Origin of the sequence: Paracoccus bogoriensis (genome assembly GCF_019431455.1) — a bacterium.
GTDB classification, from domain to species: domain Bacteria; phylum Pseudomonadota; class Alphaproteobacteria; order Rhodobacterales; family Rhodobacteraceae; genus Paracoccus; species Paracoccus bogoriensis.
This window is the reverse complement of the sequence record NZ_JAHYSR010000004.1, coordinates 1-56,023: the sequence shown is the minus strand read 5'-3', so window position 1 is coordinate 56,023 and position 56,023 is coordinate 1. Positions and strand designations below refer to the sequence as shown.

At 66.6% G+C, this 56,023-nt stretch carries 53 protein-coding genes, 1 other RNA gene and 1 pseudogene (1 of these 55 cut by a window edge); 17 read left to right on the top strand and 38 right to left on the bottom strand.

Annotated elements, in window-relative coordinates:
• The 3 genes in view from KY389_RS02945 to KY389_RS02935 are tightly spaced (at most 7 nt apart) and all read right to left on the bottom strand, a layout consistent with a single transcriptional unit that may run on beyond the window.
• Positions 1-516 carry the 5' portion of a Gfo/Idh/MocA family protein gene (locus KY389_RS02945; protein ID WP_219829303.1) on the bottom strand. 387 nt of this gene lie to the left of the window's left edge, so only the first 516 of its 903 coding nucleotides appear in the window; its start codon is at positions 514-516; its stop codon lies beyond the left edge, outside the window.
• Positions 513-1,568 (bottom strand): ABC transporter ATP-binding protein, encoded by a 1,056-nt coding sequence (locus tag KY389_RS02940; RefSeq protein ID WP_219829302.1) that lies wholly within the window; start codon positions 1,566-1,568, stop codon positions 513-515. Before KY389_RS02940 ends, KY389_RS02945 begins: the two co-directional genes overlap by 4 nt.
• Before the next feature lie 7 nt (positions 1,569-1,575).
• Entirely contained in the window at positions 1,576-2,364 is a 789-nt protein-coding gene (locus KY389_RS02935) for an IclR family transcriptional regulator (protein ID WP_425517136.1), read from the bottom strand.
• 105 nt (positions 2,365-2,469) lie between these two features.
• Between KY389_RS02935 and KY389_RS02930 the strand changes: the two genes are divergently transcribed.
• From KY389_RS02930 to KY389_RS02900, 7 genes are all read left to right on the top strand, one after another.
• Complete coding sequence (locus tag KY389_RS02930) at positions 2,470-3,711, top strand: ABC transporter substrate-binding protein (RefSeq protein ID WP_219829300.1); 1,242 nt, start codon at positions 2,470-2,472, stop codon at positions 3,709-3,711.
• A 72-nt stretch (positions 3,712-3,783) separates the two neighbouring features.
• Positions 3,784-4,701: a carbohydrate ABC transporter permease gene (locus tag KY389_RS02925; protein ID WP_219829299.1), complete on the top strand. Its 918-nt coding sequence runs from the start codon at positions 3,784-3,786 to the stop codon at positions 4,699-4,701.
• Between the two features lie 4 nt (positions 4,702-4,705).
• A complete protein-coding gene (locus KY389_RS02920) occupies positions 4,706-5,551 on the top strand; it encodes a carbohydrate ABC transporter permease (protein WP_219829298.1) in 846 nt (281 codons plus the stop codon).
• A complete protein-coding gene (locus tag KY389_RS02915; protein WP_219829297.1) occupies positions 5,548-7,590 on the top strand; it encodes an alpha-galactosidase in 2,043 nt (680 codons plus the stop codon). Before KY389_RS02920 ends, KY389_RS02915 begins: the two co-directional genes overlap by 4 nt.
• Positions 7,587-8,474, top strand: a complete 888-nt coding sequence (locus tag KY389_RS02910) for a 2-dehydro-3-deoxygalactonokinase (protein WP_343222889.1) — start codon at positions 7,587-7,589, stop codon at positions 8,472-8,474. The genes KY389_RS02915 and KY389_RS02910 overlap by 4 nt, the downstream gene beginning before the upstream one ends.
• Positions 8,471-9,091 carry a 2-dehydro-3-deoxy-6-phosphogalactonate aldolase gene (locus KY389_RS02905; protein WP_219829296.1) on the top strand — a complete coding sequence of 207 codons (621 nt, stop codon included), beginning with the start codon at positions 8,471-8,473 and terminating at the stop codon, positions 9,089-9,091. The genes KY389_RS02910 and KY389_RS02905 overlap by 4 nt, the downstream gene beginning before the upstream one ends.
• Complete coding sequence (locus tag KY389_RS02900; RefSeq protein ID WP_219829295.1) at positions 9,088-9,933, top strand: SMP-30/gluconolactonase/LRE family protein; 846 nt, start codon at positions 9,088-9,090, stop codon at positions 9,931-9,933. Before KY389_RS02905 ends, KY389_RS02900 begins: the two co-directional genes overlap by 4 nt.
• A gap of 114 nt (positions 9,934-10,047) precedes the next feature.
• Here KY389_RS02900 and KY389_RS02895 read toward each other — a convergent pair whose 3' ends face one another.
• Positions 10,048-10,278 carry an SMc00767 family acetate metabolism repressor gene (locus KY389_RS02895; RefSeq protein WP_219829294.1) on the bottom strand — a complete coding sequence of 77 codons (231 nt, stop codon included), beginning with the start codon at positions 10,276-10,278 and terminating at the stop codon, positions 10,048-10,050.
• Between the two features lie 75 nt (positions 10,279-10,353).
• Positions 10,354-11,973, bottom strand: a complete 1,620-nt coding sequence (locus tag KY389_RS02890) for an isocitrate lyase (protein ID WP_219829293.1) — start codon at positions 11,971-11,973, stop codon at positions 10,354-10,356.
• 320 nt (positions 11,974-12,293) lie between these two features.
• On the opposite strand from KY389_RS02890, the gene KY389_RS02885 reads away from it, so the two are divergent.
• Positions 12,294-13,730, top strand: a complete 1,437-nt coding sequence (locus KY389_RS02885) for a helix-turn-helix domain-containing protein (RefSeq protein WP_219829292.1) — start codon at positions 12,294-12,296, stop codon at positions 13,728-13,730.
• Here KY389_RS02885 and KY389_RS02880 read toward each other — a convergent pair whose 3' ends face one another.
• The 20 genes from KY389_RS02880 to ehuR all read right to left on the bottom strand — a co-directional run bounded on the left by KY389_RS02880 (position 13,731) and on the right by ehuR (position 34,103).
• Positions 13,731-14,363, bottom strand: a complete 633-nt coding sequence (locus KY389_RS02880) for a phosphoribosylanthranilate isomerase (RefSeq protein WP_219829291.1) — start codon at positions 14,361-14,363, stop codon at positions 13,731-13,733. It lies immediately after the preceding gene.
• Positions 14,363-14,767 carry a LapA family protein gene (locus KY389_RS02875; RefSeq protein WP_219829290.1) on the bottom strand — a complete coding sequence of 135 codons (405 nt, stop codon included), beginning with the start codon at positions 14,765-14,767 and terminating at the stop codon, positions 14,363-14,365. The genes KY389_RS02880 and KY389_RS02875 overlap by 1 nt, the downstream gene beginning before the upstream one ends.
• A 61-nt stretch (positions 14,768-14,828) precedes the next feature.
• Complete coding sequence (gene ihfB / locus KY389_RS02870; RefSeq protein ID WP_219829289.1) at positions 14,829-15,113, bottom strand: integration host factor subunit beta; 285 nt, start codon at positions 15,111-15,113, stop codon at positions 14,829-14,831.
• A gap of 196 nt (positions 15,114-15,309) precedes the next feature.
• Positions 15,310-16,986, bottom strand: a complete 1,677-nt coding sequence (gene rpsA, locus KY389_RS02865) for a 30S ribosomal protein S1 (protein ID WP_219829288.1) — start codon at positions 16,984-16,986, stop codon at positions 15,310-15,312.
• Between the two features lie 195 nt (positions 16,987-17,181).
• Positions 17,182-17,382, bottom strand: coding sequence for a formate dehydrogenase subunit delta (locus tag KY389_RS02860; RefSeq protein ID WP_219829287.1), 201 nt, complete (start codon positions 17,380-17,382; stop codon positions 17,182-17,184).
• Complete coding sequence (fdhD, locus tag KY389_RS02855; protein ID WP_246587916.1) at positions 17,372-18,127, bottom strand: formate dehydrogenase accessory sulfurtransferase FdhD; 756 nt, start codon at positions 18,125-18,127, stop codon at positions 17,372-17,374. Before fdhD ends, KY389_RS02860 begins: the two co-directional genes overlap by 11 nt.
• Before the next feature lie 121 nt (positions 18,128-18,248).
• Positions 18,249-21,197, bottom strand: coding sequence for a formate dehydrogenase subunit alpha (fdhF, locus tag KY389_RS02850; RefSeq protein ID WP_219829285.1), 2,949 nt, complete (start codon positions 21,195-21,197; stop codon positions 18,249-18,251).
• The gene (locus KY389_RS02845; protein ID WP_219829284.1) at positions 21,194-22,711 is read right to left on the bottom strand and encodes a formate dehydrogenase beta subunit; all 1,518 of its coding nucleotides are present in this window, start codon (positions 22,709-22,711) and stop codon (positions 21,194-21,196) included. The genes fdhF and KY389_RS02845 overlap by 4 nt, the downstream gene beginning before the upstream one ends.
• Positions 22,708-23,175, bottom strand: coding sequence for a formate dehydrogenase subunit gamma (locus tag KY389_RS02840; RefSeq protein ID WP_219829283.1), 468 nt, complete (start codon positions 23,173-23,175; stop codon positions 22,708-22,710). The genes KY389_RS02845 and KY389_RS02840 overlap by 4 nt, the downstream gene beginning before the upstream one ends.
• 84 nt (positions 23,176-23,259) lie before the next feature.
• Positions 23,260-24,141 (bottom strand): LysR family transcriptional regulator, encoded by an 882-nt coding sequence (locus tag KY389_RS02835; RefSeq protein WP_219829282.1) that lies wholly within the window; start codon positions 24,139-24,141, stop codon positions 23,260-23,262.
• Positions 24,142-24,293: 152 nt separating this feature from the next.
• Positions 24,294-25,280 carry a N(2)-acetyl-L-2,4-diaminobutanoate deacetylase DoeB gene (gene doeB / locus KY389_RS02830; RefSeq protein WP_219829281.1) on the bottom strand — a complete coding sequence of 329 codons (987 nt, stop codon included), beginning with the start codon at positions 25,278-25,280 and terminating at the stop codon, positions 24,294-24,296.
• A complete protein-coding gene (gene doeA / locus KY389_RS02825; protein ID WP_219829280.1) occupies positions 25,277-26,473 on the bottom strand; it encodes an ectoine hydrolase DoeA in 1,197 nt (398 codons plus the stop codon). Before doeA ends, doeB begins: the two co-directional genes overlap by 4 nt.
• Positions 26,466-27,428: a cyclodeaminase gene (locus tag KY389_RS02820; protein WP_219829279.1), complete on the bottom strand. Its 963-nt coding sequence runs from the start codon at positions 27,426-27,428 to the stop codon at positions 26,466-26,468. Before KY389_RS02820 ends, doeA begins: the two co-directional genes overlap by 8 nt.
• Positions 27,425-28,372: a hydroxyectoine utilization dehydratase EutB gene (gene eutB / locus KY389_RS02815; RefSeq protein ID WP_219829278.1), complete on the bottom strand. Its 948-nt coding sequence runs from the start codon at positions 28,370-28,372 to the stop codon at positions 27,425-27,427. Before eutB ends, KY389_RS02820 begins: the two co-directional genes overlap by 4 nt.
• Positions 28,366-29,070 (bottom strand): maleate cis-trans isomerase family protein, encoded by a 705-nt coding sequence (locus tag KY389_RS02810; protein ID WP_219829277.1) that lies wholly within the window; start codon positions 29,068-29,070, stop codon positions 28,366-28,368. Before KY389_RS02810 ends, eutB begins: the two co-directional genes overlap by 7 nt.
• 12 nt (positions 29,071-29,082) lie before the next feature.
• Entirely contained in the window at positions 29,083-29,523 is a 441-nt protein-coding gene (locus KY389_RS02805) for a universal stress protein (RefSeq protein ID WP_219829276.1), read from the bottom strand.
• A gap of 4 nt (positions 29,524-29,527) precedes the next feature.
• Positions 29,528-30,811, bottom strand: a complete 1,284-nt coding sequence (locus tag KY389_RS02800; protein ID WP_219829275.1) for a TRAP transporter large permease — start codon at positions 30,809-30,811, stop codon at positions 29,528-29,530.
• A gap of 3 nt (positions 30,812-30,814) precedes the next feature.
• Positions 30,815-31,477, bottom strand: coding sequence for a TRAP transporter small permease (locus KY389_RS02795; protein WP_425517135.1), 663 nt, complete (start codon positions 31,475-31,477; stop codon positions 30,815-30,817).
• A gap of 58 nt (positions 31,478-31,535) precedes the next feature.
• Entirely contained in the window at positions 31,536-32,543 is a 1,008-nt protein-coding gene (locus tag KY389_RS02790; RefSeq protein WP_219829274.1) for a TRAP transporter substrate-binding protein, read from the bottom strand.
• Between the two features lie 198 nt (positions 32,544-32,741).
• Positions 32,742-34,103, bottom strand: coding sequence for a MocR-like ectoine utilization transcription factor EhuR (ehuR, locus tag KY389_RS02785; protein ID WP_219829273.1), 1,362 nt, complete (start codon positions 34,101-34,103; stop codon positions 32,742-32,744).
• Between the two features lie 64 nt (positions 34,104-34,167).
• On the opposite strand from ehuR, the gene KY389_RS02780 reads away from it, so the two are divergent.
• The 3 genes from KY389_RS02780 to KY389_RS02770 all read left to right on the top strand — a co-directional run bounded on the left by KY389_RS02780 (position 34,168) and on the right by KY389_RS02770 (position 37,607).
• On the top strand, positions 34,168-34,653 hold the full coding sequence (locus tag KY389_RS02780; protein WP_219829272.1) for an Lrp/AsnC family transcriptional regulator: 486 nt from the start codon (positions 34,168-34,170) through the stop codon (positions 34,651-34,653).
• A 114-nt stretch (positions 34,654-34,767) separates the two neighbouring features.
• Positions 34,768-36,225 carry an NAD-dependent succinate-semialdehyde dehydrogenase gene (locus KY389_RS02775; protein WP_219829271.1) on the top strand — a complete coding sequence of 486 codons (1,458 nt, stop codon included), beginning with the start codon at positions 34,768-34,770 and terminating at the stop codon, positions 36,223-36,225.
• Positions 36,226-36,236: 11 nt separating this feature from the next.
• Positions 36,237-37,607, top strand: a complete 1,371-nt coding sequence (locus KY389_RS02770) for an aspartate aminotransferase family protein (protein ID WP_219829270.1) — start codon at positions 36,237-36,239, stop codon at positions 37,605-37,607.
• Between the two features lie 68 nt (positions 37,608-37,675).
• On the opposite strand, the gene KY389_RS02765 is transcribed toward KY389_RS02770, so the two are convergent.
• The 9 genes from KY389_RS02765 to gatC form a co-directional block, all read right to left on the bottom strand.
• Positions 37,676-38,233 (bottom strand): nucleotidyltransferase family protein, encoded by a 558-nt coding sequence (locus KY389_RS02765; RefSeq protein WP_219829269.1) that lies wholly within the window; start codon positions 38,231-38,233, stop codon positions 37,676-37,678.
• Positions 38,226-40,505 carry a xanthine dehydrogenase family protein molybdopterin-binding subunit gene (locus tag KY389_RS02760; RefSeq protein ID WP_219829268.1) on the bottom strand — a complete coding sequence of 760 codons (2,280 nt, stop codon included), beginning with the start codon at positions 40,503-40,505 and terminating at the stop codon, positions 38,226-38,228. The genes KY389_RS02765 and KY389_RS02760 overlap by 8 nt, the downstream gene beginning before the upstream one ends.
• Positions 40,505-40,963 (bottom strand): (2Fe-2S)-binding protein, encoded by a 459-nt coding sequence (locus tag KY389_RS02755; protein WP_219829267.1) that lies wholly within the window; start codon positions 40,961-40,963, stop codon positions 40,505-40,507. Before KY389_RS02755 ends, KY389_RS02760 begins: the two co-directional genes overlap by 1 nt.
• A 159-nt stretch (positions 40,964-41,122) precedes the next feature.
• Positions 41,123-41,290, bottom strand: a complete 168-nt coding sequence (gene rpmG, locus KY389_RS02750) for a 50S ribosomal protein L33 (protein WP_022707377.1) — start codon at positions 41,288-41,290, stop codon at positions 41,123-41,125.
• Positions 41,291-41,443: 153 nt separating this feature from the next.
• Positions 41,444-41,820, bottom strand: an RNA gene (rnpB, locus tag KY389_RS02745) — RNase P RNA component class A.
• Positions 41,821-41,869: 49 nt separating this feature from the next.
• Positions 41,870-42,526 carry an N-acetylmuramoyl-L-alanine amidase gene (locus tag KY389_RS02740; protein WP_343222895.1) on the bottom strand — a complete coding sequence of 219 codons (657 nt, stop codon included), beginning with the start codon at positions 42,524-42,526 and terminating at the stop codon, positions 41,870-41,872.
• Positions 42,523-42,753, bottom strand: a complete 231-nt coding sequence (locus tag KY389_RS15250; RefSeq protein ID WP_246587906.1) for a hypothetical protein — start codon at positions 42,751-42,753, stop codon at positions 42,523-42,525. Before KY389_RS15250 ends, KY389_RS02740 begins: the two co-directional genes overlap by 4 nt.
• Before the next feature lie 29 nt (positions 42,754-42,782).
• The gene (gene gatA / locus KY389_RS02735) at positions 42,783-44,267 is read right to left on the bottom strand and encodes an Asp-tRNA(Asn)/Glu-tRNA(Gln) amidotransferase subunit GatA (protein ID WP_219829266.1); all 1,485 of its coding nucleotides are present in this window, start codon (positions 44,265-44,267) and stop codon (positions 42,783-42,785) included.
• Positions 44,264-44,551, bottom strand: coding sequence for an Asp-tRNA(Asn)/Glu-tRNA(Gln) amidotransferase subunit GatC (gene gatC, locus KY389_RS02730; protein ID WP_219829265.1), 288 nt, complete (start codon positions 44,549-44,551; stop codon positions 44,264-44,266). The genes gatA and gatC overlap by 4 nt, the downstream gene beginning before the upstream one ends.
• Positions 44,552-44,676: 125 nt before the next feature.
• Between gatC and KY389_RS02725 the strand changes: the two genes are divergently transcribed.
• The gene (locus KY389_RS02725; RefSeq protein ID WP_219829264.1) at positions 44,677-45,327 is read left to right on the top strand and encodes a ceramidase domain-containing protein; all 651 of its coding nucleotides are present in this window, start codon (positions 44,677-44,679) and stop codon (positions 45,325-45,327) included.
• A gap of 8 nt (positions 45,328-45,335) precedes the next feature.
• Here the strand turns inward: KY389_RS02725 and gshB are convergent, their stop codons facing one another.
• From gshB to rsmI, 3 genes are all read right to left on the bottom strand, one after another.
• Positions 45,336-46,295, bottom strand: coding sequence for a glutathione synthase (gene gshB / locus KY389_RS02720; protein WP_219829263.1), 960 nt, complete (start codon positions 46,293-46,295; stop codon positions 45,336-45,338).
• A gap of 66 nt (positions 46,296-46,361) precedes the next feature.
• On the bottom strand, positions 46,362-46,778 hold the full coding sequence (locus tag KY389_RS02715) for a YraN family protein (protein WP_219829262.1): 417 nt from the start codon (positions 46,776-46,778) through the stop codon (positions 46,362-46,364).
• A complete protein-coding gene (rsmI, locus tag KY389_RS02710; RefSeq protein ID WP_246587915.1) occupies positions 46,768-47,700 on the bottom strand; it encodes a 16S rRNA (cytidine(1402)-2'-O)-methyltransferase in 933 nt (310 codons plus the stop codon). Before rsmI ends, KY389_RS02715 begins: the two co-directional genes overlap by 11 nt.
• 118 nt (positions 47,701-47,818) lie before the next feature.
• On the opposite strand from rsmI, the gene KY389_RS02705 reads away from it, so the two are divergent.
• Genes KY389_RS02705 through murJ form a run of 3 tightly spaced genes read left to right on the top strand, consistent with a single transcriptional unit; the run spans position 47,819 to position 53,336 of the window.
• The gene (locus KY389_RS02705; RefSeq protein WP_219829260.1) at positions 47,819-49,027 is read left to right on the top strand and encodes a penicillin-binding protein activator; all 1,209 of its coding nucleotides are present in this window, start codon (positions 47,819-47,821) and stop codon (positions 49,025-49,027) included.
• A 22-nt stretch (positions 49,028-49,049) separates the two neighbouring features.
• Positions 49,050-51,809 carry a [protein-PII] uridylyltransferase gene (locus KY389_RS02700; RefSeq protein WP_219829259.1) on the top strand — a complete coding sequence of 920 codons (2,760 nt, stop codon included), beginning with the start codon at positions 49,050-49,052 and terminating at the stop codon, positions 51,807-51,809.
• A gap of 3 nt (positions 51,810-51,812) precedes the next feature.
• Entirely contained in the window at positions 51,813-53,336 is a 1,524-nt protein-coding gene (gene murJ, locus KY389_RS02695; RefSeq protein ID WP_219829258.1) for a murein biosynthesis integral membrane protein MurJ, read from the top strand.
• Here murJ and KY389_RS02690 read toward each other — a convergent pair.
• Positions 53,333-54,040, bottom strand: coding sequence for a rhomboid family intramembrane serine protease (locus KY389_RS02690; RefSeq protein WP_219829257.1), 708 nt, complete (start codon positions 54,038-54,040; stop codon positions 53,333-53,335). The two genes, murJ and KY389_RS02690, sit on opposite strands and share 4 nt — an antisense overlap.
• A 77-nt stretch (positions 54,041-54,117) precedes the next feature.
• On the opposite strand from KY389_RS02690, the gene trpS reads away from it, so the two are divergent.
• Positions 54,118-55,152 carry a tryptophan--tRNA ligase gene (gene trpS, locus KY389_RS02685; protein ID WP_219829256.1) on the top strand — a complete coding sequence of 345 codons (1,035 nt, stop codon included), beginning with the start codon at positions 54,118-54,120 and terminating at the stop codon, positions 55,150-55,152.
• 512 nt (positions 55,153-55,664) lie between these two features.
• Positions 55,665-55,862 (top strand): annotated as a pseudogene (locus tag KY389_RS02680) (transposase); the annotation flags it as partial.
• Between the last annotated feature and the right edge of the window lie 161 nt (positions 55,863-56,023).

Genomic DNA, 56,023 nt, shown 5'->3' with positions numbered 1-56,023 from the left:
GATCGACAGCGCGTTGATGCCGGGGTCGAATACGCCAAGGCCCCCCGGTTGCCAGATCCAGTCCTGTCCTGGATGCCATTTGCGCACATCCTCGCACCAGTCGATGCGGGTCGCACGAAGGCTGCGGCGCGACAGCCAGTCGCGGGCGACCTCGACCGCCGCCGCCTCGCGCGAATGCCAGGTGGCGTAAAGGGTGACGCCCTGCCGCGCGGCCTCGGCCTGTAGCAATGCCATCTCGGACAGGGTCGCGCCGGGAGGTTTCTCCAGCATCAGGTGGCGGCCCGCGCGCAGCACGGCCATGGCCTGATCGAACCGCCCCTGCGGCGGCGTGCAGAGCGATACGGCATCCACATCGCCCAGCATCTGCGCCACGTCGCGATAATTGGCGACGCCCTCCAGCGAGGTGTTGCGGCTGGCGATGGCGGAAAGGCGCAGCCCGTCGGTTGCGGCGATGGCGGGCAGGTGCTGGGCGCGGGCGATGGCGCCCAGGCCCACAAGTCCGATTCTCAGGCTCATCTCAGGCGCTGCCCGGTCTCGGCATCGAAGAAGAAGGCGTCAGCCGGATCGAAGCTCAGGCCCAGGCTGCCACCACCTGCGGGGTCAAGGCGCTGACCGGTCTGGACGATCAGCTTCTCGCCCGAAGGCGCGCGCAGATGGGCGAAGGTCGTGCCGCCGAGGTTCTCGGCCAGTTCGACCTGGAAGGGGCCGTCGCCCGACAGGCGCAGCGCGTCGGGGCGCAGCCCGATCTCGACCGTGCGGCCCTCGGTCAGTGCGGGACTGGCGGCGGGCAGGGTCGCGGCAAAGGCGGGGCTGACCACCTGGCCGCCCTGGACGCGGGCCTTGACGAAATTCATCGCCGGGCTGCCGATGAACCCCGCGACGAAGCGGTTGTCGGGATCGTCATAGAGATCCATGGGCGCGCCCACCTGCTCGATCCGGCCGGCGCGCAGGACGACGATCTTGTCGGCCATGGTCATCGCCTCGACCTGGTCATGGGTCACATAGATCATCGTCGCGCCCAGCTCGCGGTGCAGCCGCGCGATCTCGGCGCGCATCTCGACGCGCAATTCCGCATCGAGGTTCGACAGCGGCTCGTCGAACAGGAACACCTTGGGACCGCGCACGATGGCCCGCCCGATCGCCACGCGCTGGCGCTGGCCGCCCGAGAGGGCGGCGGGCTTGCGGTCCAGCAGCGGTTCAAGCTTGAGGATGCGCGCGGCCTCGGCCACCTTGGCGGCGATCTCGGCCTTGGGATGGCCGTTCATCTTCAGCCCGAAACCCATGTTCTGCGCCACCGTCATGTGGGGATAAAGCGCATAGGTCTGGAACACCATCGCCACCCCGCGGTCGGCGGGCTCGGCATCGGTCACGTCCTGACCCTCGATCAGGATCTGGCCGCCGGTCGTTTCCTCAAGGCCCGCGATCATGCGCAAGAGGGTGGATTTGCCACAACCCGAGGGACCGACAAAGACGCAGAATTCGCCCTGTTCGACGGCAAGATCGACGCCATGAATGACCCGGACGGGGCCAAAGTCCTTGGTGACGCGGTTCAACTGGACGCCGGACATGGCAACCTCATGACTTGATTTCGGGAAAACGCCACGCTTCGGCAGTGGCGGCGATGCGCGCGGCGGCATCCGTGACCGGGCCGGCCAGTGCCAGAAGCTGTTCGCGGCTGGTGCTGGCGGTGGTCGTCGTGACCGAGATGGCGCCCAGAACCCGCCCCGCCCCCGACAGGATCGGGGCGGCGATGCAGGCGATGCCGGTCTCGTGTTCTTCGTTATCCAGCGCATAGCCCCGCTGGCGGATCAGGGCCAGTTCGGCCCGCAGGGCATCCGGCGTGGTCAGCGTGTTCGGCGTATGGGCGTGGAATGATTGCCGGTCGATGGCGGCGGCCAGCCGATCCTCGGGCAGATGGGCCAGCATCGCCTTGCCCACCCCGGTGCAATAGGCCGGACCCACCTTGCCCGATTGCGAGAACATCTCGACCGGCTGGCGGGCATTGCGCTTGTCCACGTAAAGGACCGCCCCATTGTCCAGCTGCGCCAGATGGATGGTCTGGCCAAGCGTTTGGGCCAGTTCGTCCAGCACCTCGCGCGCCAGAGGCGCCAGAGAGGATTGCGCCCAAGCCGAATGGGCCAGGCGCACAAGCCGCATCCCGGGCGCATAGGTCTGGCGGTCCTCGTCAAAGGCCAGCATGTCCTGATGGGTCAGCACTTGCAGAAAGCGATACAGCGTCGCCTTGGGCAGGCCCGCCACAGGCAGGATCTCGGCAAAGCGGACCGGGCGACCGAAACCCGCCACCAGGTCCAGAACGGCCAGCGTCCGCCCCACCGTCCCGTCAGACGCCTCGCGCCCCTGCATGGCCATGCCTCCTCATCCACCGTGTTGACAGGCTAAGCGATTCGCCACATAGTTTCAATATTCAAAACCTGGTTTCATTATTTGAAACACGCAAGGGAGGAAAGAATGGCACTTCACGGAAAGGGTCTGCTGCTTGCGGCGCTGATGTGCAGCGCGGCGCCCGCGATGGCCCAGCAGCGCGTGCTGACCTTCAACAGCAACGCATCCGACCCCGCGCCGCGGGCGATGTTCGAACAGCTTGCCGCCGATTTCATGGCCGAGCACCCCGAGATCCGGGTCGAGATCAACACCTTCGACCACGAGGGCTTCAAGACCGCGATCCGCAACTTCCTGACCGCCGATCCGCCCGATCTGATCACCTGGTTCGCGGGCAACCGCATGAAGCCCTTTGTCGATGCGGGCCAGTTGCTGGATGTCTCGGATGTCTGGGAAGAAAACGGGTTGAAGGACAGCCTTGGCTCGACCCTGTCCTCGATGACCTTCGACGACAGGCAGTGGGGCGTGCCCTATACCTATTACCAATGGGGCATCTACTACAACAAGGAAGCCTATGCCGCCGCAGGCGTCGAACCCGCGACCGACTGGGAAGGCTTCATCGCCAATTGCGCCGCCTTCCAGGAAGCCGGCATCGACTGCCTGACCACAGGGTCCAAGGCGCTGTGGCCGGTGGCGGGGATCTTCGATTACCTCTCGCTGCGCACCAACGGCTATGACTGGCACATGCAGTTGACGAACGGGGAGATTCCCTGGACCGATGACAGCGTGCGCGCGGTCTTTGCCGAATGGGAAAAGATCCTGCCCTATACGACGGCGAACCATGCCGCGATCGACTGGCAGGATGCGGTCGCCAATATCGTTCAGGGCCGTGCGGCGCATTACGTCATGGGCAATTTCGCGGTCGCGGCCTTCCGCGATGGCGGCATGACGGACGAGACTTTGGGCTTCATGGCCTTCCCGACGATCAACCCCGACATTCCGCGCGCCGAGGAGGCGCCGACCGATTCCCTGCACATCCCGGCAGGCGCGAAGAACCCCGATGACGCCAAGCTGTTCCTGGCCTATATCGCGCGTCCCGACGTGCAGACCCGGATCAACGAGGCGCTGGGGCAATTGCCCGTGAACGCCGAAGCCAGCGTCGGCGACGATCCCTTCCTGCAGGCGGGCTTCGAGCTGCTGTCCACGGCCGAAGGCGGCATCGCGCAGTTCTTCGACCGCGACGCCCCCGCCGAGATGGCCAAGGCCGCGATGGAGGGCTTCCAGGAATTCATGGTCCGCCCCGAGCGTCTGGACACGATCCTCGAACGACTGGAGCGTCAGCGCCAGCGCATCTACGCCGCCGCCGAGTAGCGGCGGCCTGCGGGGCGGGCGCCTCCTTGCCCGCTTCGCCACCTGTTTTCGATCCCGTCACCGGAGCGCGCCATGACCGCCCTGCCCGACCCACAGGCGCCGACCGCGCCGCGCAAGCGCTCGCGCCGCCGCAGCCTGACACCCTGGCTGTTTCTGGCGCCGGGCATGGCGATGTTCGCGGTCTATGTCCTCATCCCCATCGTCCAGTCGATCTGGATCTCGTTCCATGACTGGGACGGGCTGGGTCAGATGCGCTGGATCGGCACCGCCAATTACAGCGAATTGTGGTGGGACGACGCCTTCTATACCAGCCTGCGCAACAACGTTATCTGGCTGGTGCTTTACATGCTGGCGGTGCCGCTGGGGCTGATGATCGCGCTGTTCCTGAATCAGACGGTGCGCGGCATCCGCATCTACAAGTCGCTGTTCTTCTTTCCCTTCGTCATCAGCCAGGTGGTGGTGGGCCTGATCTTCTCGTGGTTCTACGCGCCGGGCTTCGGGCTGTTCTATGCGCTGATCGAATGGATCACGGGATCGGGCGTGGCGATCCTGGCGGACGAACGTTATGTGACCTACGGCATCATCGCGGCGGGTCTGTGGCCGCAGATCGCCTATTGCATGATCCTCTACCTGACCGGCCTGAACGCGGTCGCGCCCGACCAGATCGAGGCCGCGCGTCTGGACGGCGCCAAGGGCTGGCGGATGCTGTGGCATGTGGTGCTGCCGCAACTGCGTCCGGCGACCTTCATCGCGGTCGTCGTGACGGTGATCGGCGCGCTGCGCAGCTTCGATCTGGTCAGCATCATGACCTCGGGCGGGCCGTTCGGGTCCAGCCGTGTGCTGTCCTATTACATGTATGAACAGGCCCTGTCCGAATACGGCTATCGCATGGGTTACGGCGCGGCCATCGCCGTCGTCCTGTTCGGCATCATGATGATCTTCATCTCGGGCTTCATCTGGAAGATGTGGCGCGACGAGAAAGGGCTGTAACCCCATGTTTCCTCGCCCCATCCAGACCATGTCACCCACCGCGCAGCGCCTGTATCGCGTGGCGCTGCCGGTGATGCTTGTCCTGTGGCTCTTGCCGCTCATGGGCGTCGCCATGACCTCGATCCGGCCCTCGTCGGACCTGGCGCAGGGCAATTACTTCGGAATGCCCTCAAGGCTGGCTTTCGAGAATTACCTCGACGTGTTCCGCAACTCGCCCCTCGCGCAATATCTGTGGAACAGCTTCCGCATCACCATCCCGGTGGTCATCGGCGCGGTGGCGCTGTCCTGCCTGACCGGCTTCGCGCTGGCGGTTTACAGGTTCCGCCTGTCGCTGGTCGTGTTCTTCATGTTCGTCGCGGGCAATTTCGTGCCGTTCCAGATCCTCATGGTGCCGGTGCGCGACCTGACGGTGAATCTGGGTCTCTACAACACGATCACCGGACTGGCGCTGTTCCACATCGCGTTCCAGACCGGCTTTTGCACATTGTTCATGCGCAACTTCATCAAGGCCCTGCCGCGCGAGCTGATCGAGGCCGCCCGCGTCGAGGGCGTCACCGAATGGCAGATCTTCCGGCATATCGTCCTGCCCCTGGTCCGGCCCGCCATTGCGGCGCTGTCGGTGCTGGTCTTCACCTTCGTCTGGAACGATTACTTCTGGGCGATGGTCCTGACCCAAGGGGCGGGCACGCAGCCGGTCACGGCGGGGCTGAACAGCCTGAACGGGCAATGGATCGCAGCCTGGCATCTGGTCAGCGCCGGCTCGATCCTGGCCGCGCTGCCGCCGGTGCTGATGTTCTTCCTGATGCAGCGGCATTTCATCGCCGGTCTGACGCTTGGGGCCGTGAAATGACCCTCTGGCGCATCGACACGGCGGCGCAAACGCTGGTTCTGGGCAGCGATGGCGGCATGACCTGCTGCCATTACTGGGGCGCGCCCCTGGCCCTCGACACCGACCTTGACGCGCTGGTCGCGGCAGGCGCGGGCGGCATCACCGGCGGGATGCTGGACGCGCTGCCGCCTTTGTCCCTGATCCCCGAGGCGCGGCGCAGCTTTCCGGGCCAGCCCGGGCTGGTCGCCTATCGTGACGGCGCGCCGCTGGAACCGGAATGGCGCTTCGAGGGCGCCGATTGGGGCGAGGCGCTGATTCTGCGCCACACAGCGCCCGGCCTGAGGCTGGACATCATTGCCCGCGCGATGGATCACGGGCTGATCGCGCTGTCGGCGCGGCTGACCTCGGACGCGCCCTTGACGCTGCATCATCTGGCACTGGCCCTGCCCGTTCCTCCGCACTTGTCGCACCTGACCGAAATGGCAGGCCGCTGGACGCGCGAGTTCCAGCCCGTGACCACCGCGCTGGATCACGGCGCGCGGCTGCGCGATGCGCGCACCGGCCGGTCGGGTCATGAACATCCGCCGCATCTGTGGCTGACCGCGCGCGGCACCACCAACACCGTCGGAGAGGCTTTCGCCCTGCATTACGGCTGGTCGGGCGGCCACCGGATGCTGGTCGAGACCCTGCCCGAGGGCCGCCGCCAGATCCAGCTGGGCCATTGCGCAGGCTCCGAACGCGCCCCCGGAACGGATTTCGCCACCGCCGAGATCTGGCTGGCGCGCGGCGATCAGGGCCTCAACAGCGTCTCGGTCCCCTTTCAGCGCGCGATCCGCGACCGCCTGCCCCCCGCGCGCCAGCCGCGCCCGGTCCATTACAACGGGTGGGAGGCGATCTATTTCCGCCACGATGCCGACGAACTGGCCCAGATCGCCGAACGCGCCGCAGCGCTTGGCGCGGAACGCTTCGTGCTGGACGATGGCTGGTTCGGGCAGCGCGACGACGACACGTCCTCGCTTGGCGATTGGGTGATCGACCCGCACAAGCATCCGCAGGGATTCGGGCCGCTGATCGACAAGGTTCAGGCGTTGGGGATGCGGTTCGGCCTGTGGTTCGAGCCCGAGATGGTCAACGAAAACAGCGCCCTCTATCGCGCCCATCCCGATTGGGTGCTGGGTCCGGCCGATCAGATCCGGGGCCGCAATCAGTTGCATCTGGACCTGTCGCGGCAGGATGTGCGCGATTATCTGTTCGACCGGATCAGCGCGATCCTGTCGGCATGGGACATCGACCACGTCAAATGGGACCATAACCGGCTGACGCCCTGGCCCGATGCTGCGCAGACGCGGGGCGTCTATGCGCTGCTTGACCGGCTGCGGGCGGCGCATCCGGCTGTCGAATGGGAAAGCTGCGCCTCGGGCGGGGGCCGCATCGACGCGGGAATCCTGGGGCGATGCGCCCGGGTCTGGCTGTCCGACAGCAATGACGCGCTGGAACGGCTGCGCATCCAGCATCACGCCGCCTGCCTTCTGCCCGCCTGCGCGACCGGCAGCCATGTCGGGCCGCGCGAATGCCACACCTCGGGGCGGGTTCTGCCGATGACGCTACGAGCCTGGACGGCAGCGCAGCGCCATATGGGCTTCGAGATGGACCCGCGCGAACTGACCGAGGCCGAGGCCCAGACCCTGACCCGCGTCACCGCCTGGTGGAAGGCCAATCGCGGCTGGATGATGGCGGGCGACATCTGGCGCCTCGACCGGCCGGCCGGTGCCCTGGCCGAGATGCAGCTGGCCGCCGACGGATCGCGGCTGGTGATCTTCGCCGCCCAGATCGAGACGCAGACCGCCCTGCAACCCCCGCCTCTGCGGCTGACCGCGCTGGACCCAGCCGCCCGCTACCGGCTGCGGATGATCGAACGCCCGCGCGGGCATCCCGCCTCGGTCACGGCGATCACGCGCGGCGAGGTCGTGCTGGAGGGTGCCAGCCTGATGGCGCAGGGGCTTGCGCTGCCGCCCGCCTTCCCCCAGACCATCGCCGTCATCGAAGGAGAGCGCCTGTGACCGATCAGAGCATGGACTGGATTGCGGCGGATTGGGGCACGACCAATCTGCGGCTCTGGGCGATGGCGGGGGATCGGGTCGTCGAACGGCGCGAGTCCGATCAGGGCATGGCGGGGCTGGCACCCGACGCCTTTGCGCCTGTCCTGGCGCAGGCAACGCAGGGCTGGCCTGATGTGCCGGTCATCGCCTGCGGCATGGTCGGCTCGCGCCAGGGCTGGATCGAGGCGCCCTATGCGCCGGTTCCCTGCGCCGCCCGCCCCCGCATGGTCGAGGCCCCCGGCGCGGGCCGGCCTGTTCACATCATCTGCGGCGTCCGGCAGGACCAACCCGCCGATGTGATGCGCGGCGAGGAAACGCAGATTGCGGGCCTTCTGGCGGTGCATCCCGATTTCGACGGCATTGCCTGCCTGCCCGGAACGCACAGCAAATGGGTTCGCATCTCGGCGGGAGAGATCTGCCACTTCAAGACCTTCCTGACGGGCGAACTGTTCGGTCTGCTATCGGGGAAATCGGTGCTGCGCCATTCGCTGGCAGGCAAGGAATGCGATCCGGCCGTCTTTGCAGCGGCCGTCGATGAGGCCATGATGCGCCCCGCTCAGGGCTATGCGGGCCTCTTCCAGATCCGGGCCGAAACGTTGCTGGCGGGGCTTGACCCCTCCGTCGCGCGGGCGCGGTTGTCGGGCACGCTGATCGGCTGGGAACTGGCCGCCGCGAAACCCTGGTGGCTGGGCCATCAGGTCACGATCATCGGCGCACCCGCTCTGTCGGCGCTTTACGCGCAGGCGCTGCGGGCGCAGGGCGCGCCTGTCACACAGGTCGCGGCCGAGGATGCGACCCTGGCCGGGCTGAACGCCGCACGCAAGGAATTGAAGGTCACCACATGAGCCGCCCCCTGATCGCCATTCTGCGCGGGATCACCCCGCCCGAGGCCCTGCCCATCGCCAAGACCCTCATCGAAGCCGGGATCGCCCGGCTGGAAGTGCCGTTGAACTCGCCTGCCGCGATGGAGAGCATCGCCGCCATGCTGCGCGCCTTCGGCGACCGGGCGCTGATCGGCGCGGGCACCGTCCTGCGCGTCTCGGAGGTCGAGGCGCTGGCCGCGATCGGCGCGCGTCTGATTGTGTCACCCAATTGCAACCCCTCGGTCATCAGGGCCAGCGTTGCGGCGGGCATGGAAAGCTGGCCGGGCGTGATGACCCCGACCGAGGCCTTTGCCGCGCTGGATGCGGGCGCCACCGGACTGAAGCTGTTTCCGGGCGAGCTGATCGGCCCCGAGGGGCTGCGCGCCATGCGCGCAGTCCTGCCGAGAGGGACGGCGCTGTTCGCGGTGGGTGGCGTCTCGGCGCAGAATATGGGCCAATGGTGGCAATCCGGCGCGGCGGGATTCGGAATCGGCAGCGCGCTCTACAAGCAGGGAGACGATGCCGCGACGGTCGCGGCGAAGGCGCGGGCTTTGGTCGAAGCGTTCGACCGGGCCTCGGGCAAGGGAATGATGGCATGATCTTCGACGACACGACCTGCACCCTGGGCGAGGGCGCCTTGTGGCACGGCGATCGCGGCGCGCTGATCTGGTTCGACATTCTGGAAAAGCGTCTGCACATGAAGGCGCCAGGCGGCGCCTTGCAGGTCTGGGATTTCCCCGATCATGTCTCGGCGGCGGGGATCGTGGACCGCGACCGGCTGGTCGTCGCCTCGTCGCGCGCGCTGATCCTGTTCGACCTGCGCGACGGCAGCCGCCGCGATCTGGTCGCGCTGGAGGCCGACAACCCCGTCACGCGCAGCAATGACGGGCGCGCCGATCCGCAGGGCGGGTTCTGGATCGGCACGATGGGGCTGAATGCCGAACCGGGCGCGGGCTCGATCTGGCGCTATTACCGGGGCGAGCTGCGGCGGCTGTTCGGAGGCATCACGATCACGAACGCAATCTGTTTCTCGCCCGACGGGCACAAGGCGCATTTCGCCGATACGGCCGAAGGCATCATCCGGCGCGTCATGCTGGATGAAGAGGGCTGGCCGATTTCCGAGCCGCTGCCCTTCATCGACCTGAGAGCCGAGGGGCTGAACCCGGACGGCGCGGTGATCGACGCAGAGGGCCGTTTGTGGTCGGCGCAATGGGGCGCCTCGCGCGTGGCCTGCTATGATGCCCATGGCCGTTTCATCCGTGCGCTTGCCTTCCCCGCAAGCCAGATCTCGTGTCCGGCCTTCGGCGGGGCCGGTCTGAGGACGCTTCATGCGACTTCGGCGCGCGTGGATCTGAAGAAGCCGCGCCCCGAGGACGGTATGACCTTTGCCGTCACGACGGAGGCGGCCGGCCAGGCCGAACATCGCGTCATCATCGGCTAAGCGCGAACACGGCGAAAATCGCCCGGTCCCCGCTACCCTTTTCGGGCGGATGGGGACCGGGCGCTGTCGCAGTGGTCGAGTGTCGCCCGGATGGTGACGCATCCGGTCACGCAATCACGCGTCCTGCGAGACATTGCGGATGGTCGGAACGATCTGGTCGCCCCAGGCACCAGCGCCGTTGTGATGGCGCGAAACGCGGACCAATTCGACCGAGATGCCCTCGGCCACGGCGCGCTGGACGGCCTCGTTCACACGATGGACGGCATCGGCGACGCGGTGGATCGCGCGGGTCTGTGCGTCTGTCTCGGGGCGTTCGATGCGCTGGAATTCGGTGTTCTCGTTCATGTTATCCTCCCTGGATCAACGGTTCCGTCGTTTCCCGGCCCGTCATGCGGGCCGGGAGGCCGGTCCGACAGCCAATCACTCGGCGGCGAACTGGTTCATCGTGTTGGCCTGGCCGCCTGCCTTCAATGCGCGCTCGCCTGCGACCATCTCCTTGAAGGTGTCGCCCAGATCCGAGCCGACCTCGTGCTGGTGCTTGACCGCCGAGATGCCGCGACGGATCTCTTCGCGCTGCACGGTGGCGACATAGGCCAGCATCTTGTCCTCGCCGAAGTAACCGCGCGACAATTCGTCCACCGATTTCGCGGTCAGGTGGAAGGTCGGCAGCGTGATCAGGTTGTGGAACACCCCCGCACGGGTCGAAATGTCGGTCTGGAAGCGGCGCAGACGGTCATCGGCCTCGCGGCCCAGATCGGTCTGGTCGAATTCCGGCTTCATCAGCTCGCTGCCTGCGGGATAGTCGGTTTCGCTGATCTTGCCCTCGGCGATCCACTGATCGCGGACTTGCTTGCGCAGGTTCAGCGTCCAGTTGAAGCTGGGCGAGTTGTTATAGGTCAGCTTGGCGTTCGGCACGACCTTGCGGATATCGTTCACCATGCCGGCGATCTCGTCCACGTTGGGCGTGTCGGTCTCGATCCACAGCAGGTCCGCGCCGCCCTGGGTCAGCGAGGCGATGCAGTCCTCGACCACGCGGGCGCGACCCGACCCTTCCTGGAAGAGGAACAGCCCATTCGGCAGGCGCGCCGGGCGCACGAACCGGCCGTCCTGGAACAGCGCGATCTCGCCTTCCTTCATCGGGTTCGCATCGGTGATCGGCTCGGTCCTGAGCCACTTGATGTATTCCGCCGCCAGATCGCCCGGCTGCTGGCTGACCGGGATCTTCTGGGTCAGGCCCGCGCCCAGGCTGTCGGTGCGCGCAACGATGACGCCATCATCGACTCCCAGTTCCTCGAAGGCCAGGCGGCAGGCGCGCAGCTTCTCGATGAAGTCTTCCCGCGGGACCGTGACCTTGCCGTCCTGGTGGCCGCATTGCTTGGCGTCAGACACCTGGTTCTCGATCTGAAGGCAGCAGGCGCCGGCCTTGATGAGTTCCTTGGCCAGCAGATAGGTCGCGTGCTCGTTGCCGAAGCCCGCGTCGATATCGGCGATGATCGGAACGACATGGGTTTCAAAGTTGTCGATCGCCGCGATCGCAGCCTTTTCGGCGGCGGAATCGCCGGCATCGCGCGCCTTCCTGAGATCCTTGAACAGGTCGTTGATCGCGACCTCGTCGGCCTGACGCAGCGAGGTATAGATTTCCTGGATCAGGTCGGCGACAGCGGTTTTTTCATGCATCGACTGGTCCGGCAGATGGCCCCAGCGGTTACGCAGGCCCGCCACCATCCAGCCCGAAAGATAGACATAGACACGCTTGGTCGTGCCGCGCAGGCGCTTGACCGACTTGATCATCTGCTGAGCGTGGAAGCCCGACCAGCAACCGAGCGATTGCGTGGACAGCGACGGATCGGCGTCGTAGGCGGCCATGTCCTCGCGCATGACCTTGGCCATGGCGCGCGCGACATCCAGATGCGTGTCGAACGTGTTCTGCAGCTTGAGCTGGACGATGTCGTCCACGGTGACGCCGCCAGGCGTCTGACCCGAGGGGTAGCGGGCCAGAACCTCGGCGCGCAGTTCGGCATAGGTCTTGCGTTGTGCCATGTGATCCTCATTCAGGCAGATGTGACAGGGAGATCGGCGCCCCTTGGCGGGGACCGTCCAGCCAGGATTGATCTTGGGTGCGATGCGAGACGCCGCGTATCGGCGGTCAGAGGACCACGCGCGGTGGCCTTGGGCGGGCTATTGTCATCCTTTCCTCCTCTGGGCGCTTGCAGCAATCTGCGATTCCCTGATGTCAGGTTAGTAATGTAATGCCGCAGATGCATTATCCGTTTGAAATTAACGGGTGCGTTTGTCAGTTTTGTCATATAATGACAGGCGAAACTGTAGGTCTGTCACGTGACGGCCAGAAAGGGGCGGCGATGGCAAAGCGCAGCGCGAAGCTGATGATCGGGCGCAGGCTCAGGGTGTTGCGCAAGTCGCTTGGACTGACTCAGGCGCAGTTGGCCGAACAGCTTGACGTGTCGGCCAGCTACATCACCCTGATCGAGGCCGACCAGAGGCCCGCCTCGGCCAATCTCTTGCTGCGCCTGGCGCAGGTCTATGACATGAACATCTCGGAACTTGCGCCCGAGGTCGATGCCCAGTTGACCGCCGATTTCAAGGCCGCGCTGAAAGATCCGGCAATGGAACTGTCCGACCTGCCCCATTCCGAGATCGAGGCCGTGCTGCAAGCCTCGCCCCGGATCGCTGCCGGGATCGTCAGGATGCACGGCAAGCTGACCGAGCAACGGATGCGCGATCAGGTGGATGACAACCCCTTTACCGACCGTGCCAAGGTCGAGGCCATAGGCCAGGTCAGCCGCCCCGACGAACGCGTGCGCGACTGGCTTTACGAGACCGACAATTACCTCGATGCGGTGGACCGCGCCGCCGAACAGCTGGCTGTGGACATGGCCCTGCACCGCGAGGAACCGCATCTGGCCTTGACCGAGCGCATGTCCCGCCATGGCATCCGCGTCCGCATCCTGCCGGCCGAGGTGATGAGCGGGGCGCTGCGGCGTTACGACCCGCACCGCAAGGAACTGATGCTGTCGGAATTGCTGGGGCAGGCCAGTCGCCGCTTCCAGATCGGCGTGCTGATCGCAAGGCTGGAATACGAATCGCTGATCGAGGATCAGATCGACGCGGCCGGCTTCAAGGATGCCGATACGCGCAGTCTGGCCCGGGTGAGCCTGGCCAACTACTTTTCCGCCGCCTTGCAGATGCCCTATGCCCGCTTTCTGGCCGCCTGCGAGCAGGAACGCTATGACGTGGAACTGATCAGCCACCGTTTCGGCGCCAGCTATGAACAGACCGCGCATCGGATGGCTACGCTGCAGCGCCCCGATGCACGGGGCATCCCGTTCTTCTTCGTGCGGATCGACCGGGCGGGCAATGTCTCGAAACGCTTCAGCGCGGGGCGGTTTCCGTTCTCGCGCTTTGGCGGCACCTGCCCCTTGTGGAACATCCATGCCGCCTTCGAGGCGCCCGGGCAGGTCCAGACCCAGATCATCCGGATGCCCGAGGGCGCCAGCTATTTCTCGATCGCACGCACGGTGACGCGGGCAGGCGGCACGCACAGCACGCCCGCGCAGCGGCTGGCCATCGGGCTGGGCTGCGACGTGTCCTATGCCGCGCGGCTCGTCTATTCCGACCGGATCAACCTTGCAGGCACGCCGCCGACCGATATCGGCCTGAACTGCTATCTCTGCGAAAGGCAGAATTGTGCATCGCGGGCGCAGCCGCCGATCAATCGCCGCCTGGCCATCAACGAGCGCGAGCGCAGTCTGGCGCTGTTCCGTTTCGAGGGCGAATGACTAACGCGCCGCTGCCACGAAATCGGCAATGAGGCGCTTATCCTTGACCCCCGGCGCGGATTCCACCCCGGAACTGACATCGACCGCGGGGGCGCGGGTCAGGCGCACGGCCTCGGCCACATTGGCCGGCGTCAGCCCGCCGGCCAGCATCCAGGGTCGCAGCCAGCGCCGCCCCTGCAGCAATCGCCAGTCAAAGGCCAGCCCGTTCCCGCCCGGAAGCGCCGCATCCGGCGCAGGCTTGGCATCGACCAGCAGCATGTCCGCGACCAGCCCGTAATCGGTCAATTGCGGCAGATCATTGGCCGAGGCGATGCCCACGGCCTTCATCACCGGCAATCCGGTCAGCCTTCGCACCGCAGCAACGCGGTCGGGTGTCTCCTGGCCGTGAAGCTGGATGATATCCAACGGCACCTGGGCCAGCGTGGCGTCAATCAGCGCGTCTTCGGGGTCAACAAACAGCCCCACCCGCGCCACGCCCACTGGAACTTCCGCCGTCAAGGCGGCAGCCCGGGCGGGCGTCACGGCGCGCGGGGATCGGGGGAAAAAGACCAGACCCAGATAGCGCGCACCGGCCTCGACGGCTGCTGTCAGATGCGCGCGCTGCGTGAGGCCGCAGATCTTGACATCGGCCATCAGCGCGTCGCGGGCAGTTGCGTGGCCGGGGTGGCGGACGCCGACGCGGGCGCCGACGCGGGCGCGTCGAGGACCGCCAGAACATCATCCTCGGGCGCGGCGTGACGGCGGCGCAGATGGGACAGTTCGGATTCCAGCTGATCGACCCGAGCCTGACGCAGCCGTGCCTCGCGGCGGATATGCGCCTCGCGCAGCCATTCCCAGACCAGCCCGGCCAGCATCCCGAGCCCGAAGGCGCCCAGGATCACCAGAAACAACGGAACTTGCAGCGACCAGTCGCCGCCCAGATATTGTCCGAAATTCGCGGGAAACAGCGACAGCGTGACCGCGCCGCGATTGGCAAGAGCCACCGCGACCAGAACGAGCGCAAGAACCATCACAAACAGAAGTCGAAGATAACGCATCCAGTTCTCCAGCGGGCCGGCATCTGCCAAGGCGGGCACCAAGGCGGCGGCCATTATATTCTCAGGCCAGGCCGTTCAGGCGGTCACGCAGCAATTTGCCGGTCTTGAAGAAGGGGACGTGCTTTTCCTCGACCTCGACGGAATCGCCGGTGCGGGGGTTACGGCCCATACGAGCCTCGCGCTTCTTGACCGAAAAAGCACCAAAACCGCGCAATTCGACCCGGTCGCCGCGCGCCATCGCGTCTATGATCTCTTCAAAGACGGTGTTCACGATCCGCTCGACATCGCGGCGGAACAGATGCGGGTTTTCGTCGGCGATCTTCTGGATCAGCTCGGATCGGATCATGCTTGCCCCCTTGATGCGAACATTGCAGCCTTCGCCGCTGGCCGGGACCAACGCGCGACAGAAGTCACTTGTTTCATAGCGTTGCCAGCTTTGGCGAAAGGGTGCAAGCGGCTTGCCCGGCGGGGGCAGAGCTTTCGGCAAGAAAAGGCCCGCCCTGCCATCTGGCGGGGCGGGCCGGATCGTCCTGGCGAACCGATCAGTTGCGGTTCAGCGCGGCGCCCAGGATGTCGCCCAGCGAGGCGCCCGAATCCGAACTGCCATACTGGTCGATCGCTTCCTTTTCCTCGGCGATTTCGCGAGCCTTGATCGACAGGCCAAGACGGCGGGTCTTGGTGTCGATATTGGTCACGCGGGCATCGACCTTGTCGCCGACCTGGAAGCGCTCGGGGCGCTGGTCCTGACGGTCGCGGGCCAGGTCCGAACGGCGGATGAAGGACTTGACGCCGTTATATTCGACCTCGATGCCCCCGTCCTCGATGGCCGTGACCTCGACGGTCACCACCGAGCCACGCTTCACGCCGTCAACAGCCTCGGCCATATGCTCGTTTTCCAACGCCTTGATCGACAGGCTGATGCGCTCTTTCTCGACATCCACGTCCTGCACGACCGCCTTGACGACATCGCCCTTGCGGAAGTCCTGGATCGCGTCCTCGCCGCGGGTATCCCACGAAATATCCGACAGATGGACCATGCCGTCGATATCGCCTTCGAGGCCGACGAACAGACCGAATTCGGTGATGTTCTTGACTTCGCCTTCGATGACGGTGCCGGTCGGGTGCGTCTCGGCAAAGACTTCCCACGGGTTGCGCATGGTCTGCTTGAGACCCAGCGACACGCGGCGCTTCGCTTCGTCGATCTCCAGGACCATGACATCAACCTCTTGCGAAGTCGAGACGATCTTGCCCGGATGGACGTTCTTCTTGGTCCAGCTCATTTCCGAGACATGGACCAGACCCTCGACACCGGCCTCCAGTTCGACGAAGGCGCCGTAATCGGTGATGTTGGTCACGCGGCCGCGATGAACCGAACCGATCGGGAACTTGTCGCCGACCGTGTCCCAGGGATCGGCCTGAAGCTGCTTCATCCCGAGGCTGATGCGGTGGCTGTCCTTGTTGATCTTGATGACCTGAACCTTGACGGTCTCGCCGATCGACAGGATCTCGGACGGGTGATTGACGCGGCGCCAGGCCATGTCGGTGACGTGCAGCAGACCGTCAACACCGCCCAGATCGACGAAGGCGCCGTATTCGGTGATGTTCTTGACGACGCCGTTGATCGCCTGGCCTTCGGAGAGGTTGGCGATGACTTCGGCGCGCTGCTCGGCGCGGCTCTCTTCCAGGATGGCGCGGCGCGACACGACGATGTTGCCGCGGCGGCGATCCATCTTCAGGATCTGGAAGGGCTGTTTCAGACCCATCAGCGGGCCCGCATCGCGCACGGGGCGCACGTCAACCTGCGAACCGGGCAGGAAGGCCACGGCACCGCCCAGATCGACGGTAAAGCCGCCCTTGACGCGACCGAAGATGGCGCCTTCGACGCGCTCTTCTCTTTCGTAGGCTTTTTCCAGACGGTCCCAGGCTTCCTCGCGGCGGGCCTTCTCGCGCGAGATGCTGGCCTCGCCACGGGCATTCTCGACGCGGTCCAGATAGACCTCGACTTCGTCGCCGACCTTGATGCCGGGCTCTTCGCCAGGATTTGCGAATTCCTTCAGATCGACGCGGCCTTCCATCTTGTAGCCGACGTCGATGATGGCCTGACCCGCCTCGATGGCGATGACGCGGCCCTTGACAACGCTGCCCTCGTCGGGCGTGTCGATTTCAAGGCTTTCATTCAGGAGGGCCTCGAATTCCTCCATCGTCGCTTTAGCGCACATGCGTATGCAGTATCCTTTATCACGGTTTTCCGGCCTGACGGTTGGCTCCGCCGGTCTTTATGACGCCATCATGGCAACGACAAAGGGCCGGCGCTGAACGCCCGACCCGGTGAAAAGCGGCCTGTCATGGCCTTGTCGCCTTGTGACTGCCTGCGCCTATAGTCACGTTTTGCGTGAGTTTCAACGCGAAAAGCGTCAGATCAGCGCGACCGCAGCCCTGACCGAGGGTTTCAGCCCCTCGCCCCCCGCCGCGACATGGGCGACCAAGCGGGCGCGCATCTCGGGCTCCCAATAGTCGCGCAGATGGGCGGCGATCTTCTCGGCCGCATCTCCGGGCTGGGTATCGAAGAAGGCGGCGATCTGGTTGGCCATGCGCACCAGCTTGTCAGGCGACATCGAAACCTCCGGCGATCCTGTCGGGACGCGTGAACAGGTCAAAGCCCTCGCCGCGCGCAAAGGCGGCCAGGGTGATGCCCGCGCCCTCGGCCAGCCTGCGTGCATGGGCGGTGGGCGCCGAAACCGCGATCAGCACCGCGCAGCCGGCCATCGCGCATTTCTGCACCATCTCGACCGAGACGCGGCTGGTCAGAACAAAGGCGCCCTGTCCTGCCGCCACTCCCTGCCGCGCCATCGCGCCGATCAACTTGTCCAGCGCGTTGTGGCGCCCGACATCCTCGCGCGCCAGGACCATACCCCGACCGGGCAGAAGAAAGCCCGCCGCATGGACCGCGCGCGTCATGTCGTGAAGCGGCTGCCAGCGGCGCAGATCCTTGGTCGCGCGGACGACCTGGGATGGGGCCAATACGGGGCCTGACGCGCCCAGATCGGGCAGCGCGCGACCGGCCTCGGCCAGGCTGTCGATCCCGCAGAGCCCGCAGCCCACCGGTCCCGCCATGAAGCGCCGCCGCGCGGCCAGGGCCTGGGCGCGATCTTCGGTCAGCCACATCTGCACCTCGATCCCCTGCGGGTGTTCGACGATTTCCAGGTGCTCGATCTGGCCCGGATGCGTCACAAACCGCTCGCTCAGCGAGAAGCCCACCGCGAAATCGTGCAGGTCGGCGGGGCTGGCCATCATCACGGCCTGGGTCGAGCCGCCATAGACCATCGCCACCGCGGTTTCTTCCGCCAGATCGCGCGTCATGGCGCGAAAGGCGCCCTGTGCGTGATGCAGGCCATCCACGCGCCGCAGCGCCACGGCCTGCGCCGGAAGCGACAGCAGGGATCGGTCGGTCCGGGGCCGGCTGCGGGTCATCACGGCTGCTTCACTCGGCGGCGGGCAGGATGCGGCGCGCCCGCAGGGTCTGGGCGACATGGCGCTGCTGCCAGTCGGAAGGGCCGTTCGAGGGGCTGACCTGCACCGCCGTCACCTTGTATTCGGGGCAATTCGTCGCCCAGTCCGAATAATCGGTCGTAACCACATTCGCTTGCGTTGCCGGATGGTGGAAGGTCGTATAGACCACGCCCGGCGACACCCGGTCCGTCAGCGTCACCCGCAGCGTCGTCTCGCCCGAGCGGCTGGCAAGGCGGACCCAGGCGCCTTCGGTCACACCGCGCGTCTCGGCGTCGTGGGGGTGCATTTCCAGCACATCCTCGGAGTGCCAGACCGTGTTCGCGGTCCGTCTTGTCTGGGCGCCGACATTGTATTGCGACAGGATGCGCCCCGTCGTCAGCAAAAGCGGAAAACGCGGGCCGGTGCGTTCGTCGGTGGGAATGTATTCGGTGATCATGAAATGACCCCGCCCGCCCTGGAAGCCCTGGACATGCATCAGGGGCGTGCCTTCGGGCGCGGCCTCGTTGCAGGGCCATTGCACCGAGCCGAGTGCTTCCAGACGCTCGTAGCTGACGCCCGCAAAGCTGGGAGTCGTCGCCGCGATCTCGTCCATGATCTGGCCGGGATGAGTATAATGCCACAGCGGCCGCCCCGACTGCGCCAGGATCGCATTGGCCAGCATCTGGGTGATCTGCCAATCCTCGTAGCCATTGCGCGGGGCCATCACACGGCGGACGCGGTTGATGCGGCGCTCGGCATTGGTGAATGTGCCATCCTTTTCCAGAAACGACGATCCGGGCAGGAAAACATGAGCGTAATTGGCCGTTTCGTTCAGGAAGAGGTCATGGACTATGACGCAATCCATCGCCGCCAAGGCCGCCGCGACATGCGCCGTATCGGGGTCCGATTGCAGGATGTCCTCGCCTTGGCAATAGAGCCCGCGGAAACGCCCCTCGATGGCGGCATCCAGCATGTTGGGGATGCGAAGGCCCGGCTCCGGGTCGATCTCGACGCCCCAGGCGGCCTCGAAGATCGCGCGCACCTCGGGCAGCTTCACATGACGGTATCCGGGCAGTTCATGCGGGAAAGACCCCATGTCGCAGGCGCCCTGCACGTTGTTCTGGCCGCGCAGCGGGTTCACGCCCACGCCGGGCCGCCCGATATTGCCGGTCAGCATGGCAAGGTTGGCAATCGCCATCACGGTGGTCGAGCCCTGGCTGTGCTCGGTCACGCCCAGCCCGTAATAGATCGCGCCGTTCCCCCCCGTCGCGAACAGCCGCGCCGCGGCGCGCAGATCCGCGGCGGGCACACCGGTCAGCGCCTCGGTGGCCTCGGGGGCGTGGCGGGGATCACGGATGAATTCGGCGTAATGCAGGAACTCGTCCCAATCGCAACGCTCGCGGATGAAGGTTTCATCCATCAGCCCCTCGGTCACGATCACATGGGCCATGGCGCTGATGACGGCAACGTTGGTGCCGGGGCGCAGACGCAAATGATGGGCGGCCTCGACATGGGCGCTGCGAACGATGTCAATGCGGCGCGGGTCCACGACGATCAGCCTGGCGCCCTGGCGGAGCCGCTTCTTGAGGCGGCTGGCAAAGACCGGGTGCCCATCGGTTGGGTTCGCCCCGATGACCAGGACCACGTCGCTCTGCTCGACGCTGTCGAAATCCTGCGTCCCCGCCGAGGTGCCGAAGGTCTTGCCCAGCCCGTAGCCCGTGGGCGAATGGCAGACCCGCGCACAGGTATCGGTATTGTTGTTGCCGAAAACCGCGCGGGCCAGCTTCTGGACCAGGTAGGTCTCTTCGTTCGTGCAGCGGCTGGAGGTGATGACCCCCACGGACCGCCGCCCATGCCGATCCTGGATCGCGCGCAGACGGGTGGCGGCAAAACCCAGCGCCGTGTCCCATTCGACCTCGCGCCAGGGGTCGCAGGTCCGCTCACGGATCATCGGCTTCAGGATGCGGTCCTTGTGGGCAGCATAGCCATAAGCGAAACGCCCCTTGACGCAGCTATGACCCCGGTTCGCCTTGCCATGCTTCCAGGGCACCATGCGCACCAGCCGATCGCCGTTCAGCTCGGCCTTGAAGCTGCACCCCACCCCGCAATAGGCGCAGGTCGTGATGACCGACCGCGTGGGCGTTCCCAGTTCGGCCACCGACTTTTCCTGCAGCGTCGCGGTCGGGCAGGCCTGGACGCAGGCGCCGCAACTGACGCAATCGCTGACCAGGAAATTCTCGCCCGCCACCGCCACGCGGCTGTCGAAGCCCCGCCCCTCGATGGTCAGGGCGAATGTGCCCTGCACCTCGTCGCAGGCACGCACGCAGCGCGAACAGAGAATGCATTTGCTGGGATCATAGGTGAAATAGGGGTTGCTGTCGTCCTTGGGGATGTAGCGCGGATTGCCCGGCCCGCCGCGCAAGGCGGCCTCGGATTGCGCCCGCGCGCCGATGCCCTTGGGGTCGAAATGGTTCGCGCCAGGCGTATAGCGCACATCGCGCAGACCCACCTGTCCCGCCGCATCCTGCAATTCGCAATCGCCATTGGCCGCGCAGGTCAGACAATCCAGCGGGTGGTCGCTGATGTAAAGCTCCATCACGCCGCGGCGCAGGCGACGGAGTTTTTCGGACTGGGTGCGCACGACCATTCCTTCGGCCACGGGCGTGGTGCATGAGGCAGGCGTGCCGCGCCGCCCCTCGATCTCGACCAGGCAGAGGCGGCACGAGCCGAAGGCTTCCAGATTGTCGCTGGCGCAGAGCTTCGGCACGCTGATCCCGGCCAGAAACGCAGCGCGCATGACCGAGGTGCCCTCGGGGACCGTCACCGCGATCCCGTCCACATTCAGCGTCACCGGCGCGCCGTGGCAAGCCGGGGTGCCAAGATCGCGGTCATCGGCGATGTCCTCGCCGGGGCGATGGGTGGGGATGATGAAATCCTTCATTCCGCTGCCTCTTTCCGGGTCGCGAAGTCGTCGGGAAAATGCGTCAGGGCCGACAGGACGGGATAGGGTGTAAAGCCGCCAAGCGCGCAAAGCGAGCCCTCGCGCATCGTCTCGCAGAGGTCGGTCAACAACGGGATGGCGCTGGCATCGCCGGCCGCGATCCGGTCGATTGTCTCGACGCCGCGCACCGCGCCGATCCGGCAGGGGGTGCATTTGCCGCAGCTTTCCACCGCACAGAACTCCATCGCAAAGCGCGTCATCTGAAGCATGTCGGCGCTGTCGTCAAAGACAACCAGCCCGGCATGGCCGATCAGCCCGCCCGCCGCGTCGAAATCCTCGTAGCCAAGCGGCGTGTCGAACGTCGCAGGCGGCATGTAGGCGCCCAGGGGGCCGCCGACCTGCACCGCCTTGACCGGGCGCCCGGTCGCGGTGCCACCCGCGATGTCGTTCACGACCTCGCCCAAAGACATGCCAAAGGCCGTCTCGAAGAGCCCGCCGCGCGCGACGTTCCCGGCGATCTGCAAAGTCACCGTGCCCCGCGACCGACCAAGGCCGAAATCGGCATAGGCTTGCGCGCCGCGCTCGAAGATCACCGGCACCGTGGCCAGCGTGATGACGTTGTTGACCACCGTGGGCCTGCCCAGAAACCCCCGAAGCGCAGGCAGGGGCGGCTTGGCGCGCACCGTGCCGCGCTTGCCCTCCAGGCTGTTCAGAAGGCTGGTCTCCTCGCCGCAGACATAGGCGCCCGCGCCCTTGCGGATCTCCATGTCGAAGGCCCGGCCCGATCCCAGCACATCAGGCCCCAGCAGGCCGCGCGTCCGGGCGATGCGGACGGCCTCGGACATGACGCGGATCGCGTCGGGATATTCGCTGCGCAGATAGACATAGCCGCGCGTGGCGCCGACCCCAAGGCCCGCAATGACCATGCCCTCGATCAGGGCGAAGGGATCGCCCTCCATGATCATCCGGTCGGCAAAGGTGCCGCTGTCGCCCTCGTCGGCGTTGCAGATGATGTATTTTCGATCTGCCTGTGCGCCCGCGACGGTCTGCCACTTGATCCCGGTCGGAAAGCCCGCACCGCCGCGTCCGCGCAAGCCGCTGGCGATGACCTCGGCGACGATGCCTGCGCTGTCCATCGCGATGGCGCGGCGCAGACCTGCAAGACCGCCATGCGCCGCATAATCGTCGAGATCGAGCGGGTCGATCAGCCCGCAGCGGGCGAATGTCAGCCTCGTCTGGCGGGAAAAGAAGGGGATCGCCTCGACCGGGCCGTGACAGGGCAGGCTGCCATCCAGCAGCGGCCCCGCGTCGCCCGGCGAGACGGGGCCATAGGGCAGGCGCTGGCCGTCGCGCTCGATCTCGACCAGAGGCTCCAGCCAGACCATGCCGCGCGATCCGTTGCGGATGATCCGCACATCCAGCCCGCGCGCCGCCGCCTCGCGCGACAGGGCCTGGGCCACCGCATCGGCGCCAAGCGCCCTGGCGGCGCTGTCCCGGGGGACGAAGATCCTCATGGCCGCACCTCGCGGGCCAGCCGCTCGGCCGTGACGCGGCCGATCACACGGTCGTCGATCATCGCGGCGGGCGCACAGGCGCAGAGGCCCAGGCAATAGACGGGTTCGACCGTCACCGCGCCGTCAGAGGTGGTCCCGTGCCAATCGACGCCCAGCCGGGCCAGCATCTCGGACGCGACCCCTGCCCCGCCCATCGCCTGGCAGGCCTCGGCCCGGCAGATCTTCAGCACCCGCCGCCCGGCAGGGCGGTCGCGGAAGTCATGATAGAAGCTGATGACGCCATGCACCTCGGCCCGGCCAAGGTTGAGCAACTCGGCCAGAACAGGCACCGCAGCCTGGGGGACATGGCCCCAGACTTCCTGCACCCGGTGCAGCATGGGCAGCAGAGGGCCCTCGAGATCCGCAAGAGGGGCCACGACCTCGCGGATCTCCTCTGCGGTGGGGGCTGGCGCGTGTTCAAGCATGGCTGGCCTTTCGACATCTCGCACCGTCATCTGACGCCATGGGCGATGTCAAATCAATATCGCACCTCAGTCGAGTGATAGGATTCATCTATCGTTCAGCCGCCGCGCCTCGGCCAGAAGCGCCCGAAGCACCGGGGTATGCGGCTCGCGCCAGGGGGCGATCAGGCCCACCGCATGACCCCCGCCCCCGGTCAGCGGCACCTGCGCCAGATCCTTGCCCTGGGCCAGGAAGTCGGCGATGCCCTGCGGAAGGATCGTGATCCAGCCGCCCTCAAGCACATGGGCGACGAGGATGACGGTCGAATTGGATTCGACCCGCGCCTCGGCCGCGACGCCTGCCTGCGACAACATCCGGTCGAGGATGCGCCGGTTCTGCATGTCGCGCGACAGCAGGCACAGCCGCTGTCCTCTCAGCGCGGACCACGCCAGCGAGGCCCGGCCTGCCAGCGGATGATCGCTGCGCGCAAGGACCACGTAGCGTTCCTGGTAAAGCGGCACGCTGCTGACGCGGCCCAAAGGTTCGTTGTCGAGATAGGTGATGCAGGCATCGACATCCAGATCGTCCAGCGTCTTGAGGATTTCGGTCGAACTGCGCGACAGGATGGTGAAGCCGACATTCGGGTGCAGCGCGCCGAACCGCGCAGAGAGGCGGGCGGCCCAGGTCAGCGCCGTCGGGATGACCGCCAGTCGCAGCCGACCCGAAAGGCCATGGCGGGTGGCGCGCATCTCGTCGCGCAATTGCCGGGCATCGCTCACGATCCGGCGCGCCCAGACCAGAGCGGCCTGCCCCTCGGGCGTCAGGCCACCATAGCGCGAGCCGCGGAAGATCAGCAGGACGCCAAGCGTTTCCTCGAGCTGCCTGATCCCCGCCGAGAGCGTCGGCTGCGTGATGCCCAGCGAGGCAGCGGCGCGGCCGAAATGCCCCTCTCTGGCGGTGGCGAGGAACATTTCCAGCTTGTCGATCATGGCTCCCCCCTTACCCCTGCATGAAGCGCGGAAGGGGCCACCGGGTCAAGCCGACGCGCGCGGATGGCAGCAGGGGGCTGTCTGCCCCCCTGCACCCCCCGCCCCCCCCGAGGATATTCGAACCGAGGCAATGGCAGGTGCTGGGCGCGGCCTCAGGCCGGGACGGCCAGGACCGCGAGGCAGTCGCCCATCTGCACAAGGCCCGGGAAGTGGCGCGCCGCGACCAGGCCGGGGCGCTGCGCGGTCACTGTTTCGGGGATGCCTCCGGTGCGGTCGGCCGGCCAGATGCGGGCCAGCGGCTGGCCTTCGGTCACGGTTTCGCCCAGATCCGCGAGCGGCTGGATGAGGCCGTCGCGCGGAGCGAAGTGGAAGCAGGCATCATCGGGCATGTCCAGCATCTGCGAGGTTTCGGGATGTTGGATCTCGCCCGCCAGGATGCCTGCATGGCGCAACACATTCAGCGCGCCGCGATAGGCGATGCGGCAAGAGGCCGCAGTCGCCGTGCCGCCGCCGCCCAGTTCGGTGGTAACGAAGGTCTTGCCCTTGCTCTCGACCGCGGTGTCGAACATGCCGACCGCGTCGATTTCGCGCATCATCATCGAGAAAGGCGCGCCAAAGGCCCGCATCGCCGCCACGCAGGCGGCCTGCTGGTCGGGATCGTCCAGATAATGCGCCGCCGCATAGGGCAGGAAATCGAGCGTCTTGCCGCCGGAATGGTAATCCAGCACGATGTCGGCCATCGGCAGCAGGACGCTGTCGAAATAATGCGCGATCTTCTGCGTCACCGTGCCATCGGGGCGGCCCGGAAAGCAGCGATTCATGTTCACCTGGTCGATCGGGCTGACCCGCGTGCCCGCGCGGAAGGCCGGATAGTTCAGGAAGGGCGCGATGATCACGCGCCCCGAGATTTCACGGGGTTGCAGCTCGGACGCAAGCTGCTGCAGGGCGACGGGGCCTTCATATTCGTCGCCGTGATTGCCGCCGGTCAGAAGCGCGGTCGGGCCATCACCCTGGGCGATGACCGTAATCGGGATCATCACGCTGCCCCAGGCGCTGTCATTGCGCGAATGAGGCAGCCGCAGGAAGCCGTGATGCTTGCCGGGGCGGTCCAGGGGGATGGTGGGGGTGATCGGGCTCATTGCTTCACCAGCATCCGGCGGGGGATGTTGCAGAACAGTTCCGGCTCGGCCTCGGTGATGACGATGGATTCGGTCGTCTCGTAGCCCCAGCCTTCCATCCACAGCCCGGTCATGAAGTGGAAGGTCATGCCCGGTTTCAGTTCCGTCCGGTCGCCCCGGCGCAGCGACATGGTGCGTTCGCCCCAATCGGGTGGATAGGACAGGCCGATCGGATAGCCGGTGCGGTTGTCCTTGACGATGCCGTAGCGGTCCAGCACCGTGAAGAAGGCGTTGGCGATGTCCTCGCAGGTATTGCCTGCCCGGGCAGCGGAAAGCCCTGCCTCCATCCCCTCGAGCACGGCCTTTTCGGCATCGAGCATCTCTTGCGGAGGAGTGCCCAGAAAGATCGTGCGCGACAGGGGCACGTGGTAGCGCTGATAGCAGCCCGCGATCTCGAAGAAGGTGCCTTCGTTGGGCCTCATCGGCTGGTCGTCCCAGGTCAGATGCGGCGCGGCCGCGTCCGGCCCCGAGGGCAGCAGCGGCACGATGGCCGGATAATCGCCGCCGTGCTGGGACCATTCATCATAGCGAAGGCCCGCGTCATAGATCTCCGCCACCAGATCGCATTTGCGCATTCCGACCTCGACCCGGTCGGCGATGCGGCGGTGCATCCGCTCGACGATGCGGGCGGCCTTGCGCATGTATTCCAGTTCCTTGGGCGTCTTGACCGCACGCTGCCAGTTCACCAGGCCCGTCGCATCCAGGATCTGCGCCTCGGGCAGGCCATGGACCAGCCGCTCATGCGCCTTGGCGGAATACCAGTAATTGTCCATCTCGACGCCGATGAAGCCGCGATGCCAGCCCCGGTCAGCCAACTGCGCCCAGAGGTAATCCATCGGATGCCGCTCGACCGATTGGACGTAATGGTCGGGATAGCCGATGATGTGGTCGTCGCTCATCCAGACGGTGCGCAGCGCGCCCTGCGCGTCCTGGCCGCGCCCGAACCAGATCGGCGCGCCGGTGGGGCCCACGATCACGCATTGATGGACATAGAAGGACCAGCCGTCATAGCCGGTCAGCCAGGCCATGTTCGAGGGGTCCGAAACGATCAGCAGGTCCAGCCCCAGCTTCTCCATGCTGGCGCGGGTCTTGCGCAGCCGCTCTTCGTATTCCTCGGTCGAGAAGCGGTAGGGGGTCCGTTGCAGTTCAGGCATTCGGGTCGTCTTTCGAAAACGCGTCAAGCGCGTGGGTGGCAATGGCGGTGTCCTGCACGCCGGTGCCCGTCAGATCGCAGATGGTGATCTGATCGGGATGGGTTCGGCCGGGACGCTGCCCGGCGATGATCTGGCCCAGTTCGGGATGGTCGCGGTCGCGCAGCCCGGGCGCGTGTTGCAACTCGCCCATCAGGCGGGTCTGCGACAGTCGGTCTGCAACATAGAGATCAGCGCGGGCGAGGCAGGCGGGGTCCAGTTCGCCCTTGCCGGGCTGGTCGCTGCCCATGGCGGTGACATGCTGGCCGGGGCGCAGCCAGTCGGCCATCAGGATGGGCTGCGTCGCGGGCGTGGTCGTGACGATGATGTCGGCGAAGGCGGCGGCCTCGGCCGGGTCGGCGGTGGCGCAGACCGTCAGACCGGGGCGGCTCAGGCGCGTGGCCAGCGCCTGCGCGCGAGAGGGGTCGCGCGCCCAGATCATGGCCTGGGAGATCGGACGCACAAGGCTCAGCGCCTCAAGCTGCAAGCGCGCCTGAAGCCCTGCGCCGAAGATGGCGGCGCGGGTTGCGTCAGGGCGCGCCAGCCAGCGCGCGGCCACGCCCCCGGCGGCGGCGGTGCGCAGGTCCGTCAGGAAGCCGTTGTCCAGAAGGACCGCACGCACCCGGCCCGTTTCGCTGTCCAGCACCACCATCAGCCCCGAGGTCGAGGGCAGGCCACGCGCCGGATTATCAAAGAAACCAGGTGAAATCTTGACCGCAAACCCTTGAAAACCTGATATGAAGGCAGTCTTGATATCCACCTCTCCATTCACCTCGGGCAGATGCATGGACAGGATCGGCGGCATGATCACGCCGCCCCGCGCCAGCCGGGCAAGGGCGGATTCGATCAGGTCGATCAGGGGGGCGTCCAACCTCAGGCGGGCGCGCAGGTCGGGTTCAGTGAGGATCAGGGGATTCATGTGGCCCTCAGGATGTCGGCATGGGTGGCGGGGTCGATATTCGCGCCCGACAAGATCAGGACCAGCGGGCCGGGGCCGCGCAGGCGGCCGGCCAGAACCGCGCCCGCGCCCACGGCCGCAGCGCCTTCGACCACATGCCCCTCAAACGCAAGATGGCGGATGCCGGCGGCGATCTCGTCCTCGGTCAGCAGGATCAGGTCGTCCATCAGGTCGCGCACCATCGGGAAGGTCAGGCGGTTCCTCAGCCCGATCCCGCCCCCCAGACTGTCGGCCAGCGTCGGCAACTCGCGCACCTCGACCGGCTGACCCGCCGCAAGGCTGGCGGCCATCGCGGCGCCGCGCTCCATGCTGATGCCGATGATCCGGATATCGGGCCGCAAAGCCTTGGCGGCCGCCGCGACCCCGGCCAGCAGGCCGCCGCCGGACAGGGGAACGGCGATCGCCGCCGCCTCGGGGATCTGCTCGATGATTTCCAGGCCAAGCGTGCCCTGCCCCGCGATCACGTCGGGATGATCGAAGGGCGGGATCAGGGCGAAACCTTCCTCGGCCTCAAGGCGCTGCGCTTCCAGAAAAGCCTCGTCCTGGCTGGCGCCGATGATGCGCGCCTCGGCCCCCAGATCCTGGATGGCGCGGACCTTGTTGTCAGGCACCAGCGAGGACATGCAGATCACCGCCTGTATCCCCCGCACCCGCGCCGCATGGGCCAGCGCGCGCCCGTGATTGCCGGTCGAGGCCGTGGTGACGCCCGCCACATCGCCCAGCCGCGCGACCGCGTTCGTGACACCCCGCAGCTTGAAGGCGCCGGTTGTCTGGCGATGTTCCAGCTTGAGCCAGACCGGCACGCCCGCCGCACGGGTCAGCCCCTCGGACAGGGCGACGGGGGTGCGGATCACCTGCCCCTCGATCCGCCTTGCCGCGTCGCGGATCGCGTCCAGCCCTACCATGTGCGCGTTCCGAACAGGGCGCCCGGGCCGGTTGCGGGGATGCGCGCCTCGTCCAGCATGGCCCAGAACAGCGCCTGATTGGCGGTCAGGACGGGCTTGCCCAGCCGTGCCTCCAGTTTGTCGATCAGGTCAAGGGCGGGCAAGGCGGTGCAGGACAGGAACAGCGCCTGAGCGTCCGGGTGGTCGCTGGCCTCGGCCATCTCGACGATCTCGGCCGCGCCCAGCATCGCCATGTCGCGGTCATCGGCATGACCCATCGAGGAACGGCGCAGCACCTCGATGCCCGATGCCTCGAAATGATCGCCCACCAGATCGGTCGTCGCGGCCAGATAGGGCGTCATCAGCGCGACGCGGGCGACGCCAAGCGCGCGAAAGCCGCGCAGCGCCGCGCCGGCGGGCGTGGTCACGGGCGCGCGGTTCCCGGTCAGGGCGTCGATCGAGTCGCCCAGAACCGCCGAGGCCGAGGTGCAGCCGAACCCGATCCCCTTCAGCGTCACGCCTGGCACCAGCAGATCGACCGCTGCCCGCAGGCGCGGGCCGGTGGCCAGCAAATTCTCGCGCGTGGTCGGGTTCTCGAAGGCGATGCGCGTCACATGCAGGCGCGTGCCTTGCGGCATCAGGCGCGCGGCATCGCCCTCGATGGTCAGGTCGGTGGCCAGGGCCACCAGCCCGAAACGGTGCAGATCATCGTCCCACATCGGAATTTCCTTTCAGACGACCATGACGGGACAGGGCGCCAGCCCCGTTACCTTGTGACTGACCGAGCCCAGCAGATAGCCCTCGGTCGCGCCAAGCCCGCGCGAGCCCAGCACGATCAGGTCGCAATCCTTCTCTCGCGCGACGGCGACGATGGTGCGGGCAGGCTGGCCCGCGCGGATGAAGGCGCTGACCTCGGCCACGCCCGCATCGCGGACAAGGCTCTTGGCGTAATCGGCCGCATCGCGGGCATGGCTGCGCATCGCATCGTCCAGATGCCCCGGCTCGGCGGCGCCGCGCACCATCGACAGCGACGCTTCCAGCATCGAATGATGGCGATAGACGGTCAGCACCACGACCCGCGCGCCGCAGAGCTTCGCCAGTTCCGCCGCCTTGACCAGCGCGCGTTCCGCCCCGGTCGAGCCGTCATAGGGGATGAGGATACGCGAGAACATCGGCCTACCTGAAGGCAAGGTCGCGCAGGAACAGCGCGATCTGGGGGAAGAAGATCAGCAGGACCGACACGGTCAGCAGGATCAGGATGAAGGGGGGCGTGCCCTTGACCACCTCGGCATAGGGGCGCTTGAAGACGGCGATGGCGGTGAAGATGTCGCAACCGAAGGGCGGCGTGGCGCTGCCGATGGCGACCTGCAGCGTGATGATCGTGCCGACCAGCACCGGGTCAAGCCCCGTCGCCTGCACCACCGGCGCGAAGATCGGCACCAGGATCAGGATGACCACGATCGGATCGACGAACATGCAGGCGATGAAGAAGGCGATCGAGATGGTGAACAGCACCCCGTAGGGCCCCATCCCGTCGATGCCGATGCCGCCCAGCACCGCCTGCGGGATCTGCGCGAAGCTGATGATGTAGCTGAAGGCCGCCCCCGCGCCGACCAGGATGAAGACGACGGCCGTGATCAGCCCGGTCGATTTCGCCGTCGCGTAAAGCTCTTTCGGCGTCATTTCCCGAAAGACGATCATTTCCAGGAACAGCGCATAGAGGACGCAGGCCGCCGCCGCCTCGGTGGGGGAAAAGACGCCGCCATAGATGCCGCCGATGATGATGACGGGAAAGCCCAGGGGCCACAGCGCGCGGCGCAGGGCGCGGCCGCGTTCGCGCCACGTCGCGGGCGGCTCGGTCGGGACATTGTGGCGGACGGCATAGATATAGGCGTAGATCGAGAACAGCAGCAGGATCAGCAGCCCCGGCCCCAGCCCCGCAATGAACAGTTCCGAAATCGAGGTGCCCGAGACGACGCCGTAGATGATCATCCCGATCGAGGGCGGGATCAGGAATGCGATGTCGGAGGCGTTGATGATCAGCGCCAGCGTGAACTTGTCGCTGTAGCCCGCCTTCAGCAGGCGCGGGCGCAAGGGGCCGCCCACCGCCACCACCGTCGCTTGGGTCGAGCCCGAGACCGCGCCGAACATCGTGCAGGCCCCTGCGGTCGAGATCGCAAGCCCGCCCTTGAGATGACCCAGAAAGGCCATGACCAGATCGATCAGCCGACCCGCCGACTGGCCGCGCGTCATGATGTCGGCGGCCAGGATGAACATCGGCACCGCGATCAGGCTGGCGGGCTGGATGCCCGCGATGATCTGCTGGACCAGCGTCGGCATCTGACCAAGCCCGCCGAAGATTCCGACAAAGCCCACGATCGCGCCGATGATCAGGGGCACCATCATCGGAAAGCCGATCAGCAACAGGACGACCATGGTTCCCAGAATGGCGATGGTCATGGCCTAGACCTCTTCCTCGCGGTTGTCGTCGTAACCCTCCAGCGTGCTGGTGGACAGCCAGATGGCGGGGTCGATGAGGTTCCGGATCGCCGTCAGCGCGTATTGCAGCCCGGTCAGGAAGAAGCCCAGAGGCACCCAGACCAGGATCCACCAGTTCGGGATGCGCAGGGCGGGCATGACCCGGCCCCGCGCCGCCTGCGTGGCGACATACTGATAGGCATACCAGGCAAGCCCCAAGAGCAGCGCCGCCGTGATGGCCGAGATCAGCACCATCGCCAGCTTGCGCGCCCGGAATGGCAGCATGTCGAAGAAGGCCGACATGCGGATGTGCCGCCCGTGCCGCGCGGCATAAGAGATGCCCGCGAAGGTGATCAGGATGATCAGCGCCTGATTGAGTTCCTCGGACCAGTAGAGCGACTGGCCGAACAGATAGCGCCCGACGACATTGGCGCAGGTATTGGCCGCCATCGCCAGGACGCCAAGCGCCAGCAGCACCGATTCCAGCCGCGCGATGCCCTGATCCAGCCAACCCAGAGGGCCGGGCAAGCCGGACCGATAGGCGCGGTCGTCGATATCCTCGGCCCCGACCGAAGGCATTTCGGCCCCCGCCTCGGCGACGGGGCGGTCGGTCGCGGGCGGGCCGGGAGGCGGCGTGGTGTTCGACATGCAGACGATTCCGGGGTTCTGGTTCCGACCGGCCCATGCGGGGCCGGCCGGGAATGCGTCACTGGGCGGCTGCCTCAAGATCGGCCTTCATCTGGTCCAGCACCTCTTGCGCGCGCGGTCCGCCGATCTCGAGAAAGGTCGCCTCGACCTGTTCGGCCGTGGCCCGGAAGGGGGCGCGCTGTTCCTCGGTCAGGGTTGTAATGGTCATCGAGGGCTTGGCCTGCATGATCCGTTCCAGCGATGCCTCGGTCAGGCCCTGCTGGTATTCGATGATATGATCGAAGGCCGCTGCGGTCGCATTGCGGATCAGGGTCTGATCCTCTTCGGACAGCCCGTCGAAGAAGTCCTTGTTGGCCATCAGCGCGGTGGTGAAGTTGTTGTGGCCAAGCCGGGTGATATGGTCGGTCACTTCATACATCCGCGTGGATTCGATGAAGAAGGCCGGGTTTTCCTGACCGTCGATAATGCCGGTCTGAAGCCCGCCATAGACCTCGCCCCAAGGCAGCGGCGTGGGCGTCGCGCCAAAGGCCTGATAGCTCGAGACCAGCAGCGGGTTCGTCATCACGCGGACCTTCACGTCGTTCAGGTCGGCGGGGCTGGTCACGGGGCGGTCGGTGGTCAGCATCACCTCGCCCTCGGGATACATGGTCAGAAGCTCAAGCCCCTGCTCGGCATAAAGCTCGGGAAAGATGCGGTTGATCGTTTCGGATTCGCGGAAGAAGCGGACCAGCTGATCTTCGTCCTCGGGCAGCAGGTAGGGGACGAAGAAGACCTGCGCCTCGGGGATCAACGCGCCGGTGAAGCCGGGCGACTGATTGACGAATTGCAGGATGCCCGCCTGCGTCTGTTCCAGGATATTGTCGGATTCGCCAAGCGTGCCAAAGGGGAACAGCTGGACCTCATAATCCGAATTCGCCTCGATTTCTTCCTTGAACTTCTGCGCAAAGACGCCCTGCACCTCGTCGAGCGCCTCTTCGAAGGCATAGCGCCACGTGTCGGCCATGGCCGTTCCGGCACCGATGATCAACGCCGCGGCACTGGCGGCGGTCAGGGTCTTGATGGTCATGTCTTCTCCTGTTGGTGGGGGCTTTCGCCAAGTCGTGGCCAGCCCTCGGGTTGCAGGATTCGGGGCTGCAATCGCCCGCTCCGGCTTGGGCAAAGAGTTCTGCGCAAGCTGAATTCAAGTCAATTCATATATTAAATCATGACAATTTTCGAGGACCGAGTCAAACTGCCGTCGGGATTGTCATGACAGACCTGCCGTTCAGCGGGGCAGGATTGCCGACAGGATGCGCAACGCCTGTTCCAGTTCGCGCATGCTGGCGGCCCCGATGGACAGCCGCAGGGCGGGGGGCGCAGGCAGGGTGGCAAAGCCCGCCCCGGGGGCCAGCGCGATCTGGTGGGACAGGGCGTGGGCCAGCGTCTCGGCCTCGTCGGCATCGGCGGGCAGGGTCAGCCAGCGATGCAGGCCATGGGGAAAACCCTGCGTCTGCGCACCCAGGATCCGCTGCACCATGCGGTTGCGCTGGGTCAGTTCGGCGCGCTGCGCCTCGATCAGCGCATCGGCAGTGCCGCCGGTAATCCAGTCCTGCGCAATCTCGGCCATCAGCGGCGTCGCCATCCAGGACATCGACAGATGCCGATTCAGCGCGGCCTCGGCCATGGCTTCCGGCATGGCCAGAAAACCCAGTCTCAGACCGGGCGACAGGCATTTCGACAGGCCGGTGAAGTAGAAGCTGCGGTCCGGGGCATGGCTGGCCAGGGCCGCCGGGCGGCGTGGCGGAATCGGCCCGGTCGGGTCGCTTTCCAGGATCGCCAACCCCGCCCGCGTCGCTGCGCGGGCCAGCGCCTCGCGCCGGTCCCGATCCATGATCCGCGCCAGCGGCCCGCCCCCCGAGGGCAGCAGGAACACCGCCTTCATGCGTCCGCCCGAGGCCCGCGCGGCGGCCTCCAGCGCGTCGGGGTCCATGCCCGCCCCGTCATCGGGTATGCCGCGCAGGCGCAGATGCAGATGCTTGGCGGCGGGTTTCAGCGTGTGGCAGGTCACAGCCTCGGTCGCGATGATGTCGCCGGGCTGGGCCACGGTCATCAGCGCGACGAACATCGCGGGCGTGGTGCCGTTGGTGATCAGGATGCGCTGCGCGGGCACGACCATGCCGCAGCGCGCCAGCCATGACGCCGCCATACCGCCGTAAAGCGACATGGTCTGGCGAGGGCGAAAGGACAGCATCGCCGGATCGGGCAGGCGCCCGGCCACGCGCACCAGGCTTTCGGCCCAGGCCGTGCGGATCTGCGGCAGCGCGACCGGCGTCATCATCGACAGGTCGATCGGCGGCCGGTCGGTGGGGGCGCGGAACCACGGCACCTCGATCGTCTCGCGCGGGCCGGATTTCACGAAACTGCCCCGCCCCACCTCGCCCGAGATCAGGTCGGCGCGGATCAGTTCTTCATAGGCGCGGCTGACGGTCTGGACCGAAAGGCCAAGCTGCCAGGCCAGGTCGCGATGCGGTGGCAGGCGCTGGCCGGGACGCAGGCTGCCCGAATCGATGGCCGCCGCAATCCCCTGGGCCAGACTGCGATAGGCGGGGCGGGTGATGTCTTCCTTGCGAAGCGGCCAATGCGACATGCGTTAAGGATCGCGCCAGACCGGGCGATTGACAAGCCGTGCGCCTGCGGAAAGAACCGGGACCATGATTTCGCCCCGCGCCCTCCGTCTTGACGACCGCGATATCGCCATTCTGGCGGTGCTCTCGCGCGAAGGGCGCATCGCCAAGACGGAACTGGCCGCGCGGGTGAACCTGTCGCCGACCCCCTGCTGGGAGAGGATGCGGCGGCTGGAACAGGCCGGGCTGATCCGTGGCTACCGCGCCCAGATCGACCTGGCCACGCTTGGGCCGCATGTGCAGGTCTTTGTCACCGTCGAACTGGACAGCCACCGGGCCGAAAGCTTCCAGATCTTCGAACGCGTGATCGCCCGGACCGAGGCCGTGACCGGCTGCTGGGCCATCGGCGGGGGCTTCGATTACCTGCTGCATGTGGTCGCCCGCGACGTGGCGGCCTTTCAGGCCCTGATGGACGGGCTGCTGGAAAGCCGCGCCGGGCTGAGGCGCTATTTCAGCTATATCGTGACCAAGCCCGTCAAGGATCTGCCCCCCGCCACCGCGCTGCTGGGCTAGAGGATTTCTCGGCCCCGGCCCAGACGGGCAGAGAAATCCTCTGCCGCGCGGGTGATCTTCAGGGATATTTCCCCTGCCCTTGCCCCCATCATGGCCCTGTAAAGGAGATTTGCCATGCTGGATCACCAGACAAGCCTGACCGAAAGCCTGACCGATCCCGCGCTGCTGCCCGGCGCGGGCGATTTCCCGGCCGAGGGGCGGCTGGCCGTGCGCGACCCCGCCACCGGCGCGGTCGTCGCGCAGGTCCGCATCAGCGATCAGACCGGCGCCCGCGCCGCCGTGGATGCCGCGCAGGATGCCTTTGCCGGCTGGGCCTCGATGCTGCCCCAGAATCGCGCCGCGATCCTGCATCGCTGGCACGCTCTGATCCTGGCCGCCCGCGAGGATCTGGCCCGGATCATGGTCGCCGAGCAGGGCAAGCCCATCTCCGAAGCGCGGGCCGAGATCGACTATGCCGCCAGCTTCGTGCAGTTCTATGCCGAGGAGGCCTTGCGCCCCAATATCGAGGGCGTGACCAGCCACCTGCCCGATGCCGAGATGGAGCTGTGGCGCGAGCCCGTGGGCGTGGCAGCGCTGGTGACGCCTTGGAACTTCCCCTGCGCGATGATCACCCGCAAGGCCGCCGCCGCCCTTGGCGCGGGCTGCACGGTGGTCATCCACCCCTCGGCGGAAACGCCCCTGTCGGCGCTGGCGCTGGCGGTGCTGGCGCGGCGGGCGGGGTTCCCCGACGGCGTGGTGAACACGGTGATCGGCGATGCCGCCACCATCGTCGGCGAATGGACCGCGGATGCACGGGTGCGTGCGCTGTCCTTCACTGGCTCGACCGAGGTGGGGCGGCTGCTCTATCGCCAATCGGCCGACACCGTCAAGCGGCTGGTGCTGGAACTGGGCGGGCACGCGCCCTTCATCGTCTTTCAGGACGCCGACCTGGACCGCGCCGTCGCCGAGGCGATCAAGGCCAAGTTCGCCACGACCGGGCAGGATTGCCTCGGCGCCAACCGCTTCTACATCCACCGGCCCATCTATGACGAGTTCTGCGCCCGTTTCACCGCCGCCGTCCAAGGCTTGCGCCTGGCGCCGGGGATCGAGGATGCCGATCTGGGTCCGCTGATCCATGACCGGCAGGTCGCCAAGCAGCAGGCCCATGTGGATGATGCGGTGGCACGCGGCGCGCGGCTGCTGACCGGAGGCGGTGTCGCGTCGGAACTGGGTCCGCTGTTCTACAAGGCCACCGTGCTGGCCGATGTGCCCGACGATGCCGCGATCATGCGCGAGGAAACCTTCGGCCCTGTCGCCGCCCTGACCCCCTTCGACACCGAGGGAGAGGTCATCGCCCGCGCCAATGCCAGCGAATACGGGCTGATCGCCTATGTCCACAGCATGGACCCGCGCCGCATCTACCGCCTCAGCCGGGCGCTGCAATACGGCATGGTGGCGGTGAACCGCACCAAGGTCACCGGCGCGCCGATCCCCTTCGGGGGCATGAAGCAATCGGGTATCGGCCGCGAGGGCGCGCGCCAGGGCCTCGAGGCCTTTACCGAAATCAAGTATGTCTGCCGTGACTGGGCGTGAAAGGAACTGCCATGCTGACCAATGACGAACTGGCGAAATGGGACCGCGAGAATTTCATGCATCCCTCGACCCATCTGGCGCAATTCGCGCGCGGCGAGGCGCCGCAGCGCATCGTCACCGGCGGAGAGGGCTGCCACATCACCGACCGCGACGGCAACCGCCTGCTGGACGGTTTCGCGGGGCTCTACTGCGTGAACGTGGGTTACGGCCGCAAAGAGATCGCCGATGCGATCGCGAAACAGGCGCATGAGCTGGCCTATTACCACGCCTATGCGGGGCATGGCTCCGAGGCCTCGATCACGCTGGCCAGGATGGTGATGGACCGCGCGCCCGAGGGCATGGCGCGGGTCTATTTCGGCCTGGGCGGGTCTGATGCGAACGAGACCAACATCAAGCTGGTCTGGTATTACAACAACATCCTGAACCGCCCGCAGAAGAAGAAGATCATCAGCCGCTGGCGCGGCTATCACGGATCGGGCCTGGTCACGGGCAGCCTGACCGGGCTGGAGCTGTTTCACAAGAAATTCGACCTGCCCTTGGCGCAGGTGATCCATACCGAGGCGCCCTATTACTTCCGCCGCCCCGACCCCGCCATGTCCGAGGCCGATTTCACGGCCCATTGCGTCGAACGCCTGGAGGCGCTGATCGAGGCGGAAGGTGCGGACACGATCGCGGCCTTCATCGGCGAGCCGATCCTGGGCACCGGTGGGATCGTCCCGCCCCCGGCCGGTTACTGGGAGGCGATCCAGAAGGTTCTGGCGCGCCACGACATCCTGCTGATCGCGGATGAGGTGGTCACGGGCTTCGGGCGGCTCGGCACGATGTTCGGAAGCGATCACTATGGCATGAAACCGGACCTGATCACCTGCGCCAAGGGGCTGACCAGCGCCTATGCGCCGCTATCGGCGACCATCGTGGGCGAACGGATGTGGACGGTGCTGGAACAGGGCACCGACGAGAACGGCGTGCTGGGCCATGGCTGGACCTATTCCGCCCATCCCATCGGGGCGGCGGCAGGGATCGCCAACCTGACCCTGATCGACGAGCTTGGGCTGGTCGGGAATGCGGGCCGGGTCGGCGCCTATCTGAACCGGCGGATGAAGGCGGCACTTGGCAATCACCCCCATGTCGGCGAGGTGCGCGGCGAAGGGATGCTGTGTGCGGTCGAGCTGGTGGCCGACCGCGAGGCGCGACGGTTCTTCGATGCCTCCGAGGGCAAGGGCGCCAAGGTCGTCGCCGCGATGCTGAAGCGCGGCGTGATTGCGCGGGCCATGCCGCAGGGCGACATCCTGGGCTTTGCGCCGCCCTTGTGCCTGACCGAGGCCGAGGCCGACCGCATCGTCGAAGCGACGGCCGAGGCTGTCGCCGAGGTGCTGGGCTGATCTGCGTCCCGCAACGACCGGGGGGCCGTCCCCCCGCCCCTCTGCGGGATGCTTCTGCCCGGCAGGGTTCAGGGCGCAAGATCCTTGGGCCGGTCGATATCGGCCAGCAAGTCGGGGGCGGCGATTCGCTGGGACTCGGGCAGGTCCGCAAGAAGGCTGGCGGCACCGCGATCCCCGGTCAGGGCTGCGAGCCGGGGCAGGATCGCAGCGGGGAAACACGCCGGAGGCAGGATCGCCCTGCCATTCGTCGAGGCGGCGGGCTGCTCGGCTGTCGTGCGCCCGATGATCGCCAGCAGATGCGCGGGCGTGATGTCGGGCATGTCGCCAAGCACGATCAGCAGGCGTCCGGGTCGGCCCGCAGCCATCAGGCCCGCGCGCAGGCTGGTGGATTGCGATGGCTCGGTGCCGGGCGGCAGGGTGACAATCCGGAAGCCGCCGAGATGGGGAACAAGCGCGGGATTGGCGATGACCGCGATGCGCTGCGCAAGCCGCGTTGCCCTGAGGGCGGCGGCGGCATGGGCGATCAGGGGCTGGCCCCGATGGCGGGCCAGCAGCTTGTCCTGGGGACCGAAACGCCGCGACGCACCGGCAGCCAGCAGAATCGCCGTCGTGCCAGGCTCAGGCAAAGCGGATCTGGTCGGCGAAGGGCATCTGCCGCAGGCGCTGGCCGGTCGCGGCGCGGATCGCATTGGCCAGGGCTGCCGCAGCGGGTGGCAGGCCCGGCTCGCCCAGGCCACGCACGGGGCCGTTTTCCAGCAGGCGCGTGGTCACGCGCGGGCATTGCGGCAGGCGCATCCCGTCATGGTCGTAGAAATTCTGCTGTTCGGGCCGGTGATCGGCATAGGTGATCTGGCAATTCATCGCATGGCCCAGCCCGAAAAGCATCCCGCCCGACAATTGCGCCTGAGCGTTTACCGGGTCCAGCACAGTGCCGATATCGGCCACGGCCCAGGCCTCGGTGATGCGCAGGCCATCGGGCGTGTCCTCGACCTCGACCACCTCGGCGCAGGGGACGCCAAAGCTGAGGCAGAAGGCGACGCCCCTGCCCCGTCCCGGTCCAGGCTGACGGCCGCGCCAGTCGCACAGGCGCCGCGCTTCGTCGATCACCGCGCGCGACACATCATCGTTGCAGGCGCGCAGAAGGCCGTCGAACGGGTCGATCCCGGCGGATTCGAACATTTCGTCCATGAAACTGCCCAGATAGAAGCCCGTGCTGGAGGCCCCCACCGAGCGCCAGCTGCTGACCGGGGCCAGATCCGGCGCGCGCTTGCCCGTCACGCGGAAATGCGGGATGGCAAAGGGCTGGTCCCATGCGCCTGCCACGATGCTGATATCGGGTCCGGGCGGATTCAACCAGACGCGCCCGAACCACGATGACATGACCGAGGGCGAGGCGATGGTCAGGTCCAGCGCCTCGATTCCGGCGGCACCCATGCGGCCGCGCGCGCGGGCGATCTGGGCCGGGCGCGGGCGGGACTGGGCAAAGTCCTCTTCGCGCGTCCAGGTCATCTTGACGGGGCGGCCGGGCACGCTTTGCGCCACGCGCACCGCCTGAAGGATGAAGTCCAGTTCCAGCCTGCGCCCGAAGCTGCCGCCAATCATCTGATTGTCCAGTCGGATCGCGGTTTCGGGCAGGCCGGTCAGGCGGGCAGTCTGGGTGACGACGAAATCGGGGATCTGCGTGCCCGCCCAGATATGGCAGGCCCTGTCCGTCACCAGGACAGTCGCGTTCAGCGGCTCCATCGGCGCATGGGCCAGGAAGGGCACGCGGTATTCGGCCTCGATCACGCCATCGCCTGCACCAAGCGCGGCCTCGACATCGCCGTCATTGCGGTTGCGGCTGTCATGGCCGCGCGCGTCAAGGCTGTCAGACAGGGCCTGCCAGATCGCAGCGCTGTCGGCAGGGCGGCCGGGCGGGCCGGTCAGGTCAAGGACCAGCGCTTCGGCCGCACGAAAGGCGTGCCAGGTGGTTTCGGCCAGAACGGCCACGCCGCCCTCGATCACGGTGACGGAATGGACGCCCGGCATGGCCCGCGCCGCGCTGTCGTCGATCAGGCCCGCCCGTCCGCCCTCGGGCGCGGCGCGAACCGTCGCGTAAAGCATGTCGGGCAGGCGCAGGTCGATGCCGAATGCCTGCGTGCCGGTCGATTTCGCAATGATGTCGCCGCGCAGCATCGGCTTGCCCAGGTGCCGCCATTGCGCCGGATCGCGCAGGACGATGGTCGTCACGGGTTCTATCCGTGCCGCGTCCGGTGCCAGTTCGGTGTAGGGGATGCGGCGCCCGCCGGGCAGGATGACATGTCCGTCCTCGGTCCCAAGCGCGGCGCGGTCGAGGCCCTCGCGCAGGGCAGCGGCCTCTTTCAGGGTCTCGCGGGCGACCGCGCCGGCCTCGCGCAGCTTGCGGAAACCGTCGGGCACGGTCGAGCTGCCGCCGGTCATCTGCAGGCCCAGAAGCCGGGCAGGAATGTCCGAGGCGGCGCGGGCATTGCGCGCCAGCCAGCCCTGATCGGTCGGCAGAAAGGGCAGATTCTCGGCCAGAAGCGCGCGGTTGTAATAGGCGCGGCTGACCGGACCTGCCTCGATCCGGGCCGAGGCCGGGTCGATATCCAGTTCCTCGGCGATCAGGGCGGCCTGCACCCAGCGGCTGCCCTGCCCCTTGTCGGCGCGGGGCGCGATCAGGGTGATGCCCTCGGCGTCGATCACGACATAGGGCGTCAGGGCGATGGCCTCGGCGTCATCTGCAAAGGGATCGGGCAAGGGTCGGGTGTAGCGCCAGACGCCGAAGGCCACGCCCCCCGCCACCGCGGCCGAGCCGATCAGCAGGCTGCGCCGCGCGATCCGGCCCGCCCGCGCAAGACCGCCCCGGCGGGGCCGGCCGGGGGAAAAGCCGCGCGCCATCAACCGGCTTCCAGCCGAAGCGCCGCACTGCGGATCGCAGCGCGGATGCGGGGATAGGTGGCGCAGCGGCAGAGATTGCCCTGCATCGCCGCGTCGATTTCGTCATCCGAAGGATCGGGGTTCTGCGCCAGCAGCGCCGCCGCCGCCATGATCTGCCCCGATTGACAATAGCCGCATTGCGCAACCTGCTGTTCGATCCAGGCGGCCTGCACGGGATGGGGCGCGTCGGGCGTTCCCAGCCCCTCGATGGTGGTAATCTCGCCCTCGATATCGCCGATCAGGGTCTGGCAGGCCAGCACGGCCTGCCCGTCAACATGCACCATGCAGGCCCCGCAGGCCGCGACGCCACAGCCATATTTCGTCCCGGTCAGGCCCAGCACATCCCGCAGCAGCCAGAGAAGCGGCATGTCGGGGTCAGCCTCGATCCGGCGGGCAAGTCCGTTGATCCTCAGCTCCATGCGCGAAAGCTAGGGTCTGGCCGCCATTGCCGCAAGACCGGCGTGAGATCAGGGTGCGCCCCGCCGGCAAGCTTTCGCCCAACGATGCGAAAGGGCCGCGATCCCTGCGGATGCGGCCCCGATGCGCCCAGACCGCAAGGCCCGGCAGTCAGGCAGATCTTACTTGATCTTGCCTTCCTTGTATTCGACGTGCTGACGGACGACCGGGTCATATTTGCGCACGGTCATCTTTTCGGTCATGGTGCGGGCGTTCTTCTTGGTGACGTAGAAGTGCCCGGTGCCGGCGGTCGAGTTCAGCCGGATCTTGATGGTGGTCGGCTTCGCCATATCTATCGCTCCTGCTTCGGGGCAATCGCGCGCCGCAAACCCCGTGAATTCCGTATGGAAGCCGCCTTTTATCCGCCAAGGCGGCGAAGTCAACCGCGAATCCGGGCTTTTCGTCGGGGGCGGCGCGAAAGCCCGTCGAAACGGGCGGCATCGATGTGCGGAGGGCCTGTAAGCCGGATCCTGTCCACCGCGTTCTGCGGCTGGATGGCCATTCATCTGGCCCGCCCGTTGCCGGACGGATCTAGCTGCCTACCCGGATCTGCTGGGGCAAGGCGGCCCCGCGGGTTTCCCCGCGCGCGATCCCTATTCGGCATTGCTCCCGGTGGGGCTTGCCATGCGGGCGCTGTTGCCAGCCCCCCGGTGGGCTCTTACCCCACCGTTTCACCCTTACCCATCCGGGGATGGGCGGTCTGTTCTCTGTGGCGCTTTCCCTGGGGTTGCCCCCGCCGGGCGTTACCCGGCACCGTTGCCTCGTGGAGTCCGGACTTTCCTCGACAGGACAAGCCTGCCGCGGCCATCCGGCCCTCCGCACAAGTCCGGATATCGCGCAGGCGGCAGGGCGGGTCAAGAGCAGCGCCGTCAGACCGGCCCGAAGGCGGCCAGGCGCGCGGCAACCTGCCGGTCGGCGCGGGTCTCGGGGCCCTTGCCCCAGGGCCTGTGCCGAAGCCGAAAGGCAGCAAGCCGGGTCGCGGGCGCAGAGGGGGGATAGCCCAGCCTGTCCAGGCTGGGCGCAAGCGGCGGGTCCGGATCATCGGGTCGGGGGCGCACGAAACGGGCAAACCCCTGAAAGGCCAACGATTCCCAGTCGAAGCGGGGCCCAGGGTCGATCTTGCGCTCTGGCGCCAGGTCGGAATGAGCGATCACCCCCGAAGGCGGGATCTGCCATCGCGCCATGATCGCAGCCAGCAAGGTCTCCAGCGCGCGCATCTGCGCGCAGCCAAAGGGCCGGTCGCCAGGATTGACGATCTCGATTCCGATACTGCGGGAGTTCACATCACCGCGCCCCTGCCAGGCACCCGAGCCCGCGTGCCAGGCCCGCCGCGTCTCGCAGACAAGCTGTTCGACCGCGCCTTGCTCGTCGATCAGCCAATGGGCGCTGACCTGCGCCGCCGGGTCGCAGAGGCGAGCGCGAGCCGAGGCGCCATCCGTCATGCCCGTGTAGTGCAGAACGACCAGTTCGGGGCGCTGGCCCCTTCGGTCGCCATGATTCGGGCTGGGAAAGACCTTGCCTGTCAGGGCGCCGTTCCCTGCTTCTGCCCGGTCTGTGTTCGGGGCTGAGACGTATGGAACGGGCGCGCCAGCGGGATCGCGGCGGGCGTGTCCGCACCGGTGGTCAGCGCGGCCTCGCGGGCGGCGCGATACTGGCCATAGGGGCTGGCCGTGGCCGGATAATTCGGGTTCCAGCCCGCATGTTCATTGCACCCGGCCAAAGCCAGGATCGTCACCATCACGAAAACGCGCATCGCTTCCCCTGTCCCTGGTCGGGGCCAGCCTACCACCAGCGGTCCGGCTTGGCCACAAAACCCGCAGCGCGCTCCAGCACCTGAGCCTGATTCAGCAGGTCGCCCTCTTCAAAGGGCCGGCCGAACAATTGCAGGCCAAGCGGCAGGCCCTGCGCATCCTGCCCCACCGGCACCGCGATGCCCGGCAGGCCCGCAAGGTTCAGCGTCACGGTGAACACGTCGTTGAGATACATCTGCACCGGATCGCCCTTGTCCACCGAGCCAAGCGGAAAGGCCGCCGAAGGCGTGGCGGGCGCCAGGATCGAGTCGATCCCTGCCGCGAAGGCCTGGTCGAAATCGCGCCTGATCAGGGCGCGCACCTTGCGGGCACGGTTGTAATAGGCATCATAAAAGCCCGCCGACAGCACATAGGTGCCGATCATGATGCGGCGCTGCACCTCGGGGCCGAAACCCTCGGCGCGAGTCTTTTCATACATTTCGGTGATGCCATCGCCCTGGCTCAGCCTGGCACGATAGCCATAACGCACGCCATCATAACGCGCGAGATTCGACGAAGCCTCGGCCGGGGCGATCACGTAATAGGCAGGCAGCGCGTATTTCGTGTGCGGCAGGCTGATATCGACGATCTCGGCACCCGCGTCGCGCAGCATCTCGGCACCCCGCCGCCAGAGAGCGTCGATGGCGTCGGGCAGGCCCTCCACCCGATATTCGCGCGGAATACCGATGCGCTTGCCCCGGATGTCGCCGGTCAGCGCGGCCTCGAAATCAGGCACGGGCAGATCGGCGCAGGTGCTGTCCTGGGGATCGGCCGAGGCCATCGCCCCCAGCATGATCGCCGCGTCGCGCACGGTGCGCGTCATCGGGCCGGCCTGATCCAGGCTGGAGGCATAAGCGATCACGCCCCACCGGCTGACGCGGCCATAGGTCGGCTTCAGCCCGACCGTGCCGGTAAAGGCCGCGGGCTGGCGGATGGATCCGCCCGTGTCGGTGCCGGTCGCCCCAAGGCACAGGTCTGCCGCCACGGCCGCAGCCGAGCCGCCCGAACTGCCGCCCGGCGTCAGCTGCGTCCCGCCGGGGCCGCGCCACGGGTTCACGGCGGGTCCGTAGCAGCTGGATTCGTTGGTCGAGCCCATGGCAAACTCGTCCTGGTTCAGCTTGCCCAGCATGACCGCACCCGCATCCCACAGGTTGCGCGTGACGGTCGATTCATATTCTGGCGTGAAGCCCTGAAGGATGCGGCTCCCCGCCTGGCTGGGCACGCCCTTGACGCAAAAGACATCCTTGACCCCCACCGGGATGCCGGTCATCGCTGTGGCCTCGCCCGCCCTGATACGCTGATCGGCGGCGCGGGCCATGTCGCGCGCCATGTCGGGTGTGCAGTGGACAAAGGCGTTCAGGGCCCCTGCGCCCTCGATGGCGGTCAGGCAGGCCTCGGTCAGTTCGATCGAGGTCAGATCGCCCTTGCGCAGCGCCTCGCGCGCCTCGGCAATGGTCAGGCTGTTCGGCTTCGTCATTCCACCACCTTCGGCACGGCAAAGAAGCCCTCGCGCGCATCAGGCGCGTTCGACAGGATCCGGTCGGCCATGCTGCCCGAGGTAACCTGATCCTTACGCCGTTTCAGGCGCATGGGCGTGACACTGGTCATCGGCTCGACGCCCGCGACATCGACTTCGTTCAACTGTTCCATGAAATGCAGGATGCTGCCAAGCTCGCGCGCCAGCGCCGGCAGGGCGGCATCATCGACCGCAATCCGCGCCAGATGCGCGACCTTGCGGGCCTGATCCTCGGTGATCGACATGACGGTTCCTTTCGCTGCCGCGGGTCTACTATTCCGCCGGGCCTGCCGCAAGCGGGGCCATGACCGAGATTGCGGCCCTGCCACGCCAAGGCTAGTGTGTCAGGGCAACCGAACAGGAGACGTGGATGGACTGGCTCGCCCCCGTCGATGCCTATTGCGAACGCACCGGACCGGAATACTGGTCCGAGCCGATCAACGCGCTGACGAACCTTGCCTTCATGATCGCGGCGATCCTCGTCTGGCGGCGCCTTTCCGGACCGGGCATGACCACGGGACGCGTGCTGACGGTCAATCTCTTCATCATCGGCATCGGATCCTGGCTGTTTCACACCCATGCCAACAGGTTGACCGGGCTGATGGATGTGGTGCCCATCGTGGCCTTCATCCTGATCTACGTCTTTGCCGCCACGCGCGATTATTTCGGGCTGCGGAACTGGCAGGCGGGGCTGGTGGCGGCGGGCTTCATCCCCTATGCTGCCATCACGGTGCCCCTGTTCCAGATGGTGCCAGGGCTGGGATCATCGGCGGCCTATGCGCCGGTGCCGCTGCTGATCCTCATCTATGCGGCACTGCTGCGCGACAGGTTGCCCGATACGGCGCGAGGGCTGGCGATCGGCGCAGGCATTCTGATCGCCTCGCTGACCTTCCGGACGCTGGACGAGCCAAGCTGCGCCGTCATTCCCTTCGGCACGCATTTCATGTGGCACATCCTGAACGCGGTGATGCTGGCCTGGATGATCGAGGTCTGGCGGCGCTTCGTCATAACGGGGCGCTGAGCGCGGCCTCACATTGGCGCGGGCCTCGCCTCCAGGCGCCGCTCGATCGCCTGCCAGATCGCCTCGGCCGCGTTGACGCCGTCGAAACGCTCAAGCTCCTGGATGCCGGTGGGAGAGGTCACGTTGATCTCGGTCAGCCAGCCGTCGATCACGTCGATCCCGGTAAAGATCAGGCCCTTCTCGCGCAGGACCGGTCCGAGACGGGCGCAGATCTCGCGCTCACGCGCGGTCAGTCCGACCTTTTCGGCGCGACCGCCGACATGCATGTTGGATCGCGCCTCGCCGGCCTGAGGTACGCGGTTTATTGCACCCACGACATCGCCATCGACCAGGATGATGCGCTTGTCGCCGCGCGTGACGGCGGGCAGGAATTTCTGCACGATGACAGGTTCGCGGTTGATGCCCGAAAACATCTCGACCAGCGACGAGAGGTTCGGATCGTCCGGCCGCAGATGGAATACCCCCGCGCCGCCATTGCCATAAAGCGGTTTCACGACGATGTCGCCATGCCGCCGGCGAAAGGCGCGAACAGCCTCCAGATCGCGCGCGATGAGCGTCGGCGGCGTCAGGTCGGGGAAATCCAGCACCATCAGCTTCTCGGGCGAGTTCCTGACCCAGAACGGATCGTTCACCACCAGCGTCCTTGTCGCGATCCGGTCCAGAAGATGCGTCGATGTCACATAGGCCATGTCGAAGGGCGGATCCTGCCGCAGCCAGACAACATCAACCTCGGCCAGATCAAGCTCTTGCCACGCGCCGAATTCCACGTGGTTGCCCTGCTGCCGGCGCAGGATGACAGACCGTCCACGCGCGATGATGCGCCCCTCGTCGTAGCGAAGCTGATCGACGGTATAATGAAACAGCCTATGCCCGCGCTCCTGCGCCTCGATCCCGATGCGGAAAGTGCTATCCGCAGTGATCGATACATTCTCGACCGGGTCCATCTGCAAGGCGACAAACAGGCTCATCTCGACCCCCTTTCATTCACGGAGGTTCTTGTCGCCCGTCGGATGAGGCAAGACAAGCCCGCTGGGTCAGTTTTCCCCAAACGCGTTGAAAAGCAGATCGACCCGGCCGGTGCGATCGACCAGGGCCAGATCGAAACGCATCGAACAGAGGCCGCCATGGCCCGTTCGATCACAATATTCCAATGCCGCCTGACAGATGCGGCGCATCTGCGCCCGCCCCAGACGCTCGGCGGCGATCGCATGAGTGGCGGCACTTTTGACCTCGACAAAGACGATATCATCGCCCTCGCGGAAGATCAGGTCGATCTCGCCGGAGGGGCTGCGCCAGCGGCTGGCAAGCAGCGTGGCGCCCCGCGACAGATAAAGACGCTGAACGACATCCTCGGCCAGCAGACCAGACAAGGCCGCGACACGGCCACGTTCGCGACGGACAAGGGGAACCGGCTGCGCTTCGATCCGGCCGACGAAATTCTCAAGTCCCATCCGCTCCTCCCGCCTCGGGTCGGTCCTGCCGCCCCTCCTGATCGCGCCCCAGCACCAGCGCGCGTTGATAAAGGTCACGTCGCGGCAGCCCGAATTCCTCGGCTGCCTGTTTGGCGGCGTCCCTGACAGACAGATGTGCCATCAGGTCACGCAGCCGGCTATCCACCTGATCTGCCTCCGGCGCGGGCGGCGTCGCCCGGTCCAGAAGCACGACAATCTCACCCTTCAGGGCCGCCATTCGCGGGTCCGCCGCCAGTTCGGCGGCGCTTCCGCGGATGATCTCTTCGAACTTCTTCGTCAGTTCCCGTGCCACCACCGTATATCGATTCGGGTCAATTTCGCAGAGATCTTCCAATATTCGATTAACGCGCCTCGGACTCTCAAAGAAGATCAGCGTGGCGTCGGTCCATATCCATTGCTCCAGCCAGGCACGGCGGGCCGCCTCGGTCGGCGGCGGGAATCCCAGAAAAAGGAAACGGTCGCTTGGCAGGCCAGACAGGCTGAGGGCCGCAAGCGCGGCCGAAGGGCCGGGCAGCACATGGACCCGGTGGCCTGCCTGCGCGGCGTCGCGTGCAAGGCGATAGCCCGGATCGGCCACGAGGGGCGTGCCTGCATCTGACGCATAGGCTATGCTGGCACCTGCCGCCAGTGCGGCCAGCAGGACGGGTCGGGCGCGATCTCCGTTATGGTCGTGATAGGACAGCAGCCTCCGCCTACGCAGCGGCACGCCGTGAATGTCCATCAGATGCCGTAGTGTCCGCGTGTCCTCGGCGGCCAGAAGGTCGGCCGAGTTCAGCACATCCAGCGCCCGCAGCGTGATGTCACGCGCAGTCCCGATCGGGGTTGCGACCAGATAGAGGCCGGGATCCAGCCGCAAGGCCTCGACATGGGCGACAAGGCGCGAGGGCAGGTTCAGTTCCATGCGGTCGGTCGGTTCGGACATGGCGTATTCCTTCTTGCGGGGGCCCGATTGCCAAGTCTGGGCCAAGCGCCTAGTCTGCCGCCAAGCCGTTCATGCGCGATCAACAGGGGATTTTCACATGTTTGCATCCGCGACAAGCGGGACCACAAGCGGTCTTCGCAGCCTTTTCATTCGGGGTGCCGCAATCATCTCGGGCCTGTTTCTCGCTGCATGTGAGCCCAGCGGGGGGACGGGGCAGGCCAGCGGCCCCGAAATCGGGCAGTTGATCGCGCCAGGAGAGCCGGTGCGCGTCGCGCTCCTGGTTCCGGGCGGCTCTGGCTCGGCCGATCTGGACTGGTTGGCGCGCAGCCTGCGCAATGCCGGCCGGATGGCGGCGGCCGACGCACAGGGCACGGCCATCGACCTGCGTGTCTATGACAGCGGCACCAGCCCCGATACTGCTGTCGCCCAGGCCAATGCCGCCGCCGATGCGGGCGCGCAAATCATCCTGGGACCGCTTTTCGCCGAATCGGCCAATGCGGTCGGACGCGCCATGCTACCGCGCAACATCAATGTCCTGTCCTTCTCGAACAACACCCAGGTCGCGGGTGGCAATGTCTTCATCCTGGGCAACAGCTTCGAGAACGTCGCCGACCGGCTGGTCTCGCACGGGCTCTCGCAGGGCAAGCGCAACGTGCTGCTGGTGGCCGAGGACGATGTTGCAGGTCAGCTTGGCGCCCGGGCTATCGAGCGCGCGATTGCCCGCAAGGGCGCACGGCTGGCGGGCCGGGTGGATCATCCGGTCTCGGTCACGGGGATCGACAACGCCACGCCGCGCATCGTCAGTGCCGCCCGCTCGGGTCAGGTGGACGCGATCTTCATGACGGCCAACAACCAGGCGGTGCTGCCCTATCTGACCGAAAGTCTGGCGCGCGCCGGCGTCACCTCGCAGGCCACGCAACTGATGGGCCTGACACGGTGGGACCAACCCGCCGACCGGCTGTCCATGCCGCAACTGGCCGAGGGCTGGTTCGCGATCCCGGATCCCACGCTGATGGCGCAGTTCGAGTCCCGCTACCGTCAGGCCCATGGCGAGGCGCCCCATCCGCTGGCCTTTCTGGCCTATGACGGAACCGCAGCCATCGCCTCGCTGGCGCGGTCAGGGCGGCGCAATGCGCTGACGACGACCGGGCTGACGCAGCGGTCTGGTTTTTCAGGCGTGGGCGGCCTGTTCCGGCTGAACCGCGACGGCACATCCGAACGCGGCCTTGCCGTGGCCACGATCCGCAATGGGCAGGTTGTGGTGATCGACCCTGCGCCACGCAACGCGCGCGGGCTGGGATCGTGATCCAGCGCACGATCCGCCAAGCATGAGCGCGACCACCCATCCGGAGGCGCCCGATACGCTCGCCAACCCGCTGGATCTGCGCGCGGCCCTGGACGAGGCGATGAAGGGCCAGACCGAGCCGCGCCAGATCCGCGCCCGCAGCGTCGCGCTGATCGCCGAGGCGCGCGCCCGCGCTCTGGCAGAGATCGAAGCCGATTTCGCCCGCAATCCGCGCGCCGCGCGCGAGGCGGTGCGCGCCATTGCCGCGGTCACGGACAGCACGGTCATCGCCGTGCATCACGTGGCGACCACCTGGCTGCATCCGCAAAAAGCCAGCTCGGATTCCGAACGTCTGGCGGTGCTGGCAGTGGGCGGCTACGGTCGGGCCGAGATGGCGCCCGCATCCGATGTGGACCTTCTGTTCCTGACGCCCTGGAAGATCACGGCCTGGGCAGAAAGCGTCGTGGAATCGATGCTCTACATGATGTGGGATCTGAAGCTGAAGATCGGCCATTCGATCCGCAGCATCGACGATTGCCTGCGATTGGGTGAGGCGGACATGACGATCCGCACCGCGCTGGTCGAGAACCGGCTGGTGGCGGGCCATGCGCCGCTGGCGCTGACACTGCGCGACCGGCTCTGGTCGGAATTGTTCGAACGCACCATCCCCGAATTCATCGAGGCCAAGCTGGATGAGCGCGCCGCGCGCCATGCCCGGCAGGGCGGCCAGCGCTATGTCCTCGAACCCAACGTCAAGGAGGGAAAGGGCGGCCTGCGCGACCTGCAGACGCTCTACTGGATCGCCAAATACATCCACCGCGTGGACCGGGCGGTGGAACTGGTCGATCTGGGTGTTTTTACCCGCGACGAACATCTGGCCTTCTGGCAGGCCGAGGATTTCCTCTGGGCGGTGCGCTGCCATCTGCATCTGATCGCCGGCCGGCCGGTCGATGTGCTGTCCTTCGACATGCAGGTCGAGGTCGCGCGCCGCATGGGCTATGCCGACGGCCCGGCGCGGCGCGCGGTCGAATTCTTCATGCAGGATTACTTCCGCCACGCCACCCGCGTGGGCGAGCTGACCCGGGTCTTTCTGACCGCGCTGGAAACCCGCCATGTGCGGACCGCGCCGGTGCTGGGGCGGCTGTTCCGGCGCAGGCGCAAGATGCGGGCGGGGTTCATCGACCAGCAGGGGCGGCTGTCCTACGAGAACGAGGCGCAGTTCCTGGCGGATCCTCTGAACATCCTGCGCCTGTTCGAGGAAGCCTTGCGCACCGGCATCCTGATCCATCCCGACGCGATGCGGCTGGTGGCGGCGAACCTGCACCTGATCGACGACAAGGTGCAATCCGACCCCGAGGCCACGCGCATCTTCATGGACCTGCTGCTGAAGCACGGCAATCCCGAGCGCGCGCTTCGGCGCATGAACGAACTGGGCGTGCTGGCCGCCTTCATCCCGGAATTCGAGCCGGTCGTGGCGATGATGCAGTTCAACCACTATCACCACTATACGGTGGACGAGCATTCGATCCAATGCGTCGCCGCCCTGGCCGAGATCGAGCGCGGCGAGCATCCCGCGGACCTGCCGCTATCGTCAGAGATCATGCGGGCGGGCGGCATCAACCGCCGCGTCCTTTATCTGGCGACGCTGCTGCACGATATCGGCAAGGGCCGGCCCGAGGATCACTCGATCCTTGGGGCCCGGATCGCGCGTCGGATCGCGGCGCGGTTCGGCTTTGCCCAGGATGACGTGGACACGGTCGAATGGCTGGTGCGCCATCATTTGCTGATGTCGGATGTGGCGCAGAAGCGCGACATCGCCGATCCCCGCACGCTGCGCGACTTCGCCAAGGCGGTCAAGACCCGCAAACGGCTGGACATGCTTCTGGTGCTGACCGTTTGCGACATTCGCGGCGTCGGCCCGGGCACCTGGAACAACTGGAAGGCCGCGCTGCTGCGCAAGCTGCATCAGGAAACCGCCGCCGCGCTGGAAAACGGGCTTGAGGAACTGAACCGCGACCGCCGCCAGGCCGAGGCCAAGCGCAGCTTGCGCCACATGCTGGTCGCCAGGGGCTGGGATGCGCGCGACATCCGGGCCGAGCTTGCGCGCCATTACGACAGCTACTGGCCGGGCCTGACCACCCGCACGCAGGCCAGCTTTGCCCAGATGTTGCACCAGATCAGCCCCGATGAAATCCGCATCGAGATGCGCGCCGATCCCGACCGGGACGCGACCGAGGCGGCCTTTGTTCTGGCCGACCATCCGGGGATCTTCTCGCGGCTGGCCGGGGCGCTGACGCTGATGGGCGCGAATGTGGTCGATGCGCGCACCTACACGACGCGCGACGGTTATGCGACAGCGGTGTTCTGGGTGCAGGATGCCGAGGGCCACCCCTTTGCCGAGGATCGCCTGCCCCGGCTGCGCCAGACCATCCTGCGCACCCTTGCGGGGGAAATCGTCGCCCGAGACGCTTTCGCGACCCGCGACAAGCCGAAGAAGCGCAACCGCGAATTCCGCTTTCCGACGCATATCACCTTCGACAACGAGGGCAGCGACATCTACACGATCATCGAGGTGGATACCCGCGACCGGCCCGGCCTGCTTTACGATCTGACCCGGACGCTGGCGGCGAACCATATCCAGATCGTCAGCGCGGTCATCGCAACCTTCGGGGCGCAGGTGGTGGACAGCTTCTATGTCAAGGACATGTTCGGGCTGAAGCTGCACAGCGCGGCCAAGCGCGACGCATTGGAAAAGAAACTGCGTGCGGCAATCGCCGACGGGGCCAAACGGGCAGAGGCTTGATTCATGAAAACCGGACTGGTGCGCGGCTTCCTCGCCGTGGGAAGCTGGACCTTCCTGTCACGGCTGACGGGCTTTGCCCGCGACATCCTGATGGCGCGCTGGCTGGGCAGCGGCACGGTCTCGGACGCCTTTTTCGTTGCGCTGGCCTTGCCCAACATGTTCCGCCGGTTTTTCGCCGAAGGGGCCTTCAATACGGCTTTCGTGCCGATGTTCTCGAAGAAGCTGGGCGACCGACAGGATGCGGCGGGCTTCGCGGGTGACGCCTTCAACGGGCTGTTCTTCTGCACGCTGGTCCTGACCGCCATTGGCATGATCGCGATGCCCGGCCTTGTCTGGCTGATGGCGGCGGGGTTTCAGGGCGATGCGCGTTTCGATCTGGCGGTCGAATATGGCCGGATCATGTTCCCCTATATCCTGCTGATCTCGCTTGCGGCGATGATCTCGGGGGTGCTGAATGCGAATGGCCGCTTTACCGCCGCCGCCGCCGCGCCGGTCCTGCTGAACCTGCTGTTTCTGGCCGCGATGGCGCTGGCGCGGGTGATGGGCTGGGATATCGGCCTGACGCTGGCCTGGGCCACGCCGCTGACCGGCATCGCGCAGCTTGGCCTGGTCTGGTGGGATGCGCACCGCAACGGCTGGACCTTCCTGCCCCGCCTGCCCCGCCTGACCCCCGAGATGCGGCGGCTGGTGCGGGTGGCCATGCCCGCCATTCTGGCCGGGGGCGTGGTGCAGATCAACCTGCTGGTCGGCCGCCAGGTCGCCTCGCGCTACGAGGGCGCGATCTCGTGGCTGAACTATTCGGACCGGCTTTACCAATTGCCTCTTGGCATTGTGGGGGCGGCGGTGGCGGTGGTGCTGCTGCCCGAACTGGCGCGGCGACTCGAAGCCGGGGATGCGGCCGGCGGTCAGGCGGCCTTCAACCGGGCGACCGAATTCGGCCTGTTCCTGACCCTGCCCGCGGCCTTTGCCATCGCGGTGATCGCCGAACCGATGGTCAGCACGCTGTTCGAGCGCGGCGCCTTCACCGCATTCGACACACAGCAGACGGCGGCGGCGCTTCTGGTCTATGCGCTTGGCCTGCCGGCCTTCGTGCTGCAAAAGATCCTGCAACCGCTCTACTTCGCGCGCGAGGATACGCGCACGCCCTTCCGCTATGCGGTCCATTCGATGATCGTGAACGCGGTCGTGGCCTTCGGGCTGATGCCGCTGATCGGCTTTCTGGCGGCGGCCCTGGCCACGACGCTGGCGGCCTGGGTCATGGCGGCGCAACTGTGGTGGGGCAGCCGCGCGATGGGCGAGGCGGTGCGCGTCGATCCCCGCCTGCGCCGCGCCCTGCCCCGGCTTCTGGCGTGCTCGGCGCTGATGGCGCTGGCGCTGTGGTTCCTGCGCGAGGGTCTGACCGACTGGCCGCGCATTCCCGCGCTGGCGATCATGGTCTTCGGGGGCGCGGCGCTTTACTTCGCGCTGGCCTTCGTGATCGGCGGCTACCGCCCATCCGAGCTGAAAGCCGCCCTGAGGCGCGGTTAGCGCTGGCGGATCTGCGCCAGCGCACGTTTCAAACCGCCATCGACCAGCAGGAAAGACAACAGGAAACCGACGCCAAAGCCCGCGATCTCGGCGATCCAGCCGTGACCTTGCACGCCCTGGACCAGACCGAAGATTAGCTGGAACAGCAACAGCATCCCGATCAGCAGGAAGGCCCGCAGCCGGTTCGCATTCTCGGCTGCAAGCCGCGTCCACAGCAGGAAGGTAAAGGCCCCGACAAGCCCGTAAACCGCCGGATAGCCCCCGATCAGCGGCGCATTGCGCGCCCCGATCAGGGGCAGGATGGCGGCATGGATCAACGCGCCGCCGATGGCCGATCCGAAGAACAGCGCCAGCACCGCCCAGGGACGGAAGTTCTGCGCGACCATGTTGCCGAGCGCCAGCGTGAAGACCACCACGAACAGCGCATGTATCAGCGAGACGTGAACGAAGCTGAAGCTGAGCGCGCGATAAAGCTGGCCGGTATCGACAATGCCGAATTGCCATAGACGCTGCGCCAGTTCCGGCGGAAAGGCCGCCATGCGGATCGCATCCAGCCGCAGCCCGACCCCCTGCGCGCCGCCGATCACGCCCCAGGCGCCAAGGGCAAAGGCCGCCTCCAGTGCCAGGATGGGCAGGGCCAGAAGCCAGATCACCGGCGGCAGCGGGTTCAGCGGCGATTGCGTCAGCATCGAGGGGTCACGCATCGGTATTTCCTTGGCGGTTGCGAACGGATCGGCCAACCGCTAAGCCACGAGCCAGGAAATTCCAAGGCAGGCCGCTCATGTCCGACCCGATCAACGCATCCTTCCGCCCGCGCATCTTTTCGGGCATCCAGCCCTCGGGCGGGCTGACGCTTGGCAATTACCTTGGCGCGCTGAAACGCTTTGCCGCGCTTCAGGGAGGCGAGGCCGAGACGATCTATTGCATCGTCGATCTGCACGCGATCACCGTCTGGCAGGATCCGGACGCCTTGCGCAACCGTATCCGCGAAGCGGCGGCGGCCTTCATGGCTGCGGGCGTGGACCCGGCGCGATCGGTCCTGTTCAATCAGTCCCAGGTCAGCGCCCATGCCGAAATGGCCTGGCTGTTCAACACGGTCGCCCGCGTCGGCTGGATGTATCGGATGACGCAGTTCAAGGACAAGGCCGGCAAGAACACCGAGAATGTCAGCCTGGGCCTTCTGGCCTATCCGGCGCTGATGGCGGCCGACATCCTGACCTATCAGGCGACCGCGGTGCCTGTGGGCGAGGATCAGAAACAGCATCTGGAACTGACCCGCGACATCGCTGCCAAGTTCAACCACGACTACAAGGTCAATCACTTCCCCATCCCCGAGCCCCTCATCGAGGGCGTGGCGACCCGTGTCATGTCGCTGCGCGACGGGTCGCGGAAGATGTCGAAATCCGACCCCTCGGATGCCAGCCGCATCAACCTGACCGACGATGCCGACACGATCGCGCAAAAGATTCGCAAGGCGCGCACCGATGCCGATCCGCTGCCCGGCCAGATGGACGGCCTCAAGGACCGTCCCGAGGCGCGCAACCTGGTCAACATCTATGCCGCCCTTGCCGATCAGACCCCCGATCAGGTTCTGGCGCGCTTCGAAGGTCAGGGCTTTGCCAGCTTCAAGCCTGCCCTGGCCGAGATCGCAGTCCAGGTATTGTCCCCGATCACCCGCCGCATGAGCGAATACATGGCCGACCCCGCTCAGATCGACCGCATCCTGGCCGATGGCGCTGAGCGCGCCGACGCCATCGCGCGCCCGATCCTGGAAAGGACCAAGGACATCATGGGTCTGCTGAAAACGCGCACATGATCGGATGACCGGGTGCTGATGGGGGATATCCCGGAACCGGATGCAGGCTGCCCTCCTGGCGGTAGCGACAAGTGCAGGAAATCGTCGGCATCGTGACGACATGCTCATCCATGCGCTTCGGTTGGGAACAGCCAATGTGGCGAAGTTCTGCCCCGGACCCCGGCTAGACAGCAGAAGCTCAAAGTGCCGGCTGGCGACCGCGGTTGGCGCAACGTGGGTGCAAGGACGCAGTGTCGAAGTCCGATAGCAAGGTCGCACGACATCAAACGAAAAGGGGCTCTGCTCCATCATCGCCCTTACCGGCCCGGCAAGGCGCCTGGCGCCTTTGCCCATCCGACCGTCCCTACGGCGCAGCCTTATATCCTGCTGAACTACCTCGGGAAACCGCGCGACGTAATGATCTTGGCCCATGAACTGGGCCAATGGCGTCCACCAACGCTTGGGTTTGTCCCCATATAGGGGATTTTCGGCCGGTCTGACTGGTGATTCACTCTCTGGCGATAGAGGATGGGATGGCGCGATTTGATCCGACGGATTTCGGATGGGGCCTGATCCTGTCCCTTCTTCCCAACAACCCGCGCGGGGTGGCGCAGATGGATGACAGGCGCGTGCCGAACGGCGTTTTCCGGATGCTGAGAGCGCGCTCGCCGTGGCGCGACCTGCCCGGGCGGTATGGCCCCTGCACGACCGTCTGCAACCGCTTCAGACGCAGCGACTCTGCTGCACAACTCAGCTGAGCTGCGTAGTATCCCCATAATCAAGCGCCTTCTGCGTTCCATTTTCGGGAATGTCCCGCCCGATGTTGAACTTCGTGGGGTGAGGGGTGGCGTTGCTCTCGCTGAGCCGCAGGCTCGGGGTGTCCAATCCAAAC

Coding starts and splice junctions, on each gene's coding strand:
- KY389_RS02940 (WP_219829302.1), bottom strand. CDS start 1,568: ATGTCCGGCGTCCAGTTGAACCGCGTCACCAAGGACTTTGGCCCCGTC.
- KY389_RS02935 (WP_425517136.1), bottom strand. CDS start 2,364: ATGCAGGGGCGCGAGGCGTCTGACGGGACGGTGGGGCGGACGCTGGCC.
- KY389_RS02930 (WP_219829300.1), top strand. CDS start 2,470: ATGGCACTTCACGGAAAGGGTCTGCTGCTTGCGGCGCTGATGTGCAGC.
- KY389_RS02925 (WP_219829299.1), top strand. CDS start 3,784: ATGACCGCCCTGCCCGACCCACAGGCGCCGACCGCGCCGCGCAAGCGC.
- KY389_RS02920 (WP_219829298.1), top strand. CDS start 4,706: ATGTTTCCTCGCCCCATCCAGACCATGTCACCCACCGCGCAGCGCCTG.
- KY389_RS02915 (WP_219829297.1), top strand. CDS start 5,548: ATGACCCTCTGGCGCATCGACACGGCGGCGCAAACGCTGGTTCTGGGC.
- KY389_RS02905 (WP_219829296.1), top strand. CDS start 8,471: ATGAGCCGCCCCCTGATCGCCATTCTGCGCGGGATCACCCCGCCCGAG.
- KY389_RS02900 (WP_219829295.1), top strand. CDS start 9,088: ATGATCTTCGACGACACGACCTGCACCCTGGGCGAGGGCGCCTTGTGG.
- KY389_RS02895 (WP_219829294.1), bottom strand. CDS start 10,278: ATGAACGAGAACACCGAATTCCAGCGCATCGAACGCCCCGAGACAGAC.
- KY389_RS02890 (WP_219829293.1), bottom strand. CDS start 11,973: ATGGCACAACGCAAGACCTATGCCGAACTGCGCGCCGAGGTTCTGGCC.
- KY389_RS02885 (WP_219829292.1), top strand. CDS start 12,294: ATGGCAAAGCGCAGCGCGAAGCTGATGATCGGGCGCAGGCTCAGGGTG.
- KY389_RS02880 (WP_219829291.1), bottom strand. CDS start 14,363: ATGGCCGATGTCAAGATCTGCGGCCTCACGCAGCGCGCGCATCTGACA.
- KY389_RS02875 (WP_219829290.1), bottom strand. CDS start 14,767: ATGCGTTATCTTCGACTTCTGTTTGTGATGGTTCTTGCGCTCGTTCTG.
- ihfB (WP_219829289.1), bottom strand. CDS start 15,113: ATGATCCGATCCGAGCTGATCCAGAAGATCGCCGACGAAAACCCGCAT.
- rpsA (WP_219829288.1), bottom strand. CDS start 16,986: ATGTGCGCTAAAGCGACGATGGAGGAATTCGAGGCCCTCCTGAATGAA.
- KY389_RS02860 (WP_219829287.1), bottom strand. CDS start 17,382: ATGTCGCCTGACAAGCTGGTGCGCATGGCCAACCAGATCGCCGCCTTC.
- fdhD (WP_246587916.1), bottom strand. CDS start 18,127: ATGACGCGCGATCTGGCGGAAGAAACCGCGGTGGCGATGGTCTATGGC.
- fdhF (WP_219829285.1), bottom strand. CDS start 21,197: ATGAAGGATTTCATCATCCCCACCCATCGCCCCGGCGAGGACATCGCC.
- KY389_RS02845 (WP_219829284.1), bottom strand. CDS start 22,711: ATGAGGATCTTCGTCCCCCGGGACAGCGCCGCCAGGGCGCTTGGCGCC.
- KY389_RS02840 (WP_219829283.1), bottom strand. CDS start 23,175: ATGCTTGAACACGCGCCAGCCCCCACCGCAGAGGAGATCCGCGAGGTC.
- KY389_RS02835 (WP_219829282.1), bottom strand. CDS start 24,141: ATGATCGACAAGCTGGAAATGTTCCTCGCCACCGCCAGAGAGGGGCAT.
- doeB (WP_219829281.1), bottom strand. CDS start 25,280: ATGAGCCCGATCACCCCCACCATCCCCCTGGACCGCCCCGGCAAGCAT.
- doeA (WP_219829280.1), bottom strand. CDS start 26,473: ATGCCTGAACTGCAACGGACCCCCTACCGCTTCTCGACCGAGGAATAC.
- KY389_RS02820 (WP_219829279.1), bottom strand. CDS start 27,428: ATGAATCCCCTGATCCTCACTGAACCCGACCTGCGCGCCCGCCTGAGG.
- eutB (WP_219829278.1), bottom strand. CDS start 28,372: ATGGTAGGGCTGGACGCGATCCGCGACGCGGCAAGGCGGATCGAGGGG.
- KY389_RS02810 (WP_219829277.1), bottom strand. CDS start 29,070: ATGTGGGACGATGATCTGCACCGTTTCGGGCTGGTGGCCCTGGCCACC.
- KY389_RS02805 (WP_219829276.1), bottom strand. CDS start 29,523: ATGTTCTCGCGTATCCTCATCCCCTATGACGGCTCGACCGGGGCGGAA.
- KY389_RS02800 (WP_219829275.1), bottom strand. CDS start 30,811: ATGACCATCGCCATTCTGGGAACCATGGTCGTCCTGTTGCTGATCGGC.
- KY389_RS02795 (WP_425517135.1), bottom strand. CDS start 31,477: ATGTCGAACACCACGCCGCCTCCCGGCCCGCCCGCGACCGACCGCCCC.
- KY389_RS02790 (WP_219829274.1), bottom strand. CDS start 32,543: ATGACCATCAAGACCCTGACCGCCGCCAGTGCCGCGGCGTTGATCATC.
- ehuR (WP_219829273.1), bottom strand. CDS start 34,103: ATGTCGCATTGGCCGCTTCGCAAGGAAGACATCACCCGCCCCGCCTAT.
- KY389_RS02780 (WP_219829272.1), top strand. CDS start 34,168: ATGATTTCGCCCCGCGCCCTCCGTCTTGACGACCGCGATATCGCCATT.
- KY389_RS02775 (WP_219829271.1), top strand. CDS start 34,768: ATGCTGGATCACCAGACAAGCCTGACCGAAAGCCTGACCGATCCCGCG.
- KY389_RS02770 (WP_219829270.1), top strand. CDS start 36,237: ATGCTGACCAATGACGAACTGGCGAAATGGGACCGCGAGAATTTCATG.
- KY389_RS02760 (WP_219829268.1), bottom strand. CDS start 40,505: ATGGCGCGCGGCTTTTCCCCCGGCCGGCCCCGCCGGGGCGGTCTTGCG.
- KY389_RS02755 (WP_219829267.1), bottom strand. CDS start 40,963: ATGGAGCTGAGGATCAACGGACTTGCCCGCCGGATCGAGGCTGACCCC.
- rpmG (WP_022707377.1), bottom strand. CDS start 41,290: ATGGCGAAGCCGACCACCATCAAGATCCGGCTGAACTCGACCGCCGGC.
- KY389_RS15250 (WP_246587906.1), bottom strand. CDS start 42,753: ATGCGCGTTTTCGTGATGGTGACGATCCTGGCTTTGGCCGGGTGCAAT.
- gatA (WP_219829266.1), bottom strand. CDS start 44,267: ATGACGAAGCCGAACAGCCTGACCATTGCCGAGGCGCGCGAGGCGCTG.
- gatC (WP_219829265.1), bottom strand. CDS start 44,551: ATGTCGATCACCGAGGATCAGGCCCGCAAGGTCGCGCATCTGGCGCGG.
- KY389_RS02725 (WP_219829264.1), top strand. CDS start 44,677: ATGGACTGGCTCGCCCCCGTCGATGCCTATTGCGAACGCACCGGACCG.
- gshB (WP_219829263.1), bottom strand. CDS start 46,295: ATGAGCCTGTTTGTCGCCTTGCAGATGGACCCGGTCGAGAATGTATCG.
- KY389_RS02715 (WP_219829262.1), bottom strand. CDS start 46,778: ATGGGACTTGAGAATTTCGTCGGCCGGATCGAAGCGCAGCCGGTTCCC.
- rsmI (WP_246587915.1), bottom strand. CDS start 47,700: ATGGAACTGAACCTGCCCTCGCGCCTTGTCGCCCATGTCGAGGCCTTG.
- KY389_RS02705 (WP_219829260.1), top strand. CDS start 47,819: ATGTTTGCATCCGCGACAAGCGGGACCACAAGCGGTCTTCGCAGCCTT.
- KY389_RS02700 (WP_219829259.1), top strand. CDS start 49,050: ATGAGCGCGACCACCCATCCGGAGGCGCCCGATACGCTCGCCAACCCG.
- murJ (WP_219829258.1), top strand. CDS start 51,813: ATGAAAACCGGACTGGTGCGCGGCTTCCTCGCCGTGGGAAGCTGGACC.
- KY389_RS02690 (WP_219829257.1), bottom strand. CDS start 54,040: ATGCGTGACCCCTCGATGCTGACGCAATCGCCGCTGAACCCGCTGCCG.
- trpS (WP_219829256.1), top strand. CDS start 54,118: ATGTCCGACCCGATCAACGCATCCTTCCGCCCGCGCATCTTTTCGGGC.